Below are 56,937 nucleotides of genomic sequence, written 5' to 3' on the forward strand. Positions count from 1 at the left end.
CTGTCGAATTCCGGCCAGCGTGGTTTGACGGGGCGCCTAAGATCAAGATCAAGAGCGGCTCGCTTCGCATCGTGGTTACCGTCGGTTGCTATCAAGTTCTGTAGATGAGGGAGTGTCAGTTGATGCATGTGTGACTGACCCACCGCCATCGGGAGCAAGCCCCCTCCCACATTCAGTTGTGTGTATGGCTTAGTTCGCGCATACGTTGCAGGACTGCATTCAAGCCGTTGGTGCGCGATGGTGACAGCTGCCGGGACAGGCCCAGTTGGGCAAACCAACCCGGCAAATCCACCGCTTGCAGTTCATCAGCCGACAACCCATTGACCCGCGCCAGCAACAGCGCCACCAACCCGCGAATCATTCGCGCCTCGCTGCTGGCAGCAAACTGCCAATGGCCGTCCTGCAAATGCCCCACCAACCACACTAGGCTTTCACAGCCTTGCACCAGGTTGGCGTCGACCTTTTCATCATCCGCCAACGCGGGCAGTCGCTCGCCCCATTGCATCAGCATCCGCGCGCGCTGCTCCCAACCGCTGACAGCCTGGAATGCCTGCAGCGCAGCCATCGCGTCCACTGGCAAGCTCATCGCAACATATCCAGCGCCTGGTCCAACGCTTCAAAGAAGCGCTCCAGGTCATCGGAGTCGTTGTACAGCGCCAGGGACACTCGAATGGCGCCGGATAAGTGCATGGCCTTGAGCAGTGGCATTGCACAGTGATGCCCGGCGCGCACGGCGATGCCTTGCTCGGTCAACAGGTGAGCCAGGTCGGCGTTATGCACACCGTCCACCACAAAGCTCACCAGCGCTGCTTGCGGTGATCCCAGTACGCGCACGCCATTGCGTGCTTTCAGCCCGCGCAGCAAATAGTCGTGCAGTGCCGCTTCATGGGCGGTCACGGCGTGCTGATCCAGTGAGCTCAGGTAATCCAGGGTGGCACCCAGGCCGATCACGCCGGCAATGGGCGGCGTGCCGGCTTCGAACCCCAGTGGGGCAGGGCGGAAGCTGGCGCCTTGATAATCTGCCTGCTGCACCATCTCGCCGCCAAACTGCCAGTGGCGCAGGTGATGCAGGGCAGCGTTGCGACCGAACAGCACGCCGACGCCGTCCGGGCCGTAGAGCTTGTGGCTGGAAAATACGTAGAAATCGCAGCCCAGGGCCTGTACGTCGTGGCGACCATGCACGATGCCTTGGGCGCCATCCACAACAGTCAGGGCACCGTTTGCCTGGGCCAGCGTCAGTAGCGCTTCCAGCGGCTGCCAGGTGCCCAGCACGTTGGACAACTGGCTCACCGCCAGCAGGCGCGTGCGCGGGCCGATCAATGATGCGGCGGCTTGCAGGTCGATCACGCCGTCATCGCCCAGGGGCAATACCACCAGCGTCAGCGCACGCCGTTTGGCCAATTGCTGCCAGGGCAACAGGTTGGCGTGGTGTTCCAGGGCGCTGATGGCTATCTCATCGCCCGCATTGAATAGGTGCTCAAGGCCATAGGCCAAGAGGTTCAGCGCAGAGGTTGCGCCGTGGGTGAATACGACCTGCCCGCTGTCGCCTGCATTCAACCACTGCGCGACCTTGCTGCGACTGTCCTCAAAGGCTTGGGTCGCATGGGCCCCCGGCAAATGCTGGGCGCGGTGCACATTGGCTGCGCCATTGGCGTAGTAATGGCCGATGGCATCCAGCAGGGCCTGGGGTTTTTGGGCGGTGGCGGCGCTGTCCAGATAGGTCTGGTCTTGCCTTTGCAGGGTGGCGATCGCCGGGAAATCGGCGCGCCAGGGGGAGGGCACAAGCATGGTGATCAAGACTCGTATAAGCGAGCCGCACCCGAAGGTGCGGCCCGCTAGTGGCATCGAGTGGCTGCTTAGTTGTGAGCGTGCAGCGCTTCGTTCAGTTCGATGGCCGATTTGTGGGTTTTGCACTCCACGGCACCGGTCTCGGAATTGCGGCGGAACAGCAGGTCCGGTTGACCGGCCAACTCGCGCGCCTTGACCACCTTGACCAACTGGTTCTGCTCGTCAAGCAGCGCAACCTTGGTGCCGGCGGTGATGTACAGGCCCGACTCCACGGTGTTGCGGTCGCCCAACGGGATACCGGTGCCGGCGTTGGCGCCGATCAGGCAGCCTTCGCCCACCTTGATCACGATATTGCCGCCGCCCGACAGGGTGCCCATGGTAGAGCAGCCGCCGCCCAAGTCCGAACCCTTGCCGACGAACACGCCTGCCGATACACGGCCTTCGATCATGCCTGGGCCTTCGGTGCCGGCGTTGAAGTTGACGAAGCCTTCGTGCATCACGGTAGTGCCTTCGCCCACGTAGGCGCCCAGGCGGATACGCGCAGCGTCAGCGATGCGCACGCCGGCCGGTACCACGTAGTCGGTCATTTTCGGGAACTTGTCCACCGAGAACACTTCCAGCAGCTCGCCACGCAGACGCGCTTCGAGCTGGCGCTCGGCAAGTTCGGCGATGTCGATGGCGCCCTGGCTGGTCCAGGCCACGTTCGGCAACTGCGGGAACACGCCTGCCAGGTTCAGGCCGTGAGGCTTGACCAGGCGATGGGACAGCAAGTGCAGCTTGAGGTAGGCCTCTGGCGTGGAGGTCAGCGCGGCGTCTTCGGCCAGCAGTGTGGCAACCAGTGGGGTGTGGCTTTCAGCCAGGCGATTCAGCAGCGCGGCTTGAGTGGCGTCGACGTTCTTGAGTGCATCTGCCAGTTGCAGCGCTTGGCTGATGGTGAACGTGATCGCCTGGTTGCCCTCGGTGTAACCCAGGATCGGCGCAATGGCGGCAACGATCTCGGCCGACGGGTTGAGCAACGGTTGTGCGTAAAACACTTCCAGCCAAGCACCTTGGCGGTTCTGAGTGCCGACGCCGAAGCCCAGGCTGAACAGGGAATTGGACATGCTGTTACCTCTACAAAAATGGAAGGCTGGCCTACTTGAGGGCCGCCGAATAACTATCTGGCTTGAAGCCAATCAGGGTTCTGTCACCGAGATCAAGCACCGGGCGCTTGATCATCGAGGGTTGTGCGAGCATCAATTCAATGGCTTTCGACTGATCGAGATCGGCTTTGCGTTCGTCTTCGAGTTTGCGAAAGGTGGTGCCCGCACGGTTCAAAACCACCTGCCAACCGTGCTCGTTGCACCATTGGGTCAAGTGTTCACGGTCGATACCGGCCGTTTTGTAGTCATGGAACTCGTAGCTCAGCGCGTGCTCATCGAGCCAGGTGCGCGCCTTTTTCATGGTGTCGCAGGCTTTGATGCCGAAAAGGTGCAGGGTTTTGCTTGAAGCGGTCAAGGAATTGCCCCCCTTTGGACCAATGAAAAATGAAAGATCACGGATTATGCCACGACCAGCCGGTTTCGGCGCCGCTCGTCAGCATCCTGCGACTTTTGTGCAAAAGCCGGTGCGCGGCTTAGGCGAGTAACATAGCGGGGTAATATGGCACTTCAACGGCCAGTTGTTGCCTGATGTGTCGTTGCAAGTCGATTGTCCGGGAAACCCGCGTTATGCAAACCGCCTACACCGTTCTTATCCTGCTGATGCTGGTCAGCTTTTCGCGTCTGGTCGGGCGCATCATCCCACTGCCGTTGCCCTTGCTACAGATTGCCGCCGGTGCCTTGCTGGCCTGGCCCACATTGGGGCTGCATGTGGCGTTGGACCCGGAGCTGTTCCTGTTTCTGTTTCTGCCGCCGCTGTTGTTTTCCGATGGCTGGCGCATGCCCAAGCGCGAATTGTGGCGCCTGCGTGGCCCGATTCTGACATTGGCGGTGGGCCTGGTGCTGTTTACCGTGGTCGGCGCCGGCTACTTCATTCATTGGTTGCTGCCCTCGATCCCCTTGCCGGTGGCCTTTGCCCTTGCGGCGGTTTTATCCCCGACGGATGCCGTGGCGGTGTCGGCCATTTCTCAGAATCGCTTGCCTAAACCGCTGATGCACATGCTTCAAGGCGAGGCGCTGATGAATGACGCGTCAGGCCTGGTGACCTTCAAGTTTGCCCTGGCGGCGGCGTTGACCGGGGTGTTTTCCCTGGCGGATGCCAGCCTGACCTTTGTATTGGTCGCCGTGGGCGGCTTGGCGGTCGGGGTGGCGTTGAGCTGGCTGGTCGGCCGCCTGCGCGCGTGGATGATTGCACGGGGCTGGGATGACCCCGCGACCCATGTGGTGTTCATGCTGTTGTTGCCCTTTGCTGCCTACGTGTTGGCTGAGCGCCTGGGCGCTTCGGGCATTTTGTCGGCGGTGGCGGCGGGCATGATGCAGAGCTGGCTCGACCTGCTGCCGCGCCAGACCAGCACGCGCCTGCTCAATCGCAGTGTGTGGTCGTTGCTGGAGTTCGCCTTCAACGGTTTGATCTTCCTGCTGCTCGGCCTGCAACTGCCAGACATCATCAAGGCTGTGGTCAGCCACGAAACCACCCTGTGGCCCACCCTGTTGTACCGCTGCCTGGACGTGGTGGCGATCTTTCTGGTGCTGGTGGTGCTGCGGTTTATCTGGGTACAGAGCATCTGGCGGCTGTCGGGGTTGCTGCGCAGGCTGCGTGGCAAAAGCGCGCTGACCCTGGTGCCGACGGCGCGCTCCTGCTGGTTGCTGACCGTCGGCGGTGTCCGCGGTGCGGTGACGTTGGCGGGTGTCATGTCGGTGCCCTTGCTGCTGGCGCCGGGCCAGGATTTCCCTGAGCGTGACCTGCTGATCTTTATCGCCGCCGGGGTCATCCTGCTATCGCTGGTCGCCGCTTGCATTGCCCTGCCGTTGCTGTTGCGTGGCGTGGAGAAAAGTCCGGATGAGAAGCGCCACAACGAAGTGCGCGAGGCCTGGAAAAAGACCGCCGTGGCGGCGATCCATGCGTTGGAGGTCGAAGAACCCGTCGAAGCCGAAACGCCGGATGCCGCTCAGGCTGCATTGGCCACCGAGCTCAAGGCGCGGCTGATGGCGGAGTATCGTCATCAGTTGGACGTATTCAATGACTCGGCCGAGGCTCAGGCACTGGCGCTGCAAATGGATCAACTGGAGCGCAGGCTGAGGCTCAAGGCGCTACGTGCGCAGCGCCTGGAGCTCTACCGTTTGAGTCGCCAGCATCAGATTGGCGACGATGTACTGCGCGAGGTATTGGCGGATCTGGATATGAGTGAAGCGAACTTGGGAAGTGTTAAGTAGGGCTGGAACTGATCATTGCCCGGATGCTTGAATTGAGCAGTTTGCCCAAGAGAGTTTTATCTTCTGGATAGAGCGACTGCATGAACTTTTTATCGTCTTCAGACAGTTTGAAGTTGCGCGGGATGGGGGGACCACTGTTGAGTCTTGAAGCAGGAAAGCCATAGTGCATGATGGATTTGTCATCATAGTTTGCAGAGGCTGTTACCTGGGGGCGTGAAAAAGTCCTGATGATATTGTTATCGGCCTCATAGCTGAATTGCCTACGCGACTCGTACTCGTCATAGATATTCTGTCTATTCAGGTCCAGTGTGCGATCCGGATGCTGGTGCTCATGCTTCAAACCCAGGGCGTGGCCGAATTCGTGTTGAACCGTCGCGGCAATGCCGTCCGGTGAATCTTTGAAGCCAATACTCATGGTCGGTTTGGAGAGGGGGACGTTTTTTGCATCGGTTCCCACGCTTGACCATCCGGCGTGACTGTTATTGTCTGCAGTAATGCGTATGTCACCGTTAGGGCTGTCAATAAATTTCAAGTAGAGGTTAGTGTGCGGCGCCCATTTATTGATGTTGTGCTGTACCAGATCCTTTTGTTCCTGTGTCATGTTCAGTCGCGAGATGGTCAGCACTGAATGTTGAGGCCATAGTTTGTCCGGCATGGCGACGCCGCGTTTGGCTCTACTGTGAGGTGCGCTCACGGAGTGAGGAGAAACGGGACGGGTTGGGATGGTGGGGGGCATGTCGTTCACCTGAGCGTGTGTACCAGATGAACGTGGGTGGAGCATTTAACAGGCTTTGTTCCCATTGATGGGTTGCAAGATACATCGGTAATGGCCGCTCCCACGGTGTGGGAGCGGCTTGAAACTCAAACGCGGCGCTGTATGAAATCGCGAATCCGCTCAGCCGCTTCGACACATTCGGCCAATGGCGCAACCAATGCCAGGCGCACACGCCCTGCGCCTGGGTTGAAACCGTCGACTTCGCGGGACAGGTAAGAGCCCGGTACTACCGTCACATGTTCTTCCACAAACAGATCGCGGCAGAAGTCCGCGTCGTCACCGTTCACTTTCGGCCACAGATAGAAGCCGCCGTCCGGGCTTTGTACATCCAGCACCGGTTTGAGGATCGCCAGCACCGCATCGAACTTCTCGCGGTACAGGTCACGGTTGGCCAATACATGGGCCTCGTCCTGCCAGGCAGCGATGCTGGCTAGCTGGGTTTGCACCGGCATCGCGCAACCATGGTAGGTGCGGTACAGCAAAAAGGCCTTGAGGATGTCGGCGTCGCCGGCCACGAAACCTGAGCGCAGGCCTGGCAGGTTGGAGCGCTTGGACAGGCTATGGAACACCACACAGCGTTTGAAATCCCGGCGCCCCAGTTCGACGCAGGCGCTGAGCAGGCCAGGCGGTGGGGTTTGTTCGTCGAAGTAGAGTTCGCTGTAGCATTCGTCGGCGGCGATCACGAAGTCGTATTCGTCGGCCAGGGCGATGAGTTTTTTCAGTGTGTCGACCGGGATCAGCGCGCCGGTCGGGTTGCCTGGGGAGCACAGGAACAGGATTTGGCAACGTTTCCAGATGTCGGGGGAGACGGCGTCGAAGTCCGGGTTCAAGCCATTGCTATCCAGGCACGGCAGGTAATGCGGCTTGGCCCCGGCCAGGAACGCGGCGCCTTCGTAGATTTGGTAAAACGGGTTGGGACTGACCACCAGCGCATCGTCGCCACGGTTGACCACGGTCTGGGTGAAGGCGAACAGGGCTTCACGGGTGCCGTTGACCGGCAGGATGTTCCGCGCCGGGTCCAACCAGCCCTTGGGCACATTGAAGCGGCGTTCGCACCAGGCGCCGATGGCTTCACGCAGGGCAGGGGTACCCAGCGTGGTGGGGTACACCGCCATCTGGTCGAGGTTGTTGCTCAGCGCCTCGGCGACAAAGGTCGGGGACTTGTGCTTGGGTTCGCCGATGGACAGTGCAATCGGGCGTTTGTCCGGGTTCGGCGTCACGCTGCCGAGCAGGGCGCGCAGTTTCTCGAAAGGGTAGGGCTGCAACTGGTTAAGGGCGTTGTTCATATAAGCCTCTATCACGGTGAGCGCGGCCCCTGTGGGAGCTGGCTTGCCTGCGATGGCATCACTGCGGTCGACCTGACGGACCGAGGTGTCTGCATCGCAGGCAAGCCAGCTCCCACATGACTCGTGTTCACAAAGTTAAGAATTCAAATAGTCAGTCGGGTCAGCTCAACGCCGGGTTCCTGGGTCACGCTCAATTGTTCCACGATCGCATCCTGCAGGCGGCGACACAGCTCAGGGTCGGACAGCGGCTGGTTATCAGCGTCGGTGATGAAGAACACGTCTTCCACCCGTTCGCCGAGGGTCGCAATCTTGGCGTTCTGCAACGACAGGTCGAACTCCAGGAAAATCCCGCCGATACGCGCCAGCAGGCCCGGGCGATCCGGCGCGCTGAGTTCCAGCACCGTCACCGGTCGCTGCGCGTCGTTGGAAATGGTCACCTGGGGCGCAAAGGCAAAATGCTTGAGCTGGCGCGGCACGCGGCGCTGGATGATGGTGGGGTAGTCATCCGGGTTGCGCAGGGCTTCGGTGAGGCCTTCGCGGATCTTTTTCACCCGCGCCGGGTTATCGCCAATAGAGTCGCCGTCGGTGTCGAGCACGATGTAGGTGTCGAGGGTGAACTGGCTGCTGGAAGTGATGACCCGAGCGTCATGGATGTTCAGGTTGAGCTGGTCCATGGCGGCCACGGTCACGGCGAAGAAGTCGTGCTGGTCCGGCGCGTAGATGAAGATCTGCGTGCCGCCTTCGAATTCGCGCTGGGTGGTTTCCTTGATCAAGACCAGCGGCCCACCGTCGGCCGGCTGCTGCAGGATCGCATCGCTGTGCCAGGCCACGTCGCCGGCGGTGTGGCGCAGGAAATAATCATCGCCCAGTTGCGACCAGAGCTGTTCGACGTCGTCCGGGTCGTTACCACCGCGTACCAGAATATCCAGGGCCGCACTTTGGGTGCGACGGATCTGCTCTTCGCGGTCCACCGGGTTCTCCAGGCCGCGGCGCAGGGCGCGCTTGGTCTCGGTGTACAGCTGGCGCAACAGGCTGGCGCGCCAGGAGTTCCACAACGTGGGGTTGGTGGCGTTGATGTCGGAGACGGTCAGCACATAAAGATAGTCGAGACGGGTTTCATCGCCGACGATGCCTGCGAAATCGTGGATTACCTGTGGATCGGACAAATCCTTGCGCTGGGCAGTGGTCGACATCACCAGGTGGTTTTGCACCAGCCAGACAATCAGACGGCTGTCCCACAGGGGTAACTGGTGACGCTGGCAGAAGGCTTCGGCGTCCACCGCGCCAATTTCCGAGTGATCGCCATGCCGGCCCTTGCCGATATCGTGATACAGGCCCGCCAGGTAGATCAGCTCAGGCTTTGGCAGCTTGGCCATCAGTTTACTGGCAAGTGGGAATTTCTCTGACACCTGGGTGTACTGCAACTTACGCAGGTGCTTGATCAGGTTCAGGGTGTGGGCATCGACGGTGTAGATGTGGAACAGGTCGTGCTGCATTTGCCCGACGATAAAGCCGAACTCCGGCAGGTAGCGCCCGAGAATGCCGTAGCGGTTCATGCGCCGCAGGTTGCGGTGGATGCCGATGCGGCACTTGAACAGTTCGATAAACAGGCTGGTATTGCGGATGTCGTTGCGAAATTCGTCGTCGATCAGGTGGCGGTTTTCCCGCAGCAGGCGGATGGTGTCGGCGCGCACGCCTTTGATGTCCGGCTGCTGGGCCATCAGTACGAAGATTTCCAGCATGGCGAATGGGGTGCGGCGGAACACGTTGTCGTTGCGTGCTTCGATATAACCGTCATGCAGTTGGAAGCGCGCATTGATCGGCTGCGGCGGCGCTTCGTCTTCGGGGGCCAGGATCACCTCCTCGAAGTGCTGGATGATCAGGTCGCTGAGCTGGGCGATGCTCATGACCACCCGGTAGTACTGTTGCATGAAGCTTTCGATGCTGGTCTTCGCGTCTTCGCCCTCAAAGCCCAGCAGGGTGGCGATGGAGCGTTGGTGATCGAACAGCAGGCGGTCCTCGGAGCGCCCGGCGAGCATGTGCAGGGCGTAGCGCACCTTCCACAGGAACTCCTGGGACGAGGCCAGCAGGGTGTTTTCGCTCTCCACCAGGAAGCCTTCGCCAGCCAGGGCGCGCAGGTTCAGCGTGCCGTATTGGCGGCGCGCCACCCACAAAATCGTCTGGATATCCCGCAGCCCGCCCGGGGACCCTTTGACGTTGGGTTCCAGGTTGTATTCGGTGTCGTTGTACTTGTGGTGCCGCGCCTTCTGTTCGGCGCGCTTGGCCAGGAAGAAATCCTTGCTTGGCCACATGTGTGCGGTGCTGGTGACTTCGAGCATGCGCTGGCGCAGGCGCTCGGGGCCGCAGATGGTGCGGCTTTCCATCAGGTTGGTGACCACCGTCAAGTCGGCACGGGCCTCTTCGGCGCATTCATCCACCGAGCGCACGCTCTGGCCGACTTCCAGGCCGATGTCCCACAGCAATGTCAGAAAACGCTCGATGGAATCACGAAAGGTTTCGTGGTCGGCGCTGTCCAGCAGGATCAACAGGTCGATGTCGGAGTAGGGGTGCAGTTCGCCGCGACCGTAGCCGCCGACCGCCACCAGGGCGATATCGGCGTCTGCACTCCAGCTGAACTGTTCCCAGGCTTTCTGCAGGATGTTATCGACGAACCAGGCGCGGTCCTCGATCAGTCGTCTGATGTCCCGACCACTGCGAAAACGCGCGTCGAGCACCTCGCGCGCCTGGCGGATGGCTTTCTTGAAGGCGGCGATGGGGCTCGCCTTCAATGCCAGCTCGGCCTGGAACTGGCCACGGTCGAAGAGTTCGGGATCCACCTGGGGCATCGGTCGGCTTTCCTATCTATCTATTGAGTCAGTCACACGGTTGAAGCTGGAAAACCGAAGCAACCCTCACGCCGAAACGCGAGGAATGGTGTCGTCTGCGCGCAACGTGAAGATCTCGTAGCCGGTTTCGGTGACCAGCAGCGTGTGTTCCCACTGGGCCGAGAGCTTGCGGTCCTTGGTGATAGCGGTCCAGCCGTCGCCCAGCACCTTGGTATCGGCCTTGCCCTGGTTGATCATCGGTTCGATGGTAAAGGTCATGCCTGCCTTGAGTTCCATGCCGGTGCCGGCGCGGCCGTAGTGCAGGATCTGTGGTTCTTCGTGGAACACGGTGCCGATGCCGTGGCCGCAGAATTCGCGCACCACCGAGAAGCCGTTCTTTTCGGCGTGCTTCTGGATCACTTCACCGATGTCACCCAGGCGGCAGCCTGGCTTGACGATTTCGATGGCCTTGTACATGCATTCCTGGGTCACCTGGGACAGGCGCTCGGCCCAGACCGGCACGTTGCCGACGTGGAACATGCGACTGGTGTCGCCGAAGTAGCGGTCCTTGATCACGGTGACGTCGATGTTCAGGGTGTCGCCGTCCTTCAACGGCTTGTCACCGGGAATGCCGTGGCACACCACGTGGTTGACCGAGGTGCAGATCGACTTGGGGAAGCCTTTGTAGTTCAGCGGCGCAGGGATGGCCTTTTGCACATTGACGATATAGTCGTGGCAGATCTGGTTCAGGGTTTCGGTGGTGACGCCCGGCTTTACATGCTCTGCAATCATTTCCAGCACGTCGGCGGCCAGTTTGCCGGCGATGCGCATGCCGGCGATGTCTTCGGCGGTTTTCAAACTAACGGTCATACAGGCTCTCTCTAGCGCGACGCGCTGAAATCAATACGGTTTACGGGCGTGCGACAAAAGGTTGCTGAATTCGCACAAGCCACAAAAAACGCGATTCTAACAGACGCGGGCGGTAAACCATGAGCCCCTGACGATCGCTTCTATCTATAGGGTGGGGGTAAATCCGCTCTATTCAACGGCTTGCGCACAGATCGCTGCGGTCAGGTGTGATTGCGGGTTTCGTTTTCGCCCTTGCTGTGGTATAAAATGCGCCGCTTTCCGGGGATACCCCGAAAAGCTTAAATCCACACACGTGTCGACACGATGACCTGGGTGCCGGAGGCCTTGATGCCGCTGGTTGGTCATTGGGATACGTGGAGGCCAAACCCGACTTATTAAGGAACTATCATGTCCCAAGTCAACATGCGCGATATGCTGAAGGCCGGTGTGCACTTCGGTCACCAGACCCGTTACTGGAACCCGAAAATGGGTAAATACATTTTCGGCGCGCGTAACAAGATTCACATTATCAACCTTGAAAAAACCCTGCCAATGTTCAACGAAGCTCTGACTTTCGTAGAGCGTCTGGCCCAGGGCAAAAACAAGATCCTGTTCGTCGGCACCAAGCGTTCCGCTGGCAAGATCGTTGCTGAAGAAGCAGCACGTTGCGGTTCGCCGTACGTCGATCACCGCTGGTTGGGCGGCATGCTGACCAACTTCAAAACCATCCGTGCTTCCATCAAGCGTCTGCGTGACCTTGAAGTGCAAGCCGAAGACGGTACTTTCGCCAAGCTGACCAAGAAAGAAGCGCTGATGCGCTCCCGTGACCTGGAAAAGCTCGATCGTTCCCTGGGTGGTATCAAGGACATGGGCGGTCTGCCTGACGCACTGTTCGTTATCGACGTTGATCACGAGCGCATCGCGATCACCGAAGCCAACAAGCTGGGCATCCCGGTTATCGGCGTAGTCGATACCAACAGCAGCCCGGAAGGCGTTGACTACATCATCCCAGGCAACGATGACGCAATCCGCGCTATCCAGCTGTACATGGGTTCGATGGCTGACGCTGTAATCCGTGGTCGCAACCACGTTGCTGGCGGTACCGAGCAGTTCGTTGAAGAAGCTCCGGTAGCTGCCGCTGAGTAACTGACGCCCTGGCGTTGACTCAGTAAGCAAAAAGGGGGCTTGGCCCCCTTTTTGCCACCTCGAAAACCATTTGTCGGCAGCGCAGCTACATCATTTGTAACGTGCAGCGGCCTACAACGGAAATTCGGGAAGAATTGATCGCCCGTTTGATCGGGTGGAATGGTTGAAAACCTATCCAAGAGGATTTTGAAATGGCAGAGATTACTGCAGCGTTGGTTAAAGAACTGCGTGAGCGTACCGGCGAAGGCATGATGGATTGCAAAAAGGCCTTGACCAAGGCCGGCGGCGACATCGAAAAAGCCATTGATGACATGCGTGCTTCCGGCGCCATCAAGGCTGCCAAGAAAGCAGGCAACGTCGCTGCTGAAGGCGCTATCGCCCTGAAAGAAGACGGCAAATCCGCCGTTCTGCTGGAAGTCAACTCGCAGACCGACTTCCTGGCTCTGCAGGATGACTTCAAGGCATTCGTTGCTGCCAGCGTCGAAAAAGCCTTCGCTGACAAGCTGACCACTGTTGAGCCTCTGATCGAAGCTCAAGAAGCAGCTCGTCTGGTACTGGTCGGCAAGGTTGGCGAAAACGTCAACATCCGTCGCCTGGTTCGCGTTGAAGGTGATGTTGTTGGTGGTTACCTGCACGGCAACAAAATCGGTGTAGCAGTTGTTCTGAAAGGCGGCGACGTTGAGCTGGCCAAAGACATCGCTATGCACGTTGCTGCAAGCAACCCTGAGTTCCTGCTGCCTTCGGAAGTGTCTGCCGAAGCGATCGAGCGCGAAAAAGCTGTGTTCCTGCAGCTGAACGAAGAAAAAATCAAAGGCAAGCCAGAAAACATTGTTGAGAACATGGTCAAAGGCCGTATCAGCAAGTTCCTGGCCGAAGCAAGCCTGGTTGAGCAGGCGTTCGTCAAGAACCCTGAAATCAAGGTTGGCGAACTGGCCAAGAAAGCCGGTGCTGAAATCGTTTCCTTCACTTACTTCAAAGTAGGCGAAGGCATCGAGAAGCCGGTCGACAACTTCGCTGAAGAAGTTGCTGCCCAGCTGGCTGCCGCCAAGCAATAAGACAGTCCCAAACTGTCGCCGAAAGAGGCTGCCCGCTCACGCGCGCAGCCTCTTTTCAAATGGGAAGGCCAATTTTATTTGGTTTCCTCTCGGAACTGGCTTACAAAGCCGTGTTCCGATGGCGCTGTGACAGCGTCCAGCTAGAGTGAACGCAAGCCGTAAACGGCTCGCCAAGAATTTTTAAAAAATACGCCGCAGGAGAGATTCGCAATGGCTCAGCAGGGCAGTGGTTATCAGGCTCGCTATAAACGCATTCTACTCAAGCTCAGCGGCGAGGCCCTCATGGGCTCGGAAGAGTTCGGGATCGACCCCAAGGTGCTTGACCGCATGGCGCTGGAAGTCGGCCAATTGGTCGGTATCGGTGTGCAGGTCGGCCTGGTGATCGGCGGCGGCAATCTGTTCCGCGGCGCGGCACTGAGTGCGGCCGGTATGGATCGGGTCACTGGCGACCACATGGGCATGCTGGCCACTGTGATGAACGCCCTGGCCATGCGCGACGCCCTGGAGCGTGCCAATATCTCGGCCATCGTGATGTCGGCTATCTCCATGGTTGGCGTGACCGATCACTACGATCGCCGCAAAGCCATGCGCCACCTGAACTCCAAGGAAGTGGTGATCTTTGCCGCTGGCACAGGCAACCCGTTCTTCACCACGGATTCGGCGGCGTGCCTGCGCGCTATCGAAATCGATGCCGACGTGGTGCTCAAAGCCACCAAGGTAGATGGCGTATACACTGCAGACCCATTCAAAGACCCGCATGCCGAGAAGTTCGATCATCTGACCTACGATGAAGTGCTGGATCGCAAGCTGGGTGTGATGGACCTGACTGCTATCTGCCTGTGCCGCGACCACAAGATGCCGCTGCGCGTATTTAACATGAACAAGCCCGGCGCCCTGCTGAATATCGTACACGGCGGCGCGGAAGGGACTCTGATCGAGGAAGGCCAACAATGATCAATGAAATCAAGAAAGACGCCCAGGCGCGTATGCAGAAATCCCTGGAATCCCTGAGCCATGCATTTGGTCAGATCCGTACCGGCAAGGCGCACCCGAGCATCCTGGGCAGCGTGATGGTGCCTTACTACGGTTCCGACACCCCGCTCAGCGGCGTGGCCAACGTGACCGTGAAGGACTCGCGCACCCTGCAAGTCGTGGCCTTCGAGCGCAACATGCTCGCGGCAGTCGACAAGGCGATCCAGAGCGCCGGTCTGAACCTCAACCCGACCAACCTCGGCGAGTTGTTGTTGATCTCCATGCCAGCCCTGACCGAAGAAACCCGCAAGGGCTTCACCAAGCAGGCGCGCAGTGCCGCTGAAGATGCGCGCGTTGCCGTGCGTAACATCCGTCGCGATGCGTTGGGTGACCTGAAGAAGCTGGTCAAGGACAAGGAAATCAGCGAAGACGAAGAGCGTCGTGCCGTTGCTGATATCGACAAGTTGACCAAGGACGCCGAAGCCAAGATCACCCAGGCTACCGAAGAAAAAGAAAAGGACCTGATGGCCGTATAAGGGGTCAGGACGCCTTTATGGAAAAGACCAAGCAGACTGTGCCCTCCGTGGTGCCGCGCCATGTCGCGATCATCATGGATGGGAATAATCGCTGGGCGAAAAAACGCTTTATGCCGGGTGTTGCCGGGCATAAAGCGGGTGTTGACGCGGTAAGGGCGGTGATTGAGGTGTGCGCCGAGGCCAAGGTCGAAGTGTTGACCTTGTTCGCCTTTTCCAGTGAGAACTGGCAGCGGCCCGCCGACGAAGTCAGTGCCTTGATGGACCTGTTTTTCAAGGCGCTGCGTCGTGAGGCCAAGCGCCTCAATGACAACAACATCAGTCTGCGCATCATTGGTGATCGCTCGCGGTTCCACCCGGAACTGCAAGTGGCCATGCGCGAAGCCGAGGCTATCACCGCAGGCAGTAATCGTTTTGTGCTGCAGATCGCAGCCAATTACGGCGGCCAGTGGGATATCGCCCAGGCTGCGCAACGGCTTGCCCGCGAAGTGCAGGCCGGCCATCTGCGCCCCGACGACATCACGCCCGAACTGTTGCAAACCTGCCTGGTGACCGGCGACCTGCCGTTGCCGGACTTGTGTATCCGTACCGGTGGTGAGCATCGCATCAGCAATTTCCTGTTGTGGCAGCTAGCCTATACCGAGTTGTACTTCTCCGACCTGTTCTGGCCGGACTTCAAACACGATGCCATGCGCAATGCGCTGGCCGATTTCGCTTCCCGTCAGCGTCGTTTCGGTAAAACGAGCGAGCAGATCGAAGCTGGAGCCCGGGTTTAAATGCTTAAACAACGAATCATCACGGCGCTGATCCTGCTGCCGATTGCCTTGTGCGGTTTCTTCCTGCTTGAAGGGTCCGGCTTTGCGCTGTTTATCGGTCTGGTCGTGAGCCTGGGTGCCTGGGAATGGGCGCGCCTGGCAGGCTTCGGCAACCAGTTGCCGCGTGTGGCGTACGCCGCAGTGGTCGCGGTGTTGTTGTTCCTGATGTACATCCTGCCGGACATCGCACCCTGGGTATTGGGGGCGGCGGTGCTGTGGTGGGCGTTGGCAACATTCCTGGTGCTGACTTACCCACGCACCAGCGGTCAATGGTCCAGCGTGGCCTGCAAGCTGGTGATCGGCTTGCTGATCCTGCTGCCGGCCTGGCAAGGGCTGGTGGAAATCAAGCGCTACCCTATCGGTAATGAATTGATCCTGGTCGTGATGGTGCTGGTGTGGGGGGCCGATATCGGCGCCTACTTCTCTGGTCGCGCATTTGGCAAGCGCAAGCTGGCTCCGGCCGTCAGCCCGGGCAAGAGCTGGGAAGGCGTATACGGTGGCCTGGCCTTGACGCTACTGATCACGCTGGTGGTCGGTTTGGTGCGTGACTGGTCGGTGAAAGAGGTTCTACTGGCCTTGCTGGGCACCGCTATCGTCGTGTTTATCTCGGTGGTGGGTGACCTCACCGAGAGCATGTTCAAGCGCCAGGCCGGGATCAAGGACAGCAGTAACCTGCTGCCGGGTCATGGTGGCGTGCTGGACCGCATCGACAGCCTCACTGCCGCGCTGCCGATCTTCGCGGTGTTGCTGTGGATGATCGCTTCGTGAGCGGCCTGCAGCAGGTTACCGTACTGGGCGCGACCGGTTCCGTCGGGCTGAGTACCCTGGATGTCATCGCTCGTCACCCGGATCGTTACCAGGTTTTCGCCCTGACCGGCTTCACGCGTTTGCGCGAATTGCTGGCCTTGTGCGTGCGCCACTCACCGCGCTTTGCTGTAGTGCCTGAGGCCGCGGCGGCCCGTGGGCTGCAGGATGATCTGCGGGCTGCGGGGTTGACCACCCAGGTGCTGGTCGGGGAAGCGGGGTTGTGCCAGGTGGCGGCCGACGCCGATGTGGATACCGTGGTGGCGGCGATTGTCGGCGCGGCGGGGTTGCGTCCTACCCTGGCGGCAGTCGATGCCGGCAAGAAAATTCTGTTGGCCAATAAAGAAGCCCTGGTCATGTCTGGCGCACTCTTCATGCAAGCCGTGCGCAAGAGTGGGGCGGTCCTGCTGCCGCTGGACAGTGAGCACAACGCAATCTTCCAGTGCATGCCCGGGGATTTCGCCCGCGGCTTGAGCCAGGTCGGTGTGCGCCGGATTCTGCTGACGGCGTCCGGTGGCCCCTTCCGGCAGACTCCGCTGGCTGAGCTTGAGCATGTGTCTCCCGATCAGGCCTGCGCTCATCCAAACTGGTCCATGGGGCGCAAGATTTCCGTGGATTCGGCGAGCATGATGAACAAAGGCCTGGAGCTGATCGAGGCGTGCTGGTTGTTCGATGCACGGCCTGATCAGGTCGAGGTGGTGATCCATCCGCAAAGTGTGATCCACTCTTTGGTCGATTACGTGGACGGTTCGGTGTTGGCGCAGCTGGGCAACCCGGATATGCGCACGCCGATCGCCAATGCCTTGGCCTGGCCGGAGCGGATCGATTCCGGCGTGGCGCCCCTGGATCTGTTTGCGATTGCGCGCCTGGACTTCGAAGCCCCGGACGAGCAGCGTTTTCCGTGCCTGCGCCTGGCGCGGCAAGCGGCCGAGGCGGGTAACAGCGCGCCGGCCATGCTCAATGCGGCCAATGAAGTGGCCGTGGCGGCGTTTCTCGAACGGCGCATCCGCTTTCCGCAGATCGCGAGTATCATCGAGGACGTCCTGAATCTTGAGCCAGTCGTGGCTGTAAATGACCTGGGAGCGGTATTTGAGGCTGATACCAAGGCCCGAGCCTTGGCCCAGCAATGGCTGGATCGCGACACACGTTAGGGTGGGCGCGTTTGAGCCTTCAGGCATCGGATTGAAATGCGGAGAAATTAGATGAGTGCGCTCTACATGATTGTCGGCACCCTGGTTGCTCTGGGTGTGCTGGTTACCTTCCACGAATTCGGCCACTTCTGGGTGGCGCGTCGTTGCGGCGTCAAGGTATTGCGCTTTTCCGTTGGTTTCGGCATGCCATTGTTGCGCTGGCATGATCGTCGTTGCACCGAGTTCGTGATTGCCGCTATCCCGTTGGGTGGCTACGTCAAGATGCTCGATGAGCGCGAAGGTGAAGTGCCGGCTGATCAATTGGATCAGTCTTTCAATCGCAAGACCGTTCGTCAGCGTATCGCAATTGTTGCAGCGGGCCCGATCGCCAACTTCCTGTTGGCAATGGTGTTCTTCTGGGTTCTGGCCATGATGGGCAGCCAGCAGGTGCGCCCGGTCATCGGTGCAGTCGAGGCGGACAGCATCGCGTCCAGGGCCGGCTTGGTGGCAGGGCAGGAAATTGTTTCCATTGATGGCGAGCCGACCACCGGTTGGGGCGCGGTCAATTTGCAGTTGGTGCGCCGCCTGGGTGAAAGCGGCACCGTCAATGTGGTGGTGCGTGACCAGGATTCCAGTGCCGAAACCCCGCGGGCGTTGGCTCTGGACCACTGGCTCAAGGGCGCCGATGAGCCTGATCCGATCAAATCCCTGGGGATTCGTCCTTGGCGTCCGGCCTTGCCGCCGGTACTGGCTGAGCTGGATCCGAAAGGTCCGGCCCAGGCCGCAGGCCTGAAAACCGGTGATCGCCTGCTGGCCCTCGATGGCCAGGCGCTGGGTGACTGGCAGCAAGTGGTCGACCTGGTACGTGTGCGTCCTGATACCAGAATTGTGCTGAAAGTTGAGCGCGAGGGTGCTCAAATCGATGTTCCCGTGACCTTGTCGGTTCGCGGGGAGGCCAAGGCGGCCGGGGGTTACCTGGGTGCCGGGGTCAAAGGTGTCGAATGGCCGCCATCGATGGTTCGAGAGGTCAGCTTCGGGCCTTTGGCCGCGATTGGCGAGGGTGCGAAACGCACCTGGACCATGAGCGTACTGACCCTCGAATCCCTCAAGAAAATGTTGTTCGGTGAGCTCTCGGTAAAAAACTTGAGTGGACCGATAACCATTGCTAAAGTGGCGGGCGCTTCTGCCCAGTCGGGTGTCGCGGATTTCCTGAATTTCCTGGCTTATCTGAGTATTAGCCTTGGGGTTCTGAATTTGCTGCCCATTCCAGTATTGGATGGGGGGCATCTGCTGTTTTATCTGGTCGAGTGGGTGCGTGGTCGCCCCTTGTCGGATCGGGTGCAGGGTTGGGGGATACAGATCGGTATCAGTTTGGTGGTCGGGGTGATGTTGTTAGCTCTGGTCAACGATCTGGGACGACTGTAACGCTTCGCTGAATTGCGAATCTGCCGCATTTTGCGGCAGTTTGTTTATTGCCAGTTGGAATAAGAAAGGACTTCATGAAACGTCTGCTGCTAACTGCGGTTCTCACCGTATTGATGATCGCCGAAGTTCACGCCGAGTCCTTCACCATCTCCGATATTCGCGTCAACGGCCTCCAGCGGGTTTCCGCGGGTAGCGTCTTTGGTGCCTTGCCGTTGAACGTCGGGGAACAGGCGGATGATCGTCGCCTGGTGGAATCCACTCGTGCGCTGTTCAAAACCGGGTTCTTTCAAGATATCCAACTGGGTCGCGAAGGCAACGTCCTGGTCATCACGGTCGTCGAACGACCTTCCGTTGCGAGTATCGCGATCGAAGGTAACAAGGCCATCTCCACTGAAGACCTGATGAAGGGCCTGAAGCAATCCGGCCTGGCCGAAGGCGAGATCTTCCAGCGCGCGACCCTTGAGGGTGTGCGTAACGAACTGCAACGCCAGTACGTTGCCCAGGGCCGCTACTCCGCGACCGTGGAAACCGAAGTGATCCCGCAGCCTCGTAACCGTGTGGGCCTCAAGGTCAATATCAACGAAGGTACCGTCGCGGCCATTCAGCACATCAACGTGGTGGGCAACACCAAATTCGCTGATGACGACCTGATCGACCTGTTCGAGCTCAAGACCACCAACTGGCTGTCGTTCTTCAAGAACGATGACAAATACGCCCGTGAAAAACTTTCCGGTGACCTTGAACGCCTGCGCTCCTACTACCTGGACCGTGGCTACATCAACATGGACATCGCTTCGACCCAGGTGTCCATCACCCCGGACAAGAAGCACGTCTATATCACCGTGAACGTCAACGAAGGCGAGAAGTACAAGGTTCGTGACGTCAAGCTCAGCGGCGACCTGAAAGTCCCTGAGGACCAGGTCAAGTCCCTGCTGCTGGTGCAGAAGGATCAGGTGTTCTCGCGCAAGCTGATGACCACTACCTCCGAACTGATCACTCGCCGCCTGGGTAACGAAGGCTATACCTTCGCCAACGTCAACGGCGTGCCGACCCCGAATGATGAAGATCACACGGTAGACATCACCTTCGTCGTCGATCCTGGCAAGCGTGCCTACGTAAACCGCATCAACTTCCGTGGCAACACCAAGTCTGCGGACGAAGTGCTGCGTCGTGAAATGCGTCAGATGGAAGGTGGCTGGGCTTCGACCTACCTGATCGACCAGTCCAAGACCCGTCTTGAGCGTCTGGGCTTCTTCAAGGAAGTCAACGTCGAAACCCCGGCCGTACCGGGTGTGGATGACCAGGTTGACGTGAACTACGCCGTTGAAGAGCAAGCTTCGGGCTCGATCACCGCCAGCGTCGGTTTCGCACAGAGCGCCGGCCTGATCCTGGGTGGCTCGATCACCCAGAACAACTTCCTCGGTACCGGTAACAAGGTTTCCATCGGCCTGACCCGAAGCGAATACCAGAGCCGCTATAACTTCGGTTATGTCGACCCCTACTGGACAGCTGACGGTGTGAGCCTGGGCTACAACGCCTTCTACCGCACCACCGACTACAAAGACCTCGACGTCGACGTTGCAAGCTATGCGATCGACAGCCTGGGTGTGGGCGCAAACATCGGTTACCCGATCAGCGAAACCTCGCGCCTGACCTTCGGCATCACCGCGCAACAGGACGAGATCAAGACCGGTGTATATACCGTGGACGAGATCTTCGACTTCACTCGTCGTGAAGGTGACAAGTTCCTGAACTTCAAGGCATCTGCCGGCTGGTCCGAGTCGACCTTGAACAAAGGTGTACTGGCAACCCGTGGTCATTCCCAGAGCCTGACTGCGGAAGTCACCACACCGGGCAGCGACCTGTCGTTCTTCAAGCTCGACTACCGCGGCCAGTTGTTCCAGCCGTTGAGCGATAACTACACCATGCGCCTGCACACAGAGCTGGGTTATGGCGACGGTTATGGTTCCACTGATGGCTTGCCGTTCTATGAGAACTACTACGCCGGTGGTTTCAACTCGGTACGTGGCTTCAAGGACAGTACTTTGGGCCCGCGTGGTACGCCAAGCCGTGGTTTTGCTGACACCGGTAACGTCGGAACTCGACGTGACGACGACAACGACCCGCTGCCATTCGGTGGTAACGTGCTGATCCAGGGTGGTGCAGAGATCCTGTTCCCGCTGCCATTCGTCAAGGACCAGCGTTCGCTGCGCACCTCAGTCTTCTGGGACGTGGGTAACGTGTTCGACTCCAAGTGTGAACAAGTCACCAACCCGAACGGTTCGCGGTCCAACACCCAATGCAACGACGTGAGCCTCAGCAACCTGGCGAGCTCCGTGGGCGTGGGTGTGACCTGGGTGACTGCGCTGGGCCCGTTGAGCTTTGCGCTGGCCATGCCGATCAAGAAACCGGATAACGCTGAAACCCAGATTTTCCAATTCTCCCTCGGCCAGACGTTCTAAGCGTCTGACCCAAGATAACGACAACGGATTCTGTAGGAGTACATCGTGCGTAAGTTGACTCAATTGGTCTTGCTGGCCACTGTGCTGGTAACCACCCCGGCCTTCGCCGAAATGAAAATCGCCGTCCTGAACTATCAGATGGCTCTGCTGGAATCCGACGCGGCCAAGAAGTACGCCGTGGATGCCGAGAAAAAATTCGGTCCGCAGCTGACCAAGCTCAAAACCTTGGAAAGCAGCGCCAAGGGCATCCAGGATCGTCTGGTAGCCGGTGGCGACAAGATGCAGCAAGGCGAGCGCGAGCGTCTGGAGCTTGAATTCAAGCAAAAGGCCCGTGACTACCAGTTCCAGTCCAAGGAGCTGAACGAAGCCAAGGCTGTTGCCGACCGTGAAATGCTCAAGCAGCTCAAGCCCAAGCTCGACAGCGCCGTGGAAGAAGTCATCAAGAAGGGTGCCTTTGACCTGGTGTTCGAGCGCGGCGCCGTGATTGACGTCAAGCCTCAATACGACATCACCCGTCAGGTGATCGAGCGCATGAACCAGCTGAAGTAAGCCATGACCGCGACTATCAAACTCGGCGAGTTGGCCGAGTTCCTGGGAGCCACCTTGCGTGGCTCCCCGGAGAAAGAAATCACTGGGCTAGCCACCTTGCAGGAGGCTGGCCCAGCTCAGTTGAGCTTCCTCGCAAATCCCCAATACCGTAAATACCTGGTTGATTGCCAGGCCGCAGCCGTGTTGCTGAAGGCCGCTGACGCTGAAGGGTTTATCGGGGATGCGCTGGTGGTGGCCGACCCGTACCTGTCGTACGCCAAGGCGTCACACCTGTTCGATCCCAAGCCGAAAGCGGCCGGTGGCATCCACCCATCTGCGGTAATTGCCGATGATGCCCAGGTTGACCCTGCGGCCAGCATCGGTGCGTTTGCAGTGATCGAGAGCGGGGCGCGTATTGGTGCAGGTGTCACCGTGGGCGCCCACTGCTTTATCGGCGCACGCTGTGAAATCGGTGCCAATGGTTGGCTGGCCCCACGTGTAACCCTCTACCACGATGTGCGTATTGGTCAGCGTGTGGTCATTCAGTCCGGCGCTGTTATCGGCGGCGAAGGCTTTGGCTTTGCCAACGCCAAAGGTGTCTGGCACAAGATTGCCCAGGTCGGCGGCGTATTGATCGGCGACGATGTGGAGATCGGTGTAAACACTGCGGTGGATCGTGGGGCTTTGGCCGATACGGTGATCGGTAACGGCGTGAAGCTCGACAACCAGATCCAGATCGCCCACAACGTACAGATTGGCGATCACACCGCCATGGCTGCGTGCGTGGGTATTTCCGGCAGCACCAAAATCGGCAAGCATTGCATGCTCGCCGGCGGCGTCGGGCTGGTGGGGCATATCGATATTTGCGACAACGTCTTTATCACCGGCATGACCATGGTGACTCACTCGATTACCGAGCCGGGGGCCTATTCTTCCGGTACCGCCATGCAACCTGCGGCTGAATGGCGCAAGAGCGCGGCGCGTTTGAGGAAGATCGACGACATGGCACGACGTATCAAACAGCTGGAAAAGCGTGTTGGGGACGTGACCCCTGGCGGTAATGCTTCATCTGAAGGCTGATACCATTTCCATATCAAGTGTGCACAGCCGCTAGACTGCCTCCTTGATTTGCTAGCGGGGCGTGCGCTTAGTTCGCCCGCCCCCAATCTTTATTACAGGCTTCCCCCCGAAATGATGGACATCAACGAGATTCGCGAATACCTGCCTCACCGTTACCCGTTCCTGCTGGTGGACCGCGTAGTGGACCTCAATGTCGAGGAAAAGCGCATTCGTGCCTACAAGAATGTCAGCATCAACGAACCATTCTTCAACGGTCACTTCCCAGCGCATCCCATCATGCCGGGCGTGTTGATCATCGAAGCGATGGCCCAGGCTGCCGGTATCCTTGGTTTCAAAATGCTCGACCTCAAGCCTGCCGACGGCACGCTTTACTATTTCGTGGGCTCCGACAAGCTGCGTTTTCGCAACCCGGTCACCCCGGGTGACCAGTTGATCCTGGAAGCCAGGTTCATCAGCTGCAAGCGCCAGATCTGGAAGTTCGAATGCCAGGCCTCGGTAGATGGCAAGCCGGTATGCTCTGCCGAGATCATCTGTGCGGAACGCAAACTATGAGTTTGATTGACCCTCGCGCAATCATCGATCCGTCGGCCGTACTGGCCGCCGACGTTGAGGTTGGCCCCTGGTCGATCGTCGGCGCAGGTGTGGAAATCGGCGAGGGGACTGTCATCGGGCCACACGTGATCCTTAAAGGTCCGACCCGTATTGGCAAACACAATCGTATCTACCAGTTTTCCTCGGTAGGCGAAGACACCCCGGACATGAAGTACAAGGGTGAAGAAACACGCCTGGTAATCGGTGACCACAACATCATCCGTGAAGGCGTCACCATTCACCGCGGCACCGTACAGGATCGCGCTGAAACCACTTTGGGTGATCACAACCTGGTCATGGCCTATGCGCACATCGGTCATGACAGCGTGATCGGCAACCATTGCATCCTGGTCAACAACACTGCGTTGGCAGGCCATGTGCACGTTGACGACTGGGCGATCCTGTCCGGTTTCACCCTGGTGCATCAGTACTGCCATATCGGCGCCCACAGCTTTTCCGGCATGGGCACCGCCATTGGCAAGGATGTGCCTGCATTCGTGACGGTGTTCGGCAACCCTGCCGAGGCTCGCAGCATGAACTTCGAAGGCATGCGCCGCCGCGGTTTCAGCGAAGAGGCGATCCACGCTCTGCGCCGTGCCTACAAGACGGTTTACCGTCAGGGGCTGACGGTTGAGCAGGCGCTGACCGAACTGACCGAGCCGGCAACCCTGTTTCCGGAAGTCGCGGTGTTCCGTGACTCGATCCAGGCGTCGACTCGCGGCATCACTCGCTGATCATGGCCAATCTGCGTATTGCACTCGTGGCCGGTGAAGCGTCCGGCGATATTCTGGGTGCTGGCCTGATGCGAGCCCTCAAGGCCCAGCATCCTGCGGTGGAGTTTATCGGTGTGGGTGGGCCGCTGATGCAGGCCGAAGGGCTTGCCTCCTACTTCCCCATGGAGCGGCTGTCGGTCATGGGGTTGGTGGAGGTGTTGGGACGCCTGCGTGAGCTGCTCGCTCGCCGCAAGCTGTTGATCAAGACGCTGATCGATGAAAAGCCTGACGTCTTTATCGGCATCGATGCACCGGATTTCACCCTCAATATCGAACTAAAATTGCGTCAGGCCGGGATCAAGACCGTGCACTACGTCAGCCCATCCGTATGGGCGTGGCGGCAGAAGCGCGTGTTGAAGATCCGCGAAGGCTGCGACCTGATGTTGACCCTGTTGCCGTTCGAAGCCAGGTTCTACGAGGAGAAGGGCGTACCGGTGCGGTTTGTCGGCCATACCCTGGCCGATGCCATTCCGTTGCAAGCCGATCGTGCTGCCGCGCGTGCCGAGCTGGGTTTGCCCGACGGCCCGTTGGTGGCGTTGATGCCGGGCAGTCGTGGCGGAGAGGTAGGGCGTCTGGGGGCGCTGTTTTTTGATGCCGCCGAACGTCTGCAGGCACAAAAGCCGGGGGTTCGCTTCGTGCTGCCGTGTGCCAGCCCGCAACGCCGCGCACAGATCGAGACCCTGCTGGAAGGTCGCAACCTGCCGCTGACCCTGCTTGACGGCCAGTCCCATCTGGCTCTGGCAGCCTGCGATGCGGTGTTGATTGCGTCGGGCACTGCCACCCTTGAAGCCTTGCTGTACAAGCGGCCAATGGTTGTAGCCTATCGCCTGGCGCCGCTGACCTTCTGGATTCTCAAGCGCATGGTCAAGAGCCCTTATATCTCCCTGCCCAACCTGCTGGCCCAGCGCCTGCTGGTGCCAGAGTTGTTGCAGGACGATGCAACGCCTGAAGCGCTTGCGCAGACCCTACTGCCCTTGATTGACGGCGGCGAAGAGCAGACCCGTGGTTTCGACGACATTCATCGCACGTTGCGTCGTGATGCCTCGAACCAGGCGGCCGACGCCGTGTTGACCTTGATCGGCCATAAACAGGAAGCCTTATGACCACGCAAATGGGGCTGGATTTCAGCCTGGTTGCCCAAGCTCACGAACTGGTGGCCGGTGTTGACGAAGTAGGACGCGGCCCGCTGTGTGGCGCAGTGGTCACGGCGGCGGTAATCCTAGATCCGAACCGCCCGATCCTGGGCCTCAATGATTCGAAAAAGCTTACCGAAGCCCGTCGCGAAAAGCTCTATGACGAGATCTGTGAAAAGGCCCTGAGTTGGCATATCGCTCGCGCTGAAGTCGAGGAAATCGACGAACTTAATATCCTCCATGCAACCATGTTAGCCATGCAGCGTGCTGTTGAAGGGCTGCATATCACCCCGAAAATGGCGATGATCGATGGCAACCGTTGCCCGAAGCTTGCGATGCCGTCCGAAGCGGTGGTCAAGGGCGATAGCAAGGTTCCAGCCATTGCCGCCGCCTCGATCCTCGCCAAGGTCAGCCGTGACCGTGAAATGGCTGCGTTCGAACTGATCTACCCCGGCTACGGGATTGGCGGCCATAAAGGCTACCCGACGCCCGTTCATCTGGAAGCCCTGGCTCGGCTGGGCCCGACCCCGATCCATCGCCGCTCGTTTGCCCCGGTACGCCTGGCTTATGAGGCCCGCGAAAGTCTGATCGAGGTTTAGCAGCAAGGCTGATGTTTTTACCAAGGCCCGGTACAATCCGGGCCTTGTTGTTTTCATGTATCAAGACAGGATCACTATGCCGGCTTCATTCGTTCACCTGCGCCTGCACACTGAGTACTCCCTGGTCGACGGCCTGGTACGGATCAAACCACTGGTCAAAACCCTGGTGGGCATGAATATGCCTGCGGTGGCGGTAACCGATCAGAACAACATGTGTTCCCTGGTCAAGTTCTACAAGAACGCCATGGGCGCCGGCATCAAGCCGATCTGTGGCGCCGACCTGTGGCTGTCCAACAAGGACCCGGATAACCCACTGAGCCGCATCAGCCTGCTGGCGATGAACGGCGTGGGTTATCGCAACCTCACTGAACTGATTTCCCGCGGCTTTATCGACGGCCAGCGCAACGGCTCGATCATCATCGAGCGCGAGTGGGTGGCCGAAGCCAGCGAAGGCCTGATCATGCTCTCGGCGGCTAAAGAGGGCGAGATCGGTATCGCGTTGCTGGGCGGTAATCCCCAGGAAGCCGAGGTGCTGGCACGTGAGTGGATGCAGGTATTCCCGGACCGTTTCTACCTGGAAGTCCAGCGTACCAACCGCCCCAACGATGAAGAACAACTGCATGCTGCCGTAGCCCTGGCCGATAAGCTGGGTGCTCCGCTGGTGGCGACCAACGATGTGCGGTTTATCAAGAAAGAAGATTTCGAGGCCCATGAAACCCGCGTGTGCATCGGCGAAGGCCGGGCCCTGGATGACCCGCGCCGCTCGAAGAATTACAGCGAAGAGCAATACCTCAAAAGCGCCGATGAAATGGCGCAGCTGTTCAGCGATTTGCCCGAGGCCCTGGAAAACTCCGTCGAGATCGCCAAGCGCTGCAACATCGAAGTGAAACTGGGCAAGCACTTTTTGCCCAACTTCCCGATACCCGATGGCATGACCATCGACGAATACTTTCGCAAAGTGTCGTTCGATGGCCTGGAAGAACGCCTTAGCGTTCTGCTGCCCAAGGACACCACTGAAGACTACGAAGCCAAGCGCCAGGTGTATGTCGACCGGTTGAATTTCGAGCTGGATATCATCATCCAGATGGGATTCCCCGGCTACTTCCTGATCGTAATGGACTTTATCCAGTGGGCCAAAAACAACGGCGTACCGGTAGGTCCCGGCCGGGGGTCAGGTGCTGGCTCGCTGGTGGCCTATGTTCAGAAGATTACCGACCTTGACCCGCTGGAATATGACCTGCTGTTCGAACGGTTCCTGAACCCGGAACGGGTGTCGATGCCCGACTTCGACGTCGACTTCTGCATGGATGGTCGTGACCGCGTGATTGAATACGTTGCCGAGAAATACGGCCGCAACGCGGTAAGTCAGATCATCACCTTCGGTTCTATGGCGGCGAAAGCGGTAATTCGCGACGTGGCGCGGGTGCAGGGCAAGTCCTACGGCCTGGCCGACCGCCTGTCGAAGATGATCCCGTTCGAAGTCGGCATGACCCTGGAAAAAGCCTACGAGCAGGAAGAAATCCTGCGCGACTTTATCAAGGTCGATGAAGAAGCTGCCGAAATCTGGGACATGGCGCGCAAGCTCGAAGGCGTGGTGCGTAACGTCGGTAAACACGCCGGTGGTGTGGTTATTGCGCCGACCAAGCTCACCGACTTTTCACCGATCTACTGCGATGAAGAAGGCGACGGCCTGGTCACCCAGTTCGACAAGGATGACGTGGAGGCGGCCGGTCTGGTGAAGTTCGACTTCCTCGGCCTGCGTACCCTGACAATCATCGACTGGGCACTCAAGACCATCAACCGCGACCGCGCCAAGGTCGGCGAAGAACCGCTGGATATCGCGTTTATCCCGCTGGACGACAAACCGACCTACAGCCTGCTGCAAAAGGCCGAAACCACGGCGGTGTTCCAGCTTGAATCCCGGGGCATGAAAGAGCTGATCAAAAAGCTCAAGCCCGACTGCCTGGAAGACTTGATCGCACTGGTGGCGCTGTTCCGTCCGGGCCCGCTGCAGTCGGGCATGGTGGATGACTTCATCAACCGCAAGCACGGTCGCGCCGAGCTGGCTTACCCGCACTCCGACTATCAATACGAGGGCCTCAAGCCTGTATTGGCGCCGACGTACGGCATCATCCTGTATCAGGAACAGGTGATGCAGATCGCCCAGGTAATGGCCGGCTACACCCTCGGTGGTGCGGACATGCTGCGTCGCGCCATGGGTAAAAAGAAACCCGAGGAAATGGCCAAGCAGCGCGGCGGTTTCATCGAGGGGTGCGCCACCAACAACATCGACGCCGACCTGGCCGGTAACATCTTCGACCTGGTAGAAAAATTCGCCGGTTATGGTTTCAACAAATCCCACTCCGCCGCCTATGGCCTGGTGTCGTACCAGACCGCCTGGCTGAAAGCCCACTACCCGGCGCCGTTCATGGCTGCGGTACTGTCGGCCGATATGCACAACACCGACAAGGTCGTGACCTTGATCGAGGAAGTGCGCACCATGAAGCTGCGCCTGGATGCGCCGGACGTGAACGCCTCTGAGTTCAAGTTCACGGTGAATGACGAAGGTCGCATCATCTATGGCCTCGGCGCGATCAAGGGCGTGGGCGAAGGCCCGGTGGAGGCCATCACCGAAGCGCGTCAGGATGGGCCATTCAAGGACCTGTTCGACTTCTGCGCGCGTGTTGACCTCAAGCGCATCAACAAACGTACCCTTGATGGCTTGATCCGCAGCGGCGCGCTCGACCGTCTCGGCCCGTATTTCCATGATGAGCCGAAGGCTTACCAGGCCAATATCGACCGTAACCGTGCGGTGCTGCTTACCGCCATGGAAGAGGCGATCAAGGCTGCCGAACAGACTGCCCGCACCCATGACAGCGGCCACGCCGACCTGTTTGGCGGGCTGTTCGTCGAAGAGGATGCGGATGTCTACGCCAATCATCGCAAGGCCAAGGAGCTGACCCTCAAGGAACGCCTCAAAGGTGAGAAAGACACCTTGGGCCTGTACCTCACCGGCCACCCGATTGACGAGTACGAAGGCGAAATCCGCCGTTTCGCCCGCCAGCGCATTATCGACCTCAAGCCCGCGCGGGATACCCAGACCGTCGCCGGCATGATCATCGCCCTGCGGGTGATGAAAAATAAAAAGGGCGACAAAATGGGTTTCATCACCCTGGATGACCGCTCGGGCCGGATCGAAGCGTCACTGTTTGCCGACGCGTTCCACTCCGCCCAGTCACTTTTGCAGACCGACGCCATGGTGGTGGTGGAAGGGGAGGTCAGCAATGATGACTTCTCCGGTGGCCTGCGCCTGCGTATCAAACGGGTGATGAGCATGGAAGATGCGCGCACCAACCTGGCCGAAAGCCTGCGCTTGAAGGTCAAGACCGAAGCGCTCAAGGGCGATCAGCTACGCTGGTTGGGTGACCTGCTCAAGCGCCACCGCGGCGCGTGCCCGGTAACCATGGAGTACACCGGCAGCGACGCCAAGGCCATGTTGCAGTTTGGTGAGACGTGGCGGATTGATCCGGCTGATGGCTTGATTCAAGCTTTGCGTGACCAGTTCGGGCGAGACAACGTCTTCCTCCAATACCGTTGACGGTCAGTACCCCTGACCTCGGCTGAACATTTAATCTCGACCTAAACGCGCCTCTCCCTTAAGGTAGGGCGCGAATAGACAACCGGCTGGCCAGGCACTCCTTGGCCGTCGACCCAAGACGGACGCTTATGAACCCGAATTTTCTTGATTTCGAACAGCCGATCGCTGACCTGCAAGCCAAGATCGAAGAGCTGCGCCTGGTCGGCAATGACAATTCGCTGAATATCGGCGACGAAATCGCTCGCCTGCAAGACAAAAGCAGCACGCTCACCGAAGACATCTTCGGCAAGCTGACCAGTTGGCAGATCGCGCGCCTGGCTCGCCACCCGCGCCGTCCGTACACCCTGGACTACATCGAACACATCTTCACCGAGTTCGATGAGCTGCACGGCGACCGCCACTTCTCCGACGACGCGGCCATTGTGGGCGGTATCGCTCGCCTGGACGACCAGCCGGTAATGGTGATCGGCCATCAGAAAGGTCGTGAAGTGCGCGAGAAAGTCCGTCGCAACTTCGGTATGCCGCGTCCGGAAGGCTACCGCAAGGCTTGCCGCCTGATGGAAATGGCCGAGCGCTTCAAGATGCCGATCCTGACCTTCATCGACACTCCGGGCGCATACCCGGGTATCGACGCCGAAGAGCGCAACCAGAGTGAAGCGATTGCCTGGAACCTGCGGGTCATGGCTCGCCTGAAAACCCCGATCATCGCCACCGTGATCGGTGAAGGTGGTTCCGGCGGTGCGCTGGCCATTGGCGTGTGCGACCAGTTGAACATGCTGCAATATTCGACCTACGCGGTGATTTCGCCGGAAGGTTGCGCCTCGATCCTGTGGAAAACCGCAGAGAAGGCGCCGGATGCGGCTGAAGCCATGGGCATCACCGCCGATCGCCTCAAGGGCCTGGGTATCGTGGACAAAGTGATCGCCGAGCCACTGGGCGGCGCCCACCGTGACCCGGCCGCGGCTGCCGCGACCATCCGTGCTGAACTGGGCTCGCAACTGGCGATGCTCAAGAAGCTGGATAACGAAGCGCTGCTGGCCCGTCGTTACGAGCGCCTTATGAGCTACGGTCTCTAAAGTCGACGCCGTAACTCAATGTGGGAGGGGGCTTGCTCCCGATAGCGGTGGATCAGTCACCAGATGCAGTGACTGACACTCAGCAATCGGGAGCAAGCCCCCTCCCACATTTGCTTTGTGTATGCTCGGCTTATGTATTCCAGATTTGCGGCGGGGACATCTGATGAAACCGGCTCTACCCGCCAGACTCCTGAAAACCCTGGCCCCCTGGCGCAATGCTCCGGCCTGGCGCATTGCATTCTCCGGTGGCCTCGACTCCACCGTCCTGCTGCACCTTCTGGCTTCCCTGGCAAACACCGAAACCCTGCCGCCCATCAGCGCTGTGCATGTCCATCATGGGCTGCAAGCGGCCGCTGACGCCTGGCCCAGTCATTGCCAAGCGTTATGTGACAGCCTGGGCATACCTTTGCAGGTCTTGCGTGTGCAGGTGCAACCCGGTTCCAGCCTGGAGCGTGCCGCGCGTAACGCACGTTACCAGGCGTTTACCGAGGTGATCGGGGCAGGGGAGGTGCTGCTCACCGCCCAGCATCGCGACGATCAAGCCGAGACCCTGCTGTTCCGCCTGTTACGCGGAGCCGGAGTGCGTGGGTTGGCGGCAATGCCCGAGCGTCGCCCGTTGGCGACGGGGCACTTGGTGCGGCCATTGCTGGCGGTTTCCCGCGGAGCACTGCAAGCCTACGCCCACGAACACCAATTGAAGTGGATTGAAGACCCTTCGAACGCCGATCCACGGTTCTCGCGCAATTACCTGCGTCACCAGGTCTTTCCAACGCTGACGCAGCGCTGGCCTCAGGCAGTATCAAGCCTGGCGCGCACTGCCGAGCACCTGAGTGAAGCCCAGGGCCTGCTCGACGAACTGGCGCACATGGATCTGACCGCCGCCGATCAGCCTTCAGCGTTTCCCTGGTTGCCTTTGCCTTCCTTGGTCCTTGCTCCGTTGCGCGATCTTTCCGATGCGCGCCAGCGCAATGCCTTGCGTCATTGGCTGAATCCCCTGACTCGTCTGCCCGACAGTGACCACTGGGCCAGTTGGTACGCCCTGCGCGATGCCAAGGGGGACGCACAGCCGTTATGGCGCCTGGCCGACGGTCAGCTTCATCGTTGCGGCGAACGCATTTGGTGGCTGCCTTCCACGTGGTCGGAATTTTCCGACGTGTCGGTGAGCTGGCCCGATCCGCGAAATCCACTAGAGTTACCCGGGAACGGCCAACTGATGTTTGCCGGCAAGGCTCCCGAGGGACCCTTGTCGATTCGTTATCGCCAGGGTGGCGAAATCGTCGAAGTGCCAGGTCGAGGCCGGCGTGATCTCAAGCGCCTGTTGAATGAAAGTGGTATGCCGGGCTTCGTCCGTGGCAGATTGCCGCTGGTCTATCGGGGCGAGCAATTGCTGGCTGTACCAACGCTTGCGGGGCTGAGGGCCAGTCCGCTGGATGACTGGCAATTACATTGGTTGCCACAGACCTGCGATCAAGGTTTGAGCTGATAGCGCCTTTCCGGTAGACTACGCTCCCTTCTTGATACAACTTCTGTGGATTCGACTGAATCGCAGCAGTTGCCGATTACCAAGCAGTCTTTGCTGGGCGATTCCAAAAAATGTGTAGCGATCAACGTACCGGTGTTTCCTTGCTGGTCTGTCACAACGCGGCGGTTTTTTTGAAAGGTGCACTGTGATTAATGCAGGTGATCGGGGGCTTCGGCCTTCCTTCGCTTTCCCCGGCGGCTCGGACCGCTTTAACGCAGACTTCTAGGGTTTTTCATGACGCGCTACATATTCGTCACGGGCGGTGTTGTTTCTTCATTGGGGAAAGGCATTGCCTCCGCTTCATTGGCGGCCATCCTGGAGGCGCGGGGGCTTAAAGTCACCATGCTCAAGCTGGACCCGTACATCAACGTCGACCCGGGCACCATGAGCCCGTTCCAGCACGGTGAAGTGTTCGTCACTCACGACGGCGCCGAGACCGACCTGGACCTGGGCCACTACGAGCGGTTCATCCGCACGACCATGACCCAGAACAACAACTTCACCACCGGCCGTGTCTACGAGCACGTGCTGCGCAAAGAGCGCCGTGGTGACTACCTGGGTGCAACCATCCAGGTGATCCCGCACATTACCGACGAAATCAAGCGCCGCATCATCAAGGGTGCAGGCGATGCCGACGTGGCGATGGTCGAGATCGGTGGCACCGTGGGTGACATCGAATCCCAACCGTTCCTTGAAGCCATCCGCCAGCTGCGTTTCGAAGTCGGCGCCAAGCGCGCGATGCTGATGCACCTGACACTGGTGCCGTACATCGCCACCGCCGGCGAAACCAAAACCAAGCCTACCCAGCACTCGGTCAAGGAACTGCGTTCCATCGGCCTGCAACCTGACGTACTGGTGTGCCGTTCCGATCACCCGATCGACATTTCCTCGCGCCGCAAGATCGCGCAATTCACCAACGTTGAAGAGCGTGCGGTGATCGCGCTGGAAGACGCCGACACCATCTACAAGATCCCGGGCATCCTGCATTCGCAGGGGCTGGATGATTTTGTGGTCGAGCGTTTCGGCCTGCAGTGCAATGGCGCGGACCTGTCCGAGTGGGAAGCCGTGGTCGACGCCAAGCTCAACCCTGAGCATGAAGTCACCATCGCCATGGTCGGCAAGTACATGGAGCTGCTGGACGCGTACAAGTCGCTGATTGAAGCGATGAGCCACGCCGGCATCAGCAACCGTACCAAGGTCAACCTGCGCTACATCGATTCCGAAGATATCGAGAACCAGGGCACTGCGCTGCTCGAAGGCGTTGACGCGATTCTCGTGCCGGGCGGTTTCGGCCTGCGTGGCGTGGAAGGCAAGATCACCGCGGTGCAATACGCTCGCGAGAACAAGGTGCCCTACCTGGGTATCTGCCTGGGCATGCAAGTGGCCGTTATCGAGTTCGCCCGTAACGTGCTGGGCTGGAAAGACGCCAACTCCACCGAGTTCGATCACAGCAGCGGCCACCCGGTCGTCGGCCTGATCACCGAGTGGGAAGACGCCACCGGCGCCGTTGAAACCCGTACCGAAACGTCCGACCTGGGCGGCACCATGCGCCTTGGTGCGCAGGACTGCTTGCTGGAAGCCGGCTCGCTGGTACACGACTGCTACGGCAAGGACGTAATCGTCGAGCGTCACCGTCACCGCTATGAAGTGAACAACAATCTGCTGCCGCAGATCAAAGAGGCTGGCCTGAAGATTTCCGGTCGCTCCGGTGACGGCAAGCTGGTTGAAGTGGTCGAAGCGCCGGATCATCCGTGGTTCGTGGCCTGCCAGTTCCACCCGGAGTTCACCTCGACGCCGCGCGACGGTCACCCGTTGTTCAGCGGTTTCGTCAAAGCAGCACTGACGCAACATCAGAAGAAGGCGTAACCCTGATGGCCCAGAAGATCATTCGCGTAGGCGATATCGAGATTGCCAACGACAAGCCCATGGTGCTGTTCGGCGGCATGAACGTGCTGGAAAGCCGCGACATGGCGATGCAGGTCTGTGAAGAATACGTGCGGGTTACCCAGAAGCTGGGCATCCCATACGTGTTCAAGGCCAGTTTCGACAAGGCCAACCGTTCTTCCGTGACCTCCTATCGCGGCCCGGGCCTTGAAGAAGGCATGCGGATCTTCCAGGACATCAAGCAAGCCTTCGGCGTGCCGATCATCACCGACGTCCACGAGCCTGAGCAGGCTGCCGTGGTCGCCGAGGTGTGCGACATCATCCAGTTGCCGGCCTTCCTGTCGCGCCAGACCGACCTCGTGGTCGCCATGGCCAAGACCGGCGCTGTGATCAACATCAAGAAAGCCCAGTTCCTCGCCCCTCAGGAGATGAAACACATCCTGAGCAAGTGCGTGGAAGCGGGTAACGACCAGTTGATCCTCTGCGAGCGTGGTTCGAGCTTCGGCTACAACAACCTCGTGGTGGACATGCTCGGTTTCGGCATCATGAAACAGTTCGAATACCCGGTGTTCTTCGACGTGACCCACGCGCTGCAAATGCCCGGTGGTCGCTCGGACTCCGCCGGCGGTCGCCGTGCCCAGGTCACCGACCTGGCCAAGGCGGGCATGAGCCAGTCGCTGGCGGGCCTGTTCCTTGAAGCCCACCCGGACCCGGACAACGCCAAATGTGATGGCCCATGCGCCCTGCGCCTGGACAAGCTGGAGCCATTCCTGGCCCAACTCAAGCAGTTGGACGAGCTGGTCAAGAGTTTTCCGACGGTAGAGACCGCGTAACTGCCATTTCTCCGGTAGAATTTCCCACGCTAAATGCTCAGGCCCTTGGGCCTGAGCCTTGTCGTCTGCAAGCCTGCCCCGTTGTTCCACCCTTGCGGTCGGTCAAAAGATTTCCTTCAGCTGCGTCGTTTTCGTCAACTTTGGAGTGTTTACAACAATGGCAAAAATCGTCGACATCAAAGGTCGTGAAGTTCTCGACTCCCGTGGCAACCCCACCGTCGAAGCCGACGTGCTTCTCGATAACGGCATCATCGGCAGCGCCTGCGCGCCGTCCGGTGCTTCCACCGGTTCGCGCGAAGCGCTGGAACTGCGTGATGGCGACAAGAGCCGTTACCTGGGCAAGGGTGTACTCAAGGCTGTAGCCAACATCAACGGTCCGATTCGTGACCTGTTGCTGGGCAAGGACCCGCTGGACCAGAAAGCCCTGGACCACGCGATGATCAAGCTCGACGGCACTGAAAACAAAGGCAGCCTCGGCGCCAATGCAATCCTCGCCGTGTCCCTGGCTGCCGCCAAGGCAGCAGCTCAGGACCAGGACCTGCCGTTGTACGCGCACATCGCCAACCTGAACGGCACCCCGGGCGTCTACTCGATGCCGGTACCGATGATGAACATCATCAACGGTGGCGAGCACGCGGATAACAACGTCGACATCCAGGAATTCATGGTGCAGCCGGTGGGCGCCAAGTCCTTCTCCGAAGGCCTGCGCATGGGCACCGAGATTTTCCATCACCTCAAGGCTGTACTGAAGGCCCGTGGCCTGAGCACCGCTGTGGGTGACGAAGGTGGTTTCGCACCGAACCTGGCCTCCAACGAAGATGCACTGAAAGTGATTTCCGAAGCCGTGGCCAACGCCGGCTACAAACTGGGCACCGACGTGACCCTGGCCCTGGACTGTGCGGCCAGCGAATTCTTTGAGGATGGCAAGTACAACCTGTCCGGCGAAGGCCAGGTGTTCAACTCAGAAGGTTTCGCTGAATACCTGAAGGGCCTGACCCAGCGCTACCCGATCATCTCGATCGAAGACGGCCTGGACGAGTCCGATTGGGATGGCTGGAAAATCCTCACCGACAAGATCGGCGAGAAAATCCAGCTGGTGGGCGACGACTTGTTCGTGACCAACACCAAGATCCTTAAAGAAGGCATCGACAAGAAGATCGCCAACTCGATCCTGATCAAGTTCAACCAGATCGGCACCTTGACCGAAACCCTGGAAGCCATCCAGATGGCCAAGGCTGCGGGCTACACCGCCGTGATCTCCCACCGCTCCGGCGAAACCGAAGATTCCACCATTGCCGACCTGGCCGTGGGCACTTCGGCGGGCCAGATCAAGACCGGCTCCCTGTGCCGTTCCGATCGCGTTTCCAAGTACAACCAATTGCTGCGCATCGAAGAGCAATTGGCAGGTAAAGCCAAGTACAACGGTCGCGGCGAGTTTCGCGGCTAAGCAGTAAATGGTAAAAAGTCGGCGGGTTGCGTCAGAAATTTCACGAAAGTGTGAATTTCGGCGCTAATCTGCTGACTGACAAGCGCAAGCCTGGTTTTTCCAGGCTTTGTGCTATCAGTTGCTGCAAAAGGTTTGCATGACTGTCTTTTTTCACTGGATATCCGGATTTCGATGCGCAGTCCCAATTGGTTGTTCCTCGTCTTGCTCTTGTTGCTGGCTGGCCTGCAGTACCGCCTATGGGTCGGTAATGGCAGCTTTGCGCAGGTGGAAGAGCTGACCCAGCAAATTGCCGACCAGCGTGCCGAAAACGAACGCCTGCTGGAGCGCAACCGTGTCCTGGACGCCGAAGTGCTTGAGCTGAAAAAAGGTACGGAGACCGTTGAAGAGCGGGCTCGTCATGAGTTGGGCATGGTCAAGGAGGGCGAGACCCTCTACCAGTTGGCCCAATGAATAACGATCTACCGGCCTTCTGGGCCGTGATTCCTGCCGCGGGCGTCGGTGCCCGTATGGCCGCGGACCGTCCCAAGCAATACCTGCAATTGGGCGGGCGCACTATTCTCGAACACAGCCTCGGCTGTTTTCTCGACCACCCCTCGCTCAAGGGCCTGGTGGTCAGTCTTGCTGTTGATGATCCTTATTGGCCCACCCTGGCGTGCGCCACAGACCCGCGCATCCAGCGTGCGGACGGTGGCTCGGAACGCTCGGGCTCGGTGCTTAATGCACTGCTGCACCTTAATGCCCTGGGTGCCAGTGATGATGACTGGGTGCTGGTGCATGACGCGGCGCGGCCTAACTTGAGCCGTGATGACCTCGACAAACTCTTGGCTGAACTGGCGGATGACCCGGTGGGCGGTCTGCTGGCGGTGCCGGCTCGCGACACGCTCAAGCGCGTCGACAAGCATGGCCGCGTGGTGGAAACCGTTGACCGCAGCCTGATCTGGCAGGCTTATACGCCGCAGATGTTCCGCCTGGGGGCCTTGCACCGCGCCTTGGCCGACAGCCTGGTGGCGGACGCCGTGATCACCGACGAAGCGTCGGCCATGGAATGGTCCGGCCAGGCGCCGCGGCTGGTCGAAGGGCGTGCGGACAATATCAAGGTCACCCGCCCCGAAGACCTTGAATGGCTGCGTCAGCGCCGGGCTTATCAGGCGTCCTGACCCTCAGCCGTAGACTTGCTCCAACCCGGGCAGGGTTTTCAGCTCGCTCACCAATGCCTCAATGCTGTCGAATGGCTTCTCATCAATAGGCCAGCCGACCACGTTGATGGAGTTCCGGCCTTTCTGGCTGTTGATCCTGAAACTGCGCAGGTCCCCGCGTCGGGACCGATAGTCAATGTGGGTGGCCTCGGTGAGCATGAATTGGCCTGGCCGTGTCAGCAGTGCCTGGGCCGACTTCACCACTCGACTGTGCGAAGGGCCGGGCTGTGATTCCATTGAGTGCTGCAACGCGGCAGGATCAACGCGCAAGACCAGGTTGGCTTTGACCGTGCCTTCCCCTTTGTTCAGGCCCAGGCTGGCGGTGCGCCCCGGATCGACTTCGATGCCCAACGGGTGGGTGCCCATCCTGTCTTCTATCCGCAGGCCGATGCTGCCGGTGAGTTCGGCCAGCCCAGGGATGTCCTTGAACGTATTGGTATGGGTATCGCCCACCAGTGCGACCCATTTACCGGGTTGGCGCTTGGAGGTCTGGATCCACTGAATCACCTCGGTAGCGTAATAGTTCATCATCCGCTGGCGCAGGGTTCCCGCACTGTCGCGCATATCGCGAAGTATGTAGCTCACGGTGCAGTCGATCGGCTGGATCTTGATTCCGGCCTCTCGGGCTTTGGTCACGACGTTTGTGAATGAGTAATAGTGGTTTCGGGGCAATGGGTAGATCCCGTTCAGGAAGTTTGTCAGCGCCTCGGCCATAGGGGCGTTCTTCGACCGGTAAAAAGCCTTCAGCATCGGAATATGCACATCCGTCAGCAGATGTTCGAAGTAGATGCGTTTGACACCTTGGCTGGCGAGTATCTGCATGTTGTCGATCAGAAAGGCTTTGCTCGATTCGGCGCTGTGGCTTTCGCCGATCACGAGGCCGTCACTGGCACGTAGCAGTTTCTCGATAATGCTTTGCTGTGATTCGTTCAAGCTCAAGCGGGGGAGGACCGGCTGCAGGGGCGAGTAGGGCAGGTGGTGAAAGAAGATCGCCGAATCCTGGTTTAATTGGCTCCTTTTCTCAAAGAACAGTCTCCGGGCGTTGCTGATCGACTGTGCATCCATTCCGAAGGGTTCGAAATCTTCCGAAAATGAGCTGGTGTCGGTGAGCATCTGCACGACGGTCTCGCGCACGGGCGCTGGCATCTGGTAGGCGCTGAAGAAACTCAACTGCTGGGTGCTATCGAACAGTTTGTAAACCCGTTGCCAGGCATTGCGAAATGCCCCCCCTCCGGTCAATCCGGCACGTCGCCATTGCAGGTCGGAGCTCTGAATAGCGTAGAGACCCGTGGCTTGAGTCTTCTCGGGGGCTTCTGGATTATTCACGAACAGCTCAAAAGAACCCCAGTCATTCGGGCTTTTGTAGGTCAGGAAGGTCTCGCCCTGAATTTTGACGGTCTGCAAGCCGCTGGGAGATGTTGCAGCGACCAGGGGGCGAGTCTCGGTTTGGGCGGAGGCCTGAGTGATCACCTTGACGTTGATCTGGCCCTCCTCTGCCCGCGTAGCCGGGCCAAGCACGGGGCGTAACGCCTCGAGACTGCTCGCGCCTTTGCTGATGCCGTGGATAACCACCGGGAGCGCGTTCAGGGCGCCGAACACCATGCGCTCAACGGCGTGGGGTTTGTCCTTGAGCACGTCATCGGCGCCGATCGCCATGCCAGTCAAACCTGAGGTAATGAAACAAAACTCCGCCAGCAACGCGGTGCCCATGGTCAGCGCCACGGGGATCGCCAGCAGGCAGGCTTTATCCAAGGCGTCGAGGGTGTCGGCTTTGAATGTGTCCAAGGGCGAGACAACGGTTTTGGCTGCCAATTTTGCAATCCGACTGCGGATCTGTCGTGCGATAAACGCAAATGGGTTGCTTCTGAGCGCCGGATACATTGGGTTATTAATGTATTGCTCGGGGTCCCAATAACCGTTGCGCAACAAGCTATTGAAAAAACCGGCGGGGCTGGAAGATTCCGGGTACATCGCCATACCGATCAATGCTTCCTCGACACCACAGTAGATCAGGCCGGAGTCAATCGAGTCGGGTTCAAAGTGGTTGGTCAGCGCTTTGCGCTGGGTCGGGTCCTTGGCCACTTTTACCAGCGCATTGCGCATGTCCGTTGGGCTGTTGAAACCATGGATGGGGGAGGAGTTGCCGGGGACGTACAGCAGGGTGATCTGGCTCTGGGTGTCGGTAATCGTAAGAATGTCGGTGGCGTCGAACTGATGAATGCGCAGCACGCGCACGGATAAGTTTTTATCCGGTGAGTAGGGCGCCTGAAAATCTTCAAGGGTCAGGTTGCTGGCGTCCCTGTCGACGCCGATACCTGCCGCTCGTGCGGCCAGTTGCCGTTCTGCTTCGGTGAGCGTGAATTCTTCGTACTGATTGAGGTAAGCCTTGGCGAAGGCAATGCGCATCAGGGTGGTGTAATTGTCCCGATGCTCCCCCCAGAATTGGGTGATGGCCTTGTCATAGGTTTGTTCAAAGTTGCTTGAGTCAATCACCTTTCTGAGAACGGCTGGCGCGATCTCCAGTTGGGTGGTCGGGTCGTAGACCTGAGGTTCGCTTTGCCGGTAAAGCGCCTCATACCGTCTGGGCGGGATCCAGCCGGAAGTGATGAACTCTTCGTTGAACATTTGCGGTATGCGGTTATCCATCAGGCGCGGCAGTTCATCGACGATATTGAAGTACGGCGCGATAGTGGAAAAGCCCGTGTTGTTGATCATGCCGCCAGGGGCATGGGGCGCATTGCAGATCATGGCCTCGGTCAGGCTCATGGATTGGACGATCACTGCAGTGTAGGGTGCATTGGGATTGTCGAGGTTGTATTCCAGAGTGGTCAGGAACGTAGTATCCGGGTCCAGTTGTTCCTGAGTGAATGGTTGTAGATGCTCGCAAAGCAATTGGGCTGCGATTGCGCTGGGCACCGGAAAGTCGGCCAGAACCTTTCGGACAAAATGATTGATATGCTGGAGTTGCCGAGTGTTGGACGTCATGGGCTTGCCTGGTTTTCTAATGAAAGCGGTTATTAACCGGTGTCCAGGCAATGCACGAACGGTAGCTGTTTATGTTCGATAGACCGAATTGTCACCCAAGCCTTCTTTGAGAAAGTCCACCAGCTTCCTGACCTTCGGCGACAAATGCCGCTGCTGCGGGTACAGCGCCCACACCGCCGTATTCGGTGGCTGATGCGCCTCCAGCAATGACACCAGCGCACCACTGTGCAAATGCTCCAGCACGTAATAATCCGGCAACTGACACAGCCCTACACCTTGCAGCGCCGCATCCAGCACCGCCTGCCCACTGTTACAGCGCCAGTTTCCCTGAACCCTTTGGGAAAATTCCCGCCCGTCCTGGGCCAGTTGCCAGATATCCGAGCTGCCGATCAGGCAGTTATGCCGACTCAATTCCGACAAGCTATGGGGCCGACCATACCGTTCCAGGTAGGAAGGGGAGGCGCACAGGTACATGCGTCGCGGTGCCAGGCGGCTGGCGACCATGCGCGAGTCTTGCAGGCGACCCAGGCGGATGGCCAAATCCAGGCCCTCGTGCACCAGATCCAATTGACGGTTGCTCAGTTCGATATCCACCCGCAGTTGCGGATAGAGCGCCATGAACCGGGTCACCAGTGGCACGATAAAGCGCTCGCCATAGGCGACTGCGCAGGTCATGCGCAACATGCCCTTGGGTTCGCTGGTGAGGTCGCCTACTGCCCGCAGGGCTTCTTCGCGACCATCCTGCAAACGCTGGCAATGTTGCAGAAACGTCTGACCCGCTTCGGTCAGCGTCACCTTGCGTGTACTGCGATACAACAGGCGCGTTTGCAACCGCTCCTCCAGGCGTGCCACCTGGCGGCTTATATGGGACGACGATACTCCCAGGCGCTCTGCCGCCGCCGTGAATTGGCTGCACTCGGCCACTGCGACGAATTCGTCGATGCCTTCCCAGCGGTTTTCCAGCATGGTCATTATCCCTGTACAGCAATAAAGTTTTGCTTTCGCCTGGATTATTAATCAGGCAGCCATGTTTTACACTGCTGCAATCAATTTTTAACCCCCTGGAGAAACCCGGATGATCAAGTCCCGCGCCGCCGTAGCCTTCGAAGCCAAGAAGCCCCTTGAGATCGTGGAAGTGGACGTCGCCATGCCCAAGGCTGGCGAGGTGCTGTTGCGGGTGGTTGCCTCCGGCGTGTGCCACACCGATGCCTATACGTTGTCGGGTGCGGACCCGGAAGGCATTTTTCCGTCGATCCTGGGTCACGAAGGCGGCGCAGTGGTCGAAGCCATCGGCGAGGGCGTAACTTCAGTCGCTGTCGGCGATCATGTGATCCCGCTGTACACCCCGGAATGTGGCAAGTGCAAATTCTGCCTGTCGGGCAAGACCAACCTGTGCCAGGCCATCCGTTCTACCCAAGGCAAAGGCCTGATGCCGGATGGCACTACGCGCTTTTCCTACAAGGGCCAGCCGATTTTCCACTACATGGGCACGTCGACGTTCTCCGAGTACACCGTGTTGCCGGAAATCTCCGTGGCCAAGATTCCTAAGGAAGCTCCGCTGGAAAAAGTCTGCCTGCTTGGTTGCGGCGTCACCACGGGCATCGGCGCGGTGCTCAACACCGCCAAGGTCAAACCGGGCGACACCGTGGCTATCTTCGGGCTGGGCGGTATCGGCCTGTCGGCCGTGATCGGCGCGGTCAAGGCCAAGGCCGGTCGCATCATTGCCATCGACATCAACCCGGCCAAGTTCGAAATCGCCAAGCAACTGGGGGCTACCGACTGCATTAACCCGAAAGATTACGACCGCCCAATCCAGGACGTGATTGTCGATTTGACCGACGGCGGCGTGGACTTTTCCTTCGAGTGCATCGGCAATGTGCAACTGATGCGTGCGGCGCTTGAGTGCTGCCATAAAGGCTGGGGCGAGTCGGTGATCATCGGCGTGGCCGGTGCCGGCCAGGAAATCGCTACGCGTCCGTTCCAACTGGTCACCGGGCGCGTCTGGCGCGGTTCGGCATTCGGTGGCGTGCGTGGGCGCACAGAGCTGCCAAGCTACGTGGAAATGGCCCAGACCGGTGAGATCCCGCTGGACACCTTCATCACCCACACCATGGGCCTTGAAGATATCAACAAAGCGTTTGACCTGATGCATGAAGGCAAGAGCATTCGTACCGTCATTCACTTCTGAGGTCGGCCATGAGTCTGGAAAACCTGTCATGCCAGAAGAGCTTCGGCGGCTGGCATAAACGCTACAAGCATCATTCCGATGTGCTCGGTTGCGACATGACCTTCGCCGTCTATCTGCCGCCGCAAGCAGAGCAGGGCGGTAAGTTGCCGGTACTGTACTGGCTGTCCGGCTTGACCTGCACCGATGAGAACTTCATGCAGAAGGCTGGCGCCCAGCGCATGGCCGCCGAGCTGGGTTTGATTATCGTCGCACCGGACACCAGCCCGCGCGGCCCCGGTGTGCCGGACGATCCGGACAACGCCTGGGACTTCGGCCTCGGCGCTGGTTTCTATCTGAACGCCACGCAGGAGCCCTGGGCCCAGCACTATCGGATGCATGACTACGTAGTGCAGGAGTTGCCGGCCTTGGTGGAGGCGCATTTCCCTGCGTCGGCTAAACGCGGCATCAGCGGTCACTCCATGGGCGGACATGGCGCATTGGTATGCGCGCTGCGTAACCCGGGACGCTACCAATCGGTGTCGGCGTTTTCGCCAATCAACAATCCGATGGACTGCCCCTGGGGCCAGAAAGCTTTTTCCCGTTACCTGGGCGAAGAGCGTTCCAAGTGGCGTGAATGGGATGCCTGCGTGCTGATCAGCGAAGCCTCGGAAAAACTGCCGCTACTGGTGGACCAGGGCGATCGTGACGATTTCCTTGCGGTTCAGCTCAAGCCCGAGGCCCTGCAGCAAGCGGCCAAGGCGGCCAACCATCCGTTGGAACTGCGCCTGCAACCTGGCTACGACCACAGCTACTTTTTCATCGCCAGCTTCATCGAAGACCATTTGCGCCATCATGGTCGTGCTTTGCTCGGTTAATGTGAGGCAAAAGTAGGTAGAATCACGCCCTGAATAAAATCGGGGCGTTTTTTTATGCGTATTGGCCACGGCTACGATGTGCACCGTTTCGCTGAGGGCGATTTCATCACCTTGGGCGGCGTGCGCATCGCACACCACCATGGGTTGCTGGCTCATTCCGACGGCGACGTTGTCTTGCATGCCTTGAGCGATGCCTTGCTCGGCGCGGCGGCATTGGGCGATATCGGCAAGCACTTTCCGGACACCGATCCGACCTTCAAAGGTGCGGACAGTCGTGTGTTGCTGCGCCATGTGGTCGGGTTGATCCATGCCAAGGGCTGGAAGGTCGGCAACGTCGACAACACCATCGTGGCCCAGGCGCCCAAGATGGCCCCCCATATCGAAGCGATGCGTGCGCTGATTGCCGCAGACCTGCAAATTGAACTGGATCAAGTCAACGTGAAAGCCACCACCACTGAAAAGCTCGGATTTACCGGTCGTGAAGAGGGCATCGCCGTGCACTCCGTTGCCTTGTTGCTGCGCGCATGAACGATTTGCAACTGCTGGGCCCGCGGGCCTACGGCGAGGCCTTGGGCAGCGCGGTGCTGAAGGCGACGGCAGAAGACTTCCAGGTTGATGAGGTGCTGGACATTCCGTTGACTGGTGACGGTGAGCACCTGTGGCTGTGGGTGGAAAAGCGCGGCTTGAATACTGAAGAGGCCGCACGGCGTATCGCCAAGGCCGCCGGTGTGCCGCTGCGCACCGTCAGCTATGCCGGGCTCAAGGACCGTCAGGCCCTGACCCGCCAATGGTTCAGCGTACAGTTGCCCGGCAAGGCCGACCCGGACCTGAGCGGTGCGGAAAACGACACCCTCAAGATCCTGAAAACCACCCGCCACAAGCGCAAGTTGCAACGTGGTGCGCATTCGGCCAACGGCTTTACCTTGCGTCTGACCCAACTGGCCGGCGATACCGCCGCCATCGACGCGCGTTTGCAGTTGATTGCCCGGCATGGCATTCCCAATTATTTCGGCGCCCAGCGCTTTGGCCACAACGGTGGCAACGTGGTGGATGCCCGTGAATGGGCTGCTCGCAAGGCCCTGCCGGAGCAACGCAACGTGCGTTCGCGGTTGCTGTCCACCGCTCGTAGCTACTTGTTCAACAAAGTGCTGGCAGCGCGTGTCGCCGACGGTTCCTGGCAGCGCGCCCAGGTGGGTGACCTGCTGGCCTTTACCGACAGTCGCAGCTTTTTCCCTGCCGGGGAGGCTGAATGCAGCGACCCGCGCCTGGCGATCCTGGACTTGCACCCGACTGGCCCACAATGGGGCGAAGGCGACTCGCCGGCGAAAGGTCTTACGCATGATCTGGAACAATCTGTCGCTGCCAGCGAATCCGACCTACGTGATTGGCTGGTGAATGCAGGAATGAGCCAGGAACGTCGCATTCTGCGACTGCCCATTGGCGGGTTGACGTGGCATTATCCCGGGCCTGACATTCTGCAATTGGAATTCGTCCTGCCGGCCGGATGCTTCGCCACTGTCTTGGTGCGCGAGCTTGTTGATCTGGTGCCGGTGGGGCAGACGGACAGCCCATGCGTATTCTGATATCAAACGATGACGGTGCCACCGCACCCGGTCTTGCCGCGCTCTATGCTGCGCTGCAGGATTACGCCGAGTGCGTGGTGGTTGCCCCCGACCAGGACAAGAGCGGCGCCAGCAGTTCGCTGACGCTCGACCGTCCGCTGCACCCGCAGGTTCTGGCCAATGGCTTTATCAGCGTAAACGGCACCCCCACCGACTGCGTGCACCTGGCAATCAACAGTTTGCTGGAGCATGAGCCGGACCTGGTGGTCTCGGGAATCAACCTGGGCGCCAACCTGGGTGATGACGTGCTGTATTCCGGCACCGTGGCGGCGGCCCTTGAAGGGCGCTTCCTGGGGCGCACCGCGTTCGCCTTTTCCTTTGCTTCGCGGCAACTGGATAACCTGGCGACCGCGGCGTATTTCGCGCGCAAGCTGGTGCAGGCCCATGAGTCTCTGGACCTGCCGCCGCGTACGGTACTCAACGTGAATATTCCCAATCTGCCCCTCGACCGTATCCGCGGTATCCAGCTGACGCGCCTGGGCCATCGCGCGCGAGCGGCGGCGCCCCTGAAGGTGGTCGACCCGCGTGGCAAGGAAGGCTATTGGATCGCCGCGGCCGGTGATGCCGAGGATGGCGGGGAAGGCACGGATTTTCATGCGGTGATGCAAGGCTATGTGTCAATTACCCCGTTGCAATTGGATCGCACCTTCAGTGATGCCTTCAGTGGCCTCGATGGCTGGCTGGAGGGACTGCGTTGATGGCTCGTGAACAAGACGACTTGTTGCGCCGTGGCATCGGGATGACTTCCCAGCGCACCCGGGAGCGGTTGATCCAGCGTCTGTACGAAGAAGGCTTGTCCAACGCCCAGGTGCTGGAAGTGATTCGGCGTACGCCGCGGCACCTGTTTGTCGATGAGGCCCTGGCGCACCGCGCCTATGAAGACACGGCGTTGCCTATCGGCCACAACCAGACCATCTCCCAGCCCTACATGGTTGCGCGCATGAGCGAGCTGTTGCTGGCGGCCGGGCCCCTGGACAAGGTGCTGGAGATCGGCACCGGCTCCGGTTACCAGACAGCTGTGCTGTCACAGTTGGTAGAGCGAGTGTTTTCGGTAGAGCGCATCAAGGTGCTGCAGGACCGTGCCAAGGAGCGCCTGGTAGAACTGAACCTGCGCAACGTGGTGTTTCGCTGGGGCGATGGCTGGGAAGGCTGGCCGGCGCTGGCGCCGTACAACGGCATTATTGTCACCGCCGTGGCCACCGATGTGCCTCAAGCTCTGTTGGATCAGTTGGCGCCGGGCGGGCGGCTGGTCATCCCGGTGGGCTCCGGCGAAGTGCAACAGTTGATGCTTATTATCCGCGAGGAAGAAGGTTTTTCCCGGCACGTGCTGGGCGCGGTGCGCTTCGTGCCGCTGTTGAATGGCCCCTTGGCCTGAGCATTTATTCCCTGGCAGTGAATTCTGCTGGCGAGGATGTGTCTTACGCCGGGGTCTATTGAATCAACAGGCTTGGCAGCCGTAATTGAACAAGATGAATTTTTCGTTTCAGTCGGGTGCCAGTAAAAAGCCAATGCCCAGTTATACTTGCGTCATATTTCAAGCCTGATCCAGGCGTTAACGTTCAGCCACCACAAAGGGAGCGGCGGGTGAGTCTCACAGGTCCTGCGCAGCGAATGAGTAAAACAAGCTTTCAGCGACTGGTGCTTGGCCTTGTCTTGAGTTCCTTATTGGCCGCCTGCTCGAGCACGCCATCGGGCGGTGCGCGTGTCGTTGACCGCACCAACGCAGCACCGCAGCGGCCCACGGTGACCACGGGCCAGTATGTGGTGCGCAAAGGCGACACACTGTTCTCCATTGCCTTCCGTTATGGCTGGGACTACAAGGCGCTGGCCGCTCGTAACAACATTCCCGTGCCCTACACCATTCATCCAGGGCAGACCATTCGTTTCGATGGCCGCACAGGTTCGGCGGCTACGGCAGTTGTGACAAAGTCGGGATCTTCGCCATCGTCTTCGAGCAAAACCACCGTCATCACCCGGCCTGCAGGCAGTGCTTCGCCTAGCGTTGCAAGCAAGCCCGCACCCGCGCCGTTGCCACCTGCAGGGCCGGCGCCGACCGGCTGGGGATGGCCTTCAAATGGCGTACTGATTGGAAAATTCTCTTCAAACGGTAGTTTGAATAAAGGCATTGATATCGCCGGGGATTTGGGACAGCCTGTTTTAGCTGCGTCTGATGGGACGGTGGTGTACGCCGGGAGTGGTCTACGGGGCTACGGCGAGCTGGTCATCATCAAACACAGCGATACCTACGTCAGTGCCTACGGTCATAACCGCAGGCTGTTGGTTCGGGAGGGGCAGCAGGTCAAAGTCGGACAGACAATTGCCGAAATGGGTTCAACGGGCACAGACCGGGTGAAACTGCACTTTGAGATTCGCCGCCAAGGGAAGCCTGTAGATCCGCTGCAATTCCTGCCCCGTCGTTGATGTGTTGCACAGCCTGTTCCCTCACGTAGAAGGAACAGGCTCCAGCGTTGCCAAGGATAAAGGCGTCGCTTGAGCTTGAGGTCGAACTCACCAAAGGACTATAACAATGGCTCTCAGTAAAGAAGCGCCGGAGTTTGACATCGACGATGAGGTTCTCCTTATGGAGACCGGCATCGATACGGATCCGATGTCAGATAATGAAGGAGCGGCACCACCTTCAGTTCGTACCAAATCCAGGAACGCCTCCGCGTTAAAGCAACACAAGTACATTGACTACACTCGGGCGCTCGATGCGACTCAGTTGTACCTCAATGAAATCGGCTTTTCCCCTCTGCTCACTCCCGAAGAAGAAGTCCATTTTGCGCGCTTGTCGCAGAAGGGCGATCCGGCTGGGCGCAAACGCATGATTGAAAGCAACCTGCGCCTGGTGGTGAAAATCGCCCGACGCTACGTCAATCGTGGGCTGTCGCTGCTGGACTTGATCGAAGAGGGCAACCTGGGCTTGATTCGGGCGGTGGAGAAGTTCGACCCCGAGCGGGGCTTCCGCTTCTCGACGTATGCCACCTGGTGGATTCGCCAGACCATCGAACGGGCGATCATGAATCAGACCCGCACGATCCGGCTGCCGATCCATGTGGTCAAGGAGCTCAACGTCTACCTGCGGGCGGCGCGTGAGCTGACGCAAAAACTCGATCATGAACCTTCGCCTGAAGAGATCGCCAACCTGCTGGAAAAACCGGTAGGGGAGGTCAAGCGCATGCTGGGCCTTAACGAGCGTGTATCGTCGGTCGATGTCTCGCTGGGGCCGGATTCGGATAAAACCCTGCTGGACACCCTGACGGATGATCGCCCGACCGATCCCTGCGAGCTGTTGCAGGACGATGATCTTTCCCAAAGTATTGACCAGTGGCTGTCAGAGCTTACGGACAAGCAGCGTGAGGTGGTGATTCGCCGCTTCGGCCTGCGTGGTCACGAGAGCAGCACCCTGGAAGATGTAGGCCTGGAGATTGGCCTGACCCGTGAGCGGGTGCGGCAGATCCAGGTGGAGGGCCTCAAGCGCTTGCGTGAGATCCTTGAGAAGAATGGCTTGTCGAGTGAGTCGTTGTTCCAGTAAGCGACGCAGCTTGAAAGCTTGGATGTGGGAGGGGGTACGCCCCCCTCCCACATTTTTTATGCCCGGCTTTTGTTCAGGCCTCTCTCAAAATCCAGGCATAAAAAAACCCCGCTTTTAAGGGCGGGGTTTTTCGACTGAGTCAGTACAAGTTAGATAACTTGAACTTCTTCAGCTTGCATGCCTTTCTGACCGCGGGTAGCGATGAAAGAAACCTGTTGGCCTTCTTTCAGGCTTTTGAAGCCGTCGGATTGGATAGCTTTGAAGTGAACGAACAGGTCGTCACCGGATTGTGGAGTGATGAAGCCGAAGCCTTTTTCATCGTTGAACCACTTAACGGTACCAGTTTGGCGATTAGACATGGTGTAACTCCTTGGACAAAGTTAACTGCGACTCAGGAAAAGCCCTGGCCGAGACTGAGTGCAAAGAGCAGGAAAAATTCTTGGAGATGGTTGGATCGAAATTCAACATATCGTGTAGAGATTCTCAGTGACACAAGCAGCACAGTGGCGCCACCTTAACCCTTTTTCCGGAACGTGCCAATGGTATTTCCGAAGGTTTCTCTATTTTCGTGACTGGCGGTGGTATTTACAGCCATCCCTGACGGCAATCCCGGCCCCGGCCGCGTTGGCTGAGGCTTATAGCGGGCAGGGCTTTGATCAAGAAAACCCTTGCGGCCTTTGAACCCCAAGGCTGGCCCCGGTAAGATGGCCCACAGATTTTTCCACCTCGCTATTCAGGACACCGCCATGAGCATCAAATCGGACAAGTGGATTCGCCGCATGGCGCAGGAACACGGCATGATCGAGCCGTTCGTCGAGCGCCAGATTCGTGGCGAAGGTGATGAGCGGGTGATTTCGTACGGGGTCTCCAGCTATGGCTATGACGTGCGTTGCGCCGATGAATTCAAGGTGTTCACCAACATCAATTCGGCGATTGTCGATCCGAAGAACTTCGATGAAAAAAGCTTCGTCGACGTCAAGAGCGACGTGTGCATCATCCCGCCCAACTCCTTCGCCCTGGCGCGTACCGTGGAATTCTTCCGCATTCCCCGCGACGTATTGACCATCTGCCTGGGTAAAAGCACTTACGCTCGTTGCGGCATTATCGTCAACGTCACCCCGCTTGAGCCGGAGTGGGAAGGTCATGTGACCCTGGAGTTCTCCAACACCACCACCTTGCCGGCAAAGATCTATGCCAATGAGGGCGTGGCACAGATGCTGTTCCTGCAGTCCGACGAGGCTTGTGAAGTGTCCTACAAAGACCGCGCCGGCAAGTACCAGGGCCAACGTGGCGTCACTCTCCCACGCGCTTGATCGAAAGCTCCTACGGTTAAAGGGAATTAGTCTGCACAAAGTGACTCTATTCAGGTGTACTGCCTCGGCGCGTGCAAAACGCGTCGGGCCACGCTTGAGGAGTACCTTATGAAGATCGACCCGCGAATCAGCGCAGAACTCGCCCGGCTTGAACCCAACCAGATTGGTGTTCTGGCCTGGTCCCTGATGGCTAACCCCGCTCACGCGGGCGGCATTCCCCCCGGCCAACCAGAGCCCGATTACCCACAGCCCACCGAACCAGGTGAGCCTACCCTGCCTGACGAGCCACCACCGGCCCCCGTCGCCTGATATTCGGACGGCCGGTCAGCACTTCACTGAATCGGCCAAACGGTTTGATCGCCGATCACAAAGATTCGGCGGTCATCACCCTGCTCCACGGCATAACCTCCCGTAAATGCGCCAAACGCCGGCAGCAGGCTGACCCGCTCACCGATCTGGAAGCACGGCAGGCGCAAGCGCTGACGGCCTTTGCCGCGCAAGCGATACACCGGATGCACGTGCCCCGCCAATACGTGGTGGCTGGGGTGAACGTCGGGTTCGTGTTGCAAGGCGAAAGGGCCCATCAATAGCGGCTCCGGGACCACCTCAATTCTCAAGTCGTCCGGGGGATCGCCGGCGCGTTTATCGTGATTGCCGCGAATCAAGGTCAAGGCCAGTTCGCCATTGCGTGCACGCCAGGCCCGGATCGCGCTGAGGGTGCCGCTGGCGTGAGAACCTGGGCCATGCAGGAAGTCACCGAGAAAGATCAACTGCGCGCACGGCAGTGCCGACAACAGCCTGTCCAGGCGTTCCAGATTCGTCGTGGTGGTGCCCTGGGGCACAGGTTGTCCCAGGCTGCGATAGGCCGATGCTTTGCCAAAGTGCGCATCGGCAATAAGCAGGCACTGACGAGCGGGCCAGTACACGGCCTTGTCCGCCAATAACCACAGTTCTTCGCCTGCAAGCGTCAGTGCACAATGCATCAAGCTTTTCCTTTGTCGGCGACTTTTTCCAGGTCCTTGACCATCCGTGCGATGCGCTCCGACAACTTCTCCGAACTCATGCTTTCGCGCATTCGTTCCACCAACAGCGGGAAGGCCAGGGGCGTGGGCCGCTGAATCGTATGCACGTCCAGTTTCAGTGCCGATAGATGACTTAATGTCTCTTCCAGCCGACGAATATCCAACTCATCGCGCAAGACTTCTTCCCCTGCCTGGGCCAGCAGCAGGTTCTGCGGGTCATATTGCTTGAACACTTCAAAGAATAATCCGCTGGAAGCCTGCACCTGCCGCGTGCTTTTCGGCGCACCGGGATACCCGGCGAACACCAGCCCGGCGATCCGCGCGATTTCGCGAAAGCGGCGCTGGGCCAGTTCTCCTGCGTTAAGGCTGGCGGCCACATCCTCCAGCAAGCGCTGTGGGCTCAGCAACGCCGTATTCAACAACAACGACCAGTTCACTGGCGTGGCGCTCAACAGTTCCAGGCCATAATCATTCACGGCTATGGAGAAGGTCACCGGCTGCTGCTGACTGACCCGCCACGCCAATAAGCTCGCCAAGCCCAGGTGTACCTGACGGCCGGCGAAGGGGTACAGAAACAGGTGCCAGCCTTCTCGCGATTGCAGGGTTTCGGCGAGCAGGTTGTCGCGCGTCGGCAGGCCAGACCAGCGCAGTTGGGTGTGCAACAACGGTTGTACCGCCTGCATCTCCGGGCCGTCGAAGTGCCCATGCGCCGCCGCATCAAAACGTTCGACCACCGCCTGGGCCAGTTCATTGGAAAGCGGCATACGCCCGCCATTCCAGCGTGGCACCGCGGCTTTTTTCGCTCTGCTGCGGCGCACGTAGGCGGTCATGTTTTCCACGCGCACCAATTCCAGCAAACGCCCGGCGAACAGAAACCCATCCCCCGGCTTGAGCCGCGCAATAAAGCCCTCTTCGACACTGCCCAGGTTCTTGCCGCCGCCACCCTTGCTCCAGAATTTCAACTGGATACTGGCATCGCTGACGATGGTACCGACGCTCATGCGGTGACGGCGTGCCAGGCGGGCATCCGGGACACGCCAGATGCCATGCTCATCGGGCTCAACACGGCGGTAATCCGGATAGGCGGTAAGTGACAGGCCACCATGGCGTACAAACCCCAGGGCCCAGGCCCAATCCGCTTCGGTGAGATCGCGATAGGCCCAGGCGCCGCGCACTTCCGCCAGCAGCGCATCCGGGGTAAACCCACCCCCCAGGGCCATGCTGACCAAGTGTTGCACGAGCACATCCAGCGGCTTGTGTGGCGATTCCCGCGCTTCGATGCGCCGCTGCGCAATTGCATCCTGGGCGGCAGCCGCCTCCACCAGCTCCAGGCTATGGGTCGGCACCAGCGTCACCCGTGACGGCCGACCCGGTGCATGGCCGGAGCGCCCGGCGCGTTGCATCAGCCGCGCCACACCTTTCGCGGAGCCGATCTGCAACACTCGCTCCACCGGCAGGAAGTCCACACCCAAGTCGAGGCTGGAGGTGCACACCACCGCCTTGAGCTGCCCATCTTTCAATGCTCGCTCCACCCAATCCCGGGTCTCCCGCGATAACGAGCCGTGGTGCAGGGCAATCAATCCGGCCCAGTCCGGGCGGGCATCGAGAATCGCCTGATACCAGATCTCCGATTGCGCCCGGGTGTTGGTAAAGACCAGGCAACTGCTGCTGGCCTCTACCTCTGCGACCACTTGCGGAAACATCTTCAAGCCGATATGCCCGGCCCAGGGAAAGCGCTCGGTGACGGGCGGCAGCAAGGTGTCGAGCTGCAGTGCCTTGGCCGTCTGCCCCTGTACATTGATCCCACCGCCCTGTGGGACCAGAACCTCCAAAGCGTGGGCCTGATTACCCAGCGTCGCGGAAATGCCCCACACCATCAACTCAGGGTGCCAGCGCCGCAAGCGCGCCAGCGCCAGTTGCAACTGCACGCCGCGCTTATTGCCGATCAGCTCGTGCCATTCATCCACGATCACCATGCGCAGGTGCGCCAGGCTCGTCTCACTGTCGGCCCGTGCGAGCATCAGCGTCAGGCTTTCCGGGGTGGTGACCAGAGCGGTGGGTTGGCGGCGGGTCTGGCGTGCGCGCTCGCTGCTGCTGGTGTCGCCGGTACGCAGGCCCACGCTCCAGGGAATTTGCAGGGCGTCCAAGGGTGCCTGCAGGGCACGTGCGGAATCGGCAGCCAAGGCACGCATCGGCGTGATCCACAGCACCGTCAATGGTTCAGCGGGTGGCTTGCGCTTGCCGGTAGCGGGCGGGCGGGTGATGGCGAAACGGTTGAGGGCGGCGAACCACAAGGCATAGGTTTTACCTGCACCGGTACTGGCATGCAGCAGCCCTGACTGGCCAGCCTTGACCGCTGCCCATACATGTTTCTGAAAGGCGAACGGTTTCCAACCTTTGGCGGCAAACCATTGTTTGGCGAAATCGGGGTTTTTTGCCATGCGGCAGCGGACGCTCTGGAGGCTCTATTGCAGAGACCCTCCAGGCGTCACAAAGGTTTACTTCAAATTGCCACTTAGAAACTGCTGCAGGCGCTCGCTTTTCGGATTGCCCAGCACATCCTCGGGGGTGCCTTGCTCTTCCACCAGGCCCTTGTGCAGGAACAGCACCTGGCTTGAGACCTTGCGCGCAAAGCTCATCTCGTGAGTCACCATGATCATGGTGCGGCCTTCCTCGGCCAGGCCCTGGATCACCTTCAACACTTCACCCACCAGTTCCGGGTCGAGGGCCGAGGTGGGTTCATCGAACAGCATCACCTCAGGCTCCATCGCCAGGGCGCGGGCGATGGCTACCCGCTGTTGCTGGCCGCCAGACAGGAACGCCGGGTACTGATCGGCTACACGTGCCGGCAGCCCGACCTTGTCCAGATAGCGGCGGGCGCGGTCTTCGGCGTCTTTCTTGCTGCACCCCAGCACGCGGCGCGGGGCCATGGTGATGTTTTCCAGCACGCTCATATGGCTCCACAGGTTGAAGTGCTGGAACACCATCGCCAGCCGTGTGCGCAAGCGTTGCAGCTCGGCGTCGTCGGCCACGCGCATACCGTGGCGGTCGCTGACCATGCGGATCGCCTGGCCGTCCAGGGTCATGGCGCCATCGTTGGGGGTTTCCAGGAAGTTGATACAGCGCAGGAACGTGCTCTTGCCGGAGCCGCTGGCGCCGATCAGGCTGATCACGTCACCGGTCCTGGCCTTGAGCGAAACACCTTTGAGCACTTCATTGTCGCCATAGCTTTTATGCAGGCCTTCAACGGTCAGTTTGTACATGGGGCGTGCATCCTCAAGGCGAAAGTAGATAGCCGCTGCGGTAGGCCTGCGTGCCGGCGATATGGCCGATGACCATCCCGGCAGTGGCCATGCGTCGCAGCGAACGGGCGTACAGCAGGCCGGTGTGCTCGCAGCGCACCGGCGTTACGCGGTCGGTAATGGGATCGATGATTTCGGCGAGCAGTTGCCCGGCCTCCAGGTATTGACCCGGCAAGGCACTGAACACCAGCAAGCCGCCGACTGGGCTGGTGACGGGCTCCACACCCGCCAATGGCGTGGCCGGGTAAGCCAGGGCGGGCAGGGGCGTCACATCGCCGGTAATGGCGCCGAAGTGGATCAGGTAATCGATGATGGCCTGGCAGTCCAGCGCGGCAAGACCATGGTTTACATCGCCCTGGCCGCGCAGTTCGACGGTCACCGAAAAACTGCCCATGGGAATCGGGAAGCGCTCGCCGAAACGTTGCTGCAACTGCCACCACACCAGGGTGAAACACTCATCAAAGGACTGCCCGCCGGAGTCGGTGGCCAGCAGGTTGGCCTCGGAGCCGAGGTACCGCGCCAATGGCTCTACCTGTGGCCAGGCTTCAGGTGTGGTGTACAGGTGCGCCACGGCTTCGAAGTCGCAATGCAGGTCGAGCACCATGTCGGCATCACAGGCCAGGCGTTGCAGTACCAGGCGTTGGGATTGCAGTTGGGTCTGGGCGGTGTGCGCGGCGAGGGCGCTGGACAATGCGCTGCGGATCAAGCGGGCATTGTGCTGGGGATCATCGCCTAGCAGCTCTTCGACCTGGTTGCCGACCTCTTCGCCAAGGTCGACGAACAGGCGATTGAAGTTCTGCCCGCTTTCCAGTTCATAGCGGCCCAAGGGGATGTCCATCAACACTTGTTCGAGGCCCACCGGGTTGGCGACCGGCACCAGCACGATTTCGCTACGCAAGCGCCCGGCCGCGGCCAACTCGGCCAGGCGTACTTTCAAATGCCAGGCCACCAACATGCCCGGCAATTCATCGGCGTGCAGCGACGACTGGATGTAGACCTTGCCTGCGGCCTGCTGCGGGCCGAAGTGAAAACTGTGGATCTGCCGCGCCGTGCCGGGCACCGGCGCGATCAGGTCATGTCGCTGATGGCGCATGAAGGCTCCTTAGTGGCTCGGCCCGAGAAAGGCCAGCCAGCGGCGCTCCGCCAGGCGGAACAGGCCGACCAGGGCAAAGGTCACCGCCAGGTAGATCAACGCGGCGATGCCAAATGATTGAAAGGTCATGAAGGTGGCGGAGTTGGCGTCCCGTGCCACTTTCAGGATGTCCGGGATCGTTGCGGTAAACGCCACCGTGGTCGAGTGCAGCATCAGGATCACTTCGTTGCTGTAATAGGGCAACGCACGGCGCAGCGCTGACGGCATGATCACGTAGGCGTACAACTTCCAGCCGCTGAGGCCGTAAGCCTTGGCCGCCTCGACTTCGCCATGCGCCATGCTGCGGATCGCCCCGGCGAAAATCTCCGTGGTGTAGGCGCAAGTGTTGAGCGCGAAGGCCAGGATGGTGCAGTTCATCGCGTCGCGAAAAAACGCATCCAGCAGCGGTTGTTCGCGTACGGCGGCAATGCTGTAGATACCGGTGTAGCAGATCAGCAACTGGATATAGAGCGGCGTACCGCGAAACAGGTAGGTGTAGAACTGCACCGGCCAACGTACCAGGCGCTTGCGCGAGACGCGGGCGATGGACAGCGGGATCGACACCAGAAAGCCGATGACCAGTGCAGCCGTCAGCAACCACATCGTCATGGCAAGGCCGGTGATGTGCTGGCCGTCGCTATAAAGGAAGGGGCGCCAGTATTCCTGCAATAGCTCGATCATCGCACTGCCTCCCGGGCGCCGGCGGAGTAGCGACGTTCCAGACGGCGCAAGACAAAGTTGGAGGCGCTGGTGATCAACAGGTAGATCAGCGCGGCGAGTACCAGGAAGTAGAACAGTTGATAGGTACTTTTGCCCGCATCCTGGGCGGCTTTCACCAGGTCTGCCAGGCCGATGATCGATACCAGCGCGGTGGCCTTGAGCATCACCATCCAGTTATTGCCTATGCCCGGCAGGGCGAAGCGCATCATCTGCGGGAAGGTCACGTAGCGAAACCGCTGCCCGCGCTTGAGCCCGTAAGCAGTGGCGGCTTCCAGTTGGCCGCGGGGCACGGCGAGGATAGCGCCGCGAAACGTTTCGGTGAAATAGGCACCGTAGATAAAGCCCAGGGTGATCACCCCGGCGCTGAACGGGTCGATCTCGATGTATTCCCATTCCATGAAGTCGGTAAAGCTGCTGAGCCAGGTTTGCAGGCTGTAGAAAATCAGCAGCATCAGCACCAGGTCGGGCACCCCGCGAATCAGCGTGGTGTAGAGCTGGGCGGGGATACGCAGGAACGGCAGGCTGGACAGTTTGGCGCTGGCGCCGAGCAGGCCCAGCAATACGCTGACGGCCAGGGACAGCACCGACAACTTGATGGTCATCCAGGTGCCTTGCAGCAACAGCGGGCCGAAACCCTTCAAGCTGAGCGCGCTCAACCCGAGGGTTTGCAACAGTTCTTCGAACATAAATCAGGACCTATGGCGATAGAAAAGCGCCCCTGCAGGGAGGGGCGCTCCAGGCATTATTTGCCGCTGTACAGGTTCAAATCGCCAAAGTGTTTCTTCT

The 56,937-nt window shown here is 59.5% G+C and carries 52 protein-coding genes (1 of these 52 only partly in view); 34 read left to right on the forward strand and 18 right to left on the reverse strand.

Annotation, left to right across the window (positions count from 1 at the left end; translation table 11 throughout):
• Nucleotides 1–172: 172 nt before the first annotated feature.
• From E4O97_RS00005 to E4O97_RS00020, 4 genes are all read right to left on the reverse strand, one after another.
• On the reverse strand, nt 173–586 hold the full coding sequence (locus tag E4O97_RS00005; protein WP_078820462.1) for a SufE family protein: 414 nt from the start codon (nt 584–586) through the stop codon (nt 173–175).
• Nucleotides 583–1,788 (reverse strand): cysteine desulfurase, encoded by a 1,206-nt coding sequence (locus tag E4O97_RS00010; RefSeq protein WP_248160724.1) that lies wholly within the window; start codon nt 1,786–1,788, stop codon nt 583–585. The genes E4O97_RS00005 and E4O97_RS00010 overlap by 4 nt, the downstream gene beginning before the upstream one ends.
• Before the next feature lie 68 nt (nt 1,789–1,856).
• Nucleotides 1,857–2,891, reverse strand: a complete 1,035-nt coding sequence (gene dapD, locus E4O97_RS00015; RefSeq protein WP_032877456.1) for a 2,3,4,5-tetrahydropyridine-2,6-dicarboxylate N-succinyltransferase — start codon at nt 2,889–2,891, stop codon at nt 1,857–1,859.
• A 31-nt stretch (nt 2,892–2,922) separates the two neighbouring features.
• The gene (locus E4O97_RS00020) at nt 2,923–3,231 is read right to left on the reverse strand and encodes an arsenate reductase (RefSeq protein WP_241092152.1); all 309 of its coding nucleotides are present in this window, start codon (nt 3,229–3,231) and stop codon (nt 2,923–2,925) included.
• 266 nt (nt 3,232–3,497) lie between these two features.
• On the opposite strand from E4O97_RS00020, the gene E4O97_RS00025 reads away from it, so the two are divergent.
• A complete protein-coding gene (locus E4O97_RS00025) occupies nt 3,498–5,141 on the forward strand; it encodes a Na+/H+ antiporter (protein ID WP_032877381.1) in 1,644 nt (547 codons plus the stop codon).
• Here E4O97_RS00025 and E4O97_RS00030 read toward each other — a convergent pair.
• From E4O97_RS00030 to map, 4 genes are all read right to left on the reverse strand, one after another.
• Complete coding sequence (locus E4O97_RS00030; RefSeq protein WP_248091034.1) at nt 5,134–5,877, reverse strand: M12 family metallopeptidase; 744 nt, start codon at nt 5,875–5,877, stop codon at nt 5,134–5,136. The genes E4O97_RS00025 and E4O97_RS00030 overlap by 8 nt on opposite strands.
• A gap of 125 nt (nt 5,878–6,002) precedes the next feature.
• Nucleotides 6,003–7,202, reverse strand: a complete 1,200-nt coding sequence (gene dapC, locus E4O97_RS00035) for a succinyldiaminopimelate transaminase (protein WP_078820466.1) — start codon at nt 7,200–7,202, stop codon at nt 6,003–6,005.
• 143 nt (nt 7,203–7,345) lie between these two features.
• Nucleotides 7,346–10,048 (reverse strand): [protein-PII] uridylyltransferase, encoded by a 2,703-nt coding sequence (locus E4O97_RS00040; RefSeq protein WP_032877378.1) that lies wholly within the window; start codon nt 10,046–10,048, stop codon nt 7,346–7,348.
• A gap of 66 nt (nt 10,049–10,114) precedes the next feature.
• The gene (gene map / locus E4O97_RS00045; protein ID WP_032877377.1) at nt 10,115–10,897 is read right to left on the reverse strand and encodes a type I methionyl aminopeptidase; all 783 of its coding nucleotides are present in this window, start codon (nt 10,895–10,897) and stop codon (nt 10,115–10,117) included.
• A gap of 387 nt (nt 10,898–11,284) precedes the next feature.
• Here map and rpsB point away from each other — a divergent pair, with 387 nt between their 5' ends.
• From rpsB to ispD, 23 genes are all read left to right on the forward strand, one after another.
• Nucleotides 11,285–12,022, forward strand: coding sequence for a 30S ribosomal protein S2 (gene rpsB / locus E4O97_RS00050; protein ID WP_003189158.1), 738 nt, complete (start codon nt 11,285–11,287; stop codon nt 12,020–12,022).
• Nucleotides 12,023–12,213: 191 nt separating this feature from the next.
• Entirely contained in the window at nt 12,214–13,077 is an 864-nt protein-coding gene (tsf, locus tag E4O97_RS00055; protein ID WP_005785711.1) for a translation elongation factor Ts, read from the forward strand.
• A gap of 210 nt (nt 13,078–13,287) precedes the next feature.
• On the forward strand, nt 13,288–14,031 hold the full coding sequence (gene pyrH, locus E4O97_RS00060; RefSeq protein WP_003189161.1) for a UMP kinase: 744 nt from the start codon (nt 13,288–13,290) through the stop codon (nt 14,029–14,031).
• Complete coding sequence (frr, locus tag E4O97_RS00065; protein WP_032877376.1) at nt 14,028–14,585, forward strand: ribosome recycling factor; 558 nt, start codon at nt 14,028–14,030, stop codon at nt 14,583–14,585. The genes pyrH and frr overlap by 4 nt, the downstream gene beginning before the upstream one ends.
• A gap of 17 nt (nt 14,586–14,602) precedes the next feature.
• Nucleotides 14,603–15,358, forward strand: a complete 756-nt coding sequence (gene uppS / locus E4O97_RS00070; RefSeq protein WP_032877375.1) for a polyprenyl diphosphate synthase — start codon at nt 14,603–14,605, stop codon at nt 15,356–15,358.
• Nucleotides 15,359–16,165, forward strand: coding sequence for a phosphatidate cytidylyltransferase (locus E4O97_RS00075; protein ID WP_248160725.1), 807 nt, complete (start codon nt 15,359–15,361; stop codon nt 16,163–16,165).
• Nucleotides 16,162–17,352, forward strand: a complete 1,191-nt coding sequence (gene ispC, locus E4O97_RS00080) for a 1-deoxy-D-xylulose-5-phosphate reductoisomerase (RefSeq protein ID WP_005785718.1) — start codon at nt 16,162–16,164, stop codon at nt 17,350–17,352. Before E4O97_RS00075 ends, ispC begins: the two co-directional genes overlap by 4 nt.
• A 51-nt stretch (nt 17,353–17,403) precedes the next feature.
• Entirely contained in the window at nt 17,404–18,756 is a 1,353-nt protein-coding gene (gene rseP / locus E4O97_RS00085) for a sigma E protease regulator RseP (RefSeq protein WP_248160726.1), read from the forward strand.
• Between the two features lie 74 nt (nt 18,757–18,830).
• Nucleotides 18,831–21,218, forward strand: a complete 2,388-nt coding sequence (gene bamA, locus E4O97_RS00090) for an outer membrane protein assembly factor BamA (RefSeq protein ID WP_032877372.1) — start codon at nt 18,831–18,833, stop codon at nt 21,216–21,218.
• A 45-nt stretch (nt 21,219–21,263) separates the two neighbouring features.
• On the forward strand, nt 21,264–21,767 hold the full coding sequence (locus tag E4O97_RS00095) for an OmpH family outer membrane protein (RefSeq protein WP_003172279.1): 504 nt from the start codon (nt 21,264–21,266) through the stop codon (nt 21,765–21,767).
• Nucleotides 21,768–21,770: 3 nt separating this feature from the next.
• On the forward strand, nt 21,771–22,826 hold the full coding sequence (gene lpxD, locus E4O97_RS00100; RefSeq protein ID WP_005785724.1) for a UDP-3-O-(3-hydroxymyristoyl)glucosamine N-acyltransferase: 1,056 nt from the start codon (nt 21,771–21,773) through the stop codon (nt 22,824–22,826).
• A gap of 111 nt (nt 22,827–22,937) precedes the next feature.
• Nucleotides 22,938–23,378: a 3-hydroxyacyl-ACP dehydratase FabZ gene (gene fabZ / locus E4O97_RS00105; RefSeq protein WP_005785726.1), complete on the forward strand. Its 441-nt coding sequence runs from the start codon at nt 22,938–22,940 to the stop codon at nt 23,376–23,378.
• Complete coding sequence (gene lpxA, locus E4O97_RS00110) at nt 23,375–24,151, forward strand: acyl-ACP--UDP-N-acetylglucosamine O-acyltransferase (protein ID WP_005785728.1); 777 nt, start codon at nt 23,375–23,377, stop codon at nt 24,149–24,151. The genes fabZ and lpxA overlap by 4 nt, the downstream gene beginning before the upstream one ends.
• A gap of 2 nt (nt 24,152–24,153) precedes the next feature.
• Entirely contained in the window at nt 24,154–25,293 is a 1,140-nt protein-coding gene (gene lpxB / locus E4O97_RS00115) for a lipid-A-disaccharide synthase (protein WP_032877371.1), read from the forward strand.
• Nucleotides 25,290–25,922, forward strand: coding sequence for a ribonuclease HII (rnhB, locus tag E4O97_RS00120; protein ID WP_248130913.1), 633 nt, complete (start codon nt 25,290–25,292; stop codon nt 25,920–25,922). Before lpxB ends, rnhB begins: the two co-directional genes overlap by 4 nt.
• Before the next feature lie 76 nt (nt 25,923–25,998).
• On the forward strand, nt 25,999–29,520 hold the full coding sequence (gene dnaE / locus E4O97_RS00125) for a DNA polymerase III subunit alpha (protein WP_248160727.1): 3,522 nt from the start codon (nt 25,999–26,001) through the stop codon (nt 29,518–29,520).
• 128 nt (nt 29,521–29,648) lie between these two features.
• Complete coding sequence (locus E4O97_RS00130) at nt 29,649–30,596, forward strand: acetyl-CoA carboxylase carboxyltransferase subunit alpha (protein WP_003189182.1); 948 nt, start codon at nt 29,649–29,651, stop codon at nt 30,594–30,596.
• A gap of 163 nt (nt 30,597–30,759) precedes the next feature.
• Entirely contained in the window at nt 30,760–32,079 is a 1,320-nt protein-coding gene (tilS, locus tag E4O97_RS00135) for a tRNA lysidine(34) synthetase TilS (RefSeq protein ID WP_248160728.1), read from the forward strand.
• A 273-nt stretch (nt 32,080–32,352) separates the two neighbouring features.
• Nucleotides 32,353–33,984: a CTP synthase gene (locus tag E4O97_RS00140; protein ID WP_005785740.1), complete on the forward strand. Its 1,632-nt coding sequence runs from the start codon at nt 32,353–32,355 to the stop codon at nt 33,982–33,984.
• 5 nt (nt 33,985–33,989) lie between these two features.
• Nucleotides 33,990–34,835: a 3-deoxy-8-phosphooctulonate synthase gene (kdsA, locus tag E4O97_RS00145; RefSeq protein WP_003189190.1), complete on the forward strand. Its 846-nt coding sequence runs from the start codon at nt 33,990–33,992 to the stop codon at nt 34,833–34,835.
• Nucleotides 34,836–34,992: 157 nt separating this feature from the next.
• A complete protein-coding gene (eno, locus tag E4O97_RS00150; RefSeq protein WP_032877366.1) occupies nt 34,993–36,282 on the forward strand; it encodes a phosphopyruvate hydratase in 1,290 nt (429 codons plus the stop codon).
• 171 nt (nt 36,283–36,453) lie between these two features.
• A complete protein-coding gene (gene ftsB, locus E4O97_RS00155; protein ID WP_003189195.1) occupies nt 36,454–36,732 on the forward strand; it encodes a cell division protein FtsB in 279 nt (92 codons plus the stop codon).
• On the forward strand, nt 36,729–37,439 hold the full coding sequence (ispD, locus tag E4O97_RS00160; protein ID WP_005785745.1) for a 2-C-methyl-D-erythritol 4-phosphate cytidylyltransferase: 711 nt from the start codon (nt 36,729–36,731) through the stop codon (nt 37,437–37,439). The genes ftsB and ispD overlap by 4 nt, the downstream gene beginning before the upstream one ends.
• Nucleotides 37,440–37,442: 3 nt before the next feature.
• On the opposite strand, the gene E4O97_RS00165 is transcribed toward ispD, so the two are convergent.
• Complete coding sequence (locus E4O97_RS00165; protein ID WP_248160729.1) at nt 37,443–40,463, reverse strand: membrane-targeted effector domain-containing toxin; 3,021 nt, start codon at nt 40,461–40,463, stop codon at nt 37,443–37,445.
• Nucleotides 40,464–40,532: 69 nt separating this feature from the next.
• Nucleotides 40,533–41,429, reverse strand: a complete 897-nt coding sequence (locus tag E4O97_RS00170) for a LysR substrate-binding domain-containing protein (protein ID WP_005785749.1) — start codon at nt 41,427–41,429, stop codon at nt 40,533–40,535.
• 109 nt (nt 41,430–41,538) lie between these two features.
• Here E4O97_RS00170 and E4O97_RS00175 point away from each other — a divergent pair, with 109 nt between their 5' ends.
• The 8 genes from E4O97_RS00175 (at nt 41,539) to rpoS (ending at nt 48,662) form a co-directional block, all read left to right on the forward strand.
• Complete coding sequence (locus E4O97_RS00175; RefSeq protein ID WP_005785751.1) at nt 41,539–42,651, forward strand: S-(hydroxymethyl)glutathione dehydrogenase/class III alcohol dehydrogenase; 1,113 nt, start codon at nt 41,539–41,541, stop codon at nt 42,649–42,651.
• Nucleotides 42,652–42,659: 8 nt separating this feature from the next.
• Nucleotides 42,660–43,505: an S-formylglutathione hydrolase gene (fghA, locus tag E4O97_RS00180; RefSeq protein ID WP_032877364.1), complete on the forward strand. Its 846-nt coding sequence runs from the start codon at nt 42,660–42,662 to the stop codon at nt 43,503–43,505.
• Between the two features lie 54 nt (nt 43,506–43,559).
• Nucleotides 43,560–44,033, forward strand: coding sequence for a 2-C-methyl-D-erythritol 2,4-cyclodiphosphate synthase (gene ispF / locus E4O97_RS00185; RefSeq protein WP_032877363.1), 474 nt, complete (start codon nt 43,560–43,562; stop codon nt 44,031–44,033).
• Nucleotides 44,030–45,088: a tRNA pseudouridine(13) synthase TruD gene (gene truD, locus E4O97_RS00190; RefSeq protein ID WP_032877362.1), complete on the forward strand. Its 1,059-nt coding sequence runs from the start codon at nt 44,030–44,032 to the stop codon at nt 45,086–45,088. Before ispF ends, truD begins: the two co-directional genes overlap by 4 nt.
• Nucleotides 45,076–45,825, forward strand: a complete 750-nt coding sequence (surE, locus tag E4O97_RS00195) for a 5'/3'-nucleotidase SurE (protein ID WP_005785760.1) — start codon at nt 45,076–45,078, stop codon at nt 45,823–45,825. The genes truD and surE overlap by 13 nt, the downstream gene beginning before the upstream one ends.
• A 41-nt stretch (nt 45,826–45,866) precedes the next feature.
• Entirely contained in the window at nt 45,867–46,502 is a 636-nt protein-coding gene (locus E4O97_RS00200; protein WP_010176736.1) for a protein-L-isoaspartate(D-aspartate) O-methyltransferase, read from the forward strand.
• Nucleotides 46,503–46,711: 209 nt separating this feature from the next.
• Nucleotides 46,712–47,548: a peptidoglycan DD-metalloendopeptidase family protein gene (locus E4O97_RS00205; RefSeq protein ID WP_032877360.1), complete on the forward strand. Its 837-nt coding sequence runs from the start codon at nt 46,712–46,714 to the stop codon at nt 47,546–47,548.
• 106 nt (nt 47,549–47,654) lie between these two features.
• Nucleotides 47,655–48,662: an RNA polymerase sigma factor RpoS gene (rpoS, locus tag E4O97_RS00210; protein ID WP_078820476.1), complete on the forward strand. Its 1,008-nt coding sequence runs from the start codon at nt 47,655–47,657 to the stop codon at nt 48,660–48,662.
• 149 nt (nt 48,663–48,811) lie between these two features.
• Here rpoS and E4O97_RS00215 read toward each other — a convergent pair whose 3' ends face one another.
• A complete protein-coding gene (locus E4O97_RS00215; RefSeq protein WP_002554837.1) occupies nt 48,812–49,021 on the reverse strand; it encodes a cold-shock protein in 210 nt (69 codons plus the stop codon).
• A 387-nt stretch (nt 49,022–49,408) separates the two neighbouring features.
• Between E4O97_RS00215 and dcd the strand changes: the two genes are divergently transcribed.
• Together dcd and E4O97_RS00225 are read left to right on the forward strand one after the other, a co-directional pair.
• A complete protein-coding gene (gene dcd, locus E4O97_RS00220) occupies nt 49,409–49,975 on the forward strand; it encodes a dCTP deaminase (protein WP_003189215.1) in 567 nt (188 codons plus the stop codon).
• A gap of 108 nt (nt 49,976–50,083) precedes the next feature.
• Nucleotides 50,084–50,284: a hypothetical protein gene (locus tag E4O97_RS00225; protein WP_032877358.1), complete on the forward strand. Its 201-nt coding sequence runs from the start codon at nt 50,084–50,086 to the stop codon at nt 50,282–50,284.
• Between the two features lie 23 nt (nt 50,285–50,307).
• Here E4O97_RS00225 and pdeM read toward each other — a convergent pair whose 3' ends face one another.
• The 7 genes in view from pdeM to E4O97_RS00260 are tightly spaced (at most 57 nt apart) and all read right to left on the reverse strand, a layout consistent with a single transcriptional unit that may run on beyond the window.
• Nucleotides 50,308–50,958 (reverse strand): ligase-associated DNA damage response endonuclease PdeM, encoded by a 651-nt coding sequence (gene pdeM / locus E4O97_RS00230; RefSeq protein ID WP_078820477.1) that lies wholly within the window; start codon nt 50,956–50,958, stop codon nt 50,308–50,310.
• Nucleotides 50,958–53,438, reverse strand: a complete 2,481-nt coding sequence (locus tag E4O97_RS00235) for a ligase-associated DNA damage response DEXH box helicase (protein ID WP_248160730.1) — start codon at nt 53,436–53,438, stop codon at nt 50,958–50,960. The genes pdeM and E4O97_RS00235 overlap by 1 nt, the downstream gene beginning before the upstream one ends.
• A 57-nt stretch (nt 53,439–53,495) precedes the next feature.
• A complete protein-coding gene (locus E4O97_RS00240) occupies nt 53,496–54,260 on the reverse strand; it encodes an ATP-binding cassette domain-containing protein (RefSeq protein ID WP_005785775.1) in 765 nt (254 codons plus the stop codon).
• Between the two features lie 13 nt (nt 54,261–54,273).
• Complete coding sequence (locus E4O97_RS00245; protein WP_248160731.1) at nt 54,274–55,392, reverse strand: succinylglutamate desuccinylase/aspartoacylase family protein; 1,119 nt, start codon at nt 55,390–55,392, stop codon at nt 54,274–54,276.
• A 9-nt stretch (nt 55,393–55,401) separates the two neighbouring features.
• Nucleotides 55,402–56,112, reverse strand: a complete 711-nt coding sequence (locus tag E4O97_RS00250; RefSeq protein WP_032877354.1) for an ABC transporter permease — start codon at nt 56,110–56,112, stop codon at nt 55,402–55,404.
• On the reverse strand, nt 56,109–56,837 hold the full coding sequence (locus E4O97_RS00255) for an ABC transporter permease (protein ID WP_005785781.1): 729 nt from the start codon (nt 56,835–56,837) through the stop codon (nt 56,109–56,111). The genes E4O97_RS00250 and E4O97_RS00255 overlap by 4 nt, the downstream gene beginning before the upstream one ends.
• Nucleotides 56,838–56,893: 56 nt before the next feature.
• Nucleotides 56,894–56,937, reverse strand: partial view of a transporter substrate-binding domain-containing protein gene (locus tag E4O97_RS00260; RefSeq protein WP_005785784.1) — the final stretch only. The gene runs 736 nt beyond the window's last position; only the last 44 of its 780 coding nucleotides appear in the window; its start codon lies off the right edge, out of view; its stop codon occupies nt 56,894–56,896.

The organism is Pseudomonas sp. W15Feb34 (assembly GCF_023127765.1).
GTDB lineage: Bacteria > Pseudomonadota > Gammaproteobacteria > Pseudomonadales > Pseudomonadaceae > Aquipseudomonas > Aquipseudomonas synxantha_A.

Excerpts from the sequence above, each read along its gene's own strand:
- E4O97_RS00005 (WP_078820462.1), bottom strand. The coding sequence starts at position 586 with ATGAGCTTGCCAGTGGACGCGATGGCTGCGCTGCAGGCATTCCAGGCT.
- E4O97_RS00010 (WP_248160724.1), bottom strand. The coding sequence starts at position 1,788 with ATGCTTGTGCCCTCCCCCTGGCGCGCCGATTTCCCGGCGATCGCCACC.
- dapD (WP_032877456.1), bottom strand. The coding sequence starts at position 2,891 with ATGTCCAATTCCCTGTTCAGCCTGGGCTTCGGCGTCGGCACTCAGAAC.
- E4O97_RS00020 (WP_241092152.1), bottom strand. The coding sequence starts at position 3,231 with ATGAAAAAGGCGCGCACCTGGCTCGATGAGCACGCGCTGAGCTACGAG.
- E4O97_RS00025 (WP_032877381.1), top strand. The coding sequence starts at position 3,498 with ATGCAAACCGCCTACACCGTTCTTATCCTGCTGATGCTGGTCAGCTTT.
- E4O97_RS00030 (WP_248091034.1), bottom strand. The coding sequence starts at position 5,877 with ATGCCCCCCACCATCCCAACCCGTCCCGTTTCTCCTCACTCCGTGAGC.
- dapC (WP_078820466.1), bottom strand. The coding sequence starts at position 7,202 with ATGAACAACGCCCTTAACCAGTTGCAGCCCTACCCTTTCGAGAAACTG.
- E4O97_RS00040 (WP_032877378.1), bottom strand. The coding sequence starts at position 10,048 with ATGCCCCAGGTGGATCCCGAACTCTTCGACCGTGGCCAGTTCCAGGCC.
- map (WP_032877377.1), bottom strand. The coding sequence starts at position 10,897 with ATGACCGTTAGTTTGAAAACCGCCGAAGACATCGCCGGCATGCGCATC.
- rpsB (WP_003189158.1), top strand. The coding sequence starts at position 11,285 with ATGTCCCAAGTCAACATGCGCGATATGCTGAAGGCCGGTGTGCACTTC.
- tsf (WP_005785711.1), top strand. The coding sequence starts at position 12,214 with ATGGCAGAGATTACTGCAGCGTTGGTTAAAGAACTGCGTGAGCGTACC.
- pyrH (WP_003189161.1), top strand. The coding sequence starts at position 13,288 with ATGGCTCAGCAGGGCAGTGGTTATCAGGCTCGCTATAAACGCATTCTA.
- frr (WP_032877376.1), top strand. The coding sequence starts at position 14,028 with ATGATCAATGAAATCAAGAAAGACGCCCAGGCGCGTATGCAGAAATCC.
- uppS (WP_032877375.1), top strand. The coding sequence starts at position 14,603 with ATGGAAAAGACCAAGCAGACTGTGCCCTCCGTGGTGCCGCGCCATGTC.
- E4O97_RS00075 (WP_248160725.1), top strand. The coding sequence starts at position 15,359 with ATGCTTAAACAACGAATCATCACGGCGCTGATCCTGCTGCCGATTGCC.
- rseP (WP_248160726.1), top strand. The coding sequence starts at position 17,404 with ATGAGTGCGCTCTACATGATTGTCGGCACCCTGGTTGCTCTGGGTGTG.
- bamA (WP_032877372.1), top strand. The coding sequence starts at position 18,831 with ATGAAACGTCTGCTGCTAACTGCGGTTCTCACCGTATTGATGATCGCC.
- lpxD (WP_005785724.1), top strand. The coding sequence starts at position 21,771 with ATGACCGCGACTATCAAACTCGGCGAGTTGGCCGAGTTCCTGGGAGCC.
- fabZ (WP_005785726.1), top strand. The coding sequence starts at position 22,938 with ATGATGGACATCAACGAGATTCGCGAATACCTGCCTCACCGTTACCCG.
- lpxA (WP_005785728.1), top strand. The coding sequence starts at position 23,375 with ATGAGTTTGATTGACCCTCGCGCAATCATCGATCCGTCGGCCGTACTG.
- lpxB (WP_032877371.1), top strand. The coding sequence starts at position 24,154 with ATGGCCAATCTGCGTATTGCACTCGTGGCCGGTGAAGCGTCCGGCGAT.
- rnhB (WP_248130913.1), top strand. The coding sequence starts at position 25,290 with ATGACCACGCAAATGGGGCTGGATTTCAGCCTGGTTGCCCAAGCTCAC.
- dnaE (WP_248160727.1), top strand. The coding sequence starts at position 25,999 with ATGCCGGCTTCATTCGTTCACCTGCGCCTGCACACTGAGTACTCCCTG.
- E4O97_RS00130 (WP_003189182.1), top strand. The coding sequence starts at position 29,649 with ATGAACCCGAATTTTCTTGATTTCGAACAGCCGATCGCTGACCTGCAA.
- tilS (WP_248160728.1), top strand. The coding sequence starts at position 30,760 with ATGAAACCGGCTCTACCCGCCAGACTCCTGAAAACCCTGGCCCCCTGG.
- E4O97_RS00140 (WP_005785740.1), top strand. The coding sequence starts at position 32,353 with ATGACGCGCTACATATTCGTCACGGGCGGTGTTGTTTCTTCATTGGGG.
- kdsA (WP_003189190.1), top strand. The coding sequence starts at position 33,990 with ATGGCCCAGAAGATCATTCGCGTAGGCGATATCGAGATTGCCAACGAC.
- eno (WP_032877366.1), top strand. The coding sequence starts at position 34,993 with ATGGCAAAAATCGTCGACATCAAAGGTCGTGAAGTTCTCGACTCCCGT.
- ftsB (WP_003189195.1), top strand. The coding sequence starts at position 36,454 with ATGCGCAGTCCCAATTGGTTGTTCCTCGTCTTGCTCTTGTTGCTGGCT.
- ispD (WP_005785745.1), top strand. The coding sequence starts at position 36,729 with ATGAATAACGATCTACCGGCCTTCTGGGCCGTGATTCCTGCCGCGGGC.
- E4O97_RS00165 (WP_248160729.1), bottom strand. The coding sequence starts at position 40,463 with ATGACGTCCAACACTCGGCAACTCCAGCATATCAATCATTTTGTCCGA.
- E4O97_RS00170 (WP_005785749.1), bottom strand. The coding sequence starts at position 41,429 with ATGCTGGAAAACCGCTGGGAAGGCATCGACGAATTCGTCGCAGTGGCC.
- E4O97_RS00175 (WP_005785751.1), top strand. The coding sequence starts at position 41,539 with ATGATCAAGTCCCGCGCCGCCGTAGCCTTCGAAGCCAAGAAGCCCCTT.
- fghA (WP_032877364.1), top strand. The coding sequence starts at position 42,660 with ATGAGTCTGGAAAACCTGTCATGCCAGAAGAGCTTCGGCGGCTGGCAT.
- ispF (WP_032877363.1), top strand. The coding sequence starts at position 43,560 with ATGCGTATTGGCCACGGCTACGATGTGCACCGTTTCGCTGAGGGCGAT.
- truD (WP_032877362.1), top strand. The coding sequence starts at position 44,030 with ATGAACGATTTGCAACTGCTGGGCCCGCGGGCCTACGGCGAGGCCTTG.
- surE (WP_005785760.1), top strand. The coding sequence starts at position 45,076 with ATGCGTATTCTGATATCAAACGATGACGGTGCCACCGCACCCGGTCTT.
- E4O97_RS00200 (WP_010176736.1), top strand. The coding sequence starts at position 45,867 with ATGACTTCCCAGCGCACCCGGGAGCGGTTGATCCAGCGTCTGTACGAA.
- rpoS (WP_078820476.1), top strand. The coding sequence starts at position 47,655 with ATGGCTCTCAGTAAAGAAGCGCCGGAGTTTGACATCGACGATGAGGTT.
- E4O97_RS00215 (WP_002554837.1), bottom strand. The coding sequence starts at position 49,021 with ATGTCTAATCGCCAAACTGGTACCGTTAAGTGGTTCAACGATGAAAAA.
- dcd (WP_003189215.1), top strand. The coding sequence starts at position 49,409 with ATGAGCATCAAATCGGACAAGTGGATTCGCCGCATGGCGCAGGAACAC.
- E4O97_RS00225 (WP_032877358.1), top strand. The coding sequence starts at position 50,084 with ATGAAGATCGACCCGCGAATCAGCGCAGAACTCGCCCGGCTTGAACCC.
- pdeM (WP_078820477.1), bottom strand. The coding sequence starts at position 50,958 with ATGCATTGTGCACTGACGCTTGCAGGCGAAGAACTGTGGTTATTGGCG.
- E4O97_RS00235 (WP_248160730.1), bottom strand. The coding sequence starts at position 53,438 with ATGGCAAAAAACCCCGATTTCGCCAAACAATGGTTTGCCGCCAAAGGT.
- E4O97_RS00240 (WP_005785775.1), bottom strand. The coding sequence starts at position 54,260 with ATGTACAAACTGACCGTTGAAGGCCTGCATAAAAGCTATGGCGACAAT.
- E4O97_RS00245 (WP_248160731.1), bottom strand. The coding sequence starts at position 55,392 with ATGCGCCATCAGCGACATGACCTGATCGCGCCGGTGCCCGGCACGGCG.
- E4O97_RS00250 (WP_032877354.1), bottom strand. The coding sequence starts at position 56,112 with ATGATCGAGCTATTGCAGGAATACTGGCGCCCCTTCCTTTATAGCGAC.
- E4O97_RS00255 (WP_005785781.1), bottom strand. The coding sequence starts at position 56,837 with ATGTTCGAAGAACTGTTGCAAACCCTCGGGTTGAGCGCGCTCAGCTTG.